Annotated in this window: 41 protein-coding genes (2 of these 41 only partly in view); 29 read left to right on the top strand and 12 right to left on the bottom strand. The window is 71.9% G+C overall.

Features of this window, described 5'->3' with window-relative positions; genetic code table 11:
• From ACWEGE_RS21495 to ACWEGE_RS21455, 9 genes are all read left to right on the top strand, one after another.
• Nucleotides 1–1,300, top strand: the 3' portion of a protein-coding gene (locus ACWEGE_RS21495; protein WP_449662285.1) for a UDP-N-acetylmuramoyl-L-alanyl-D-glutamate--2,6-diaminopimelate ligase. 245 nt of this gene lie to the left of the window's left edge; the window shows 1,300 of its 1,545 coding nt (coding positions 246–1,545); its start codon lies off the left edge, out of view; its stop codon occupies nt 1,298–1,300.
• Nucleotides 1,297–2,799 (top strand): UDP-N-acetylmuramoyl-tripeptide--D-alanyl-D-alanine ligase, encoded by a 1,503-nt coding sequence (locus ACWEGE_RS21490; RefSeq protein WP_449662209.1) that lies wholly within the window; start codon nt 1,297–1,299, stop codon nt 2,797–2,799. The genes ACWEGE_RS21495 and ACWEGE_RS21490 overlap by 4 nt, the downstream gene beginning before the upstream one ends.
• Nucleotides 2,796–3,878 (top strand): phospho-N-acetylmuramoyl-pentapeptide-transferase, encoded by a 1,083-nt coding sequence (mraY, locus tag ACWEGE_RS21485; protein ID WP_449662208.1) that lies wholly within the window; start codon nt 2,796–2,798, stop codon nt 3,876–3,878. Before ACWEGE_RS21490 ends, mraY begins: the two co-directional genes overlap by 4 nt.
• Nucleotide 3,879: 1 nt before the next feature.
• Complete coding sequence (murD, locus tag ACWEGE_RS21480) at nt 3,880–5,289, top strand: UDP-N-acetylmuramoyl-L-alanine--D-glutamate ligase (protein ID WP_449662207.1); 1,410 nt, start codon at nt 3,880–3,882, stop codon at nt 5,287–5,289.
• A complete protein-coding gene (gene ftsW, locus ACWEGE_RS21475; RefSeq protein WP_449662206.1) occupies nt 5,276–6,790 on the top strand; it encodes a putative lipid II flippase FtsW in 1,515 nt (504 codons plus the stop codon). The genes murD and ftsW overlap by 14 nt, the downstream gene beginning before the upstream one ends.
• Entirely contained in the window at nt 6,787–7,911 is a 1,125-nt protein-coding gene (murG, locus tag ACWEGE_RS21470; protein WP_449662205.1) for an undecaprenyldiphospho-muramoylpentapeptide beta-N-acetylglucosaminyltransferase, read from the top strand. Before ftsW ends, murG begins: the two co-directional genes overlap by 4 nt.
• Nucleotides 7,904–9,292, top strand: a complete 1,389-nt coding sequence (gene murC / locus ACWEGE_RS21465) for a UDP-N-acetylmuramate--L-alanine ligase (protein ID WP_449662204.1) — start codon at nt 7,904–7,906, stop codon at nt 9,290–9,292. Before murG ends, murC begins: the two co-directional genes overlap by 8 nt.
• A 4-nt stretch (nt 9,293–9,296) precedes the next feature.
• On the top strand, nt 9,297–10,142 hold the full coding sequence (locus ACWEGE_RS21460) for a cell division protein FtsQ/DivIB (protein WP_449662203.1): 846 nt from the start codon (nt 9,297–9,299) through the stop codon (nt 10,140–10,142).
• A gap of 76 nt (nt 10,143–10,218) precedes the next feature.
• Nucleotides 10,219–11,049: an NAD(P)H-binding protein gene (locus tag ACWEGE_RS21455; protein WP_449662202.1), complete on the top strand. Its 831-nt coding sequence runs from the start codon at nt 10,219–10,221 to the stop codon at nt 11,047–11,049.
• Here the strand turns inward: ACWEGE_RS21455 and ACWEGE_RS21450 are convergent.
• Nucleotides 11,046–12,215 carry an MFS transporter gene (locus tag ACWEGE_RS21450; RefSeq protein WP_449662201.1) on the bottom strand — a complete coding sequence of 390 codons (1,170 nt, stop codon included), beginning with the start codon at nt 12,213–12,215 and terminating at the stop codon, nt 11,046–11,048. The genes ACWEGE_RS21455 and ACWEGE_RS21450 overlap by 4 nt on opposite strands.
• 79 nt (nt 12,216–12,294) lie before the next feature.
• Here ACWEGE_RS21450 and ACWEGE_RS21445 point away from each other — a divergent pair, with 79 nt between their 5' ends.
• From ACWEGE_RS21445 to ACWEGE_RS21430, 4 genes are all read left to right on the top strand, one after another.
• On the top strand, nt 12,295–12,837 hold the full coding sequence (locus tag ACWEGE_RS21445) for a CGNR zinc finger domain-containing protein (RefSeq protein WP_449662200.1): 543 nt from the start codon (nt 12,295–12,297) through the stop codon (nt 12,835–12,837).
• An 81-nt stretch (nt 12,838–12,918) separates the two neighbouring features.
• On the top strand, nt 12,919–13,338 hold the full coding sequence (locus tag ACWEGE_RS21440) for a hypothetical protein (RefSeq protein WP_449662199.1): 420 nt from the start codon (nt 12,919–12,921) through the stop codon (nt 13,336–13,338).
• Between the two features lie 50 nt (nt 13,339–13,388).
• The gene (locus ACWEGE_RS21435; protein ID WP_449662198.1) at nt 13,389–13,949 is read left to right on the top strand and encodes a phosphoribosyltransferase family protein; all 561 of its coding nucleotides are present in this window, start codon (nt 13,389–13,391) and stop codon (nt 13,947–13,949) included.
• A 55-nt stretch (nt 13,950–14,004) separates the two neighbouring features.
• Complete coding sequence (locus ACWEGE_RS21430; RefSeq protein WP_449662284.1) at nt 14,005–14,898, top strand: LysR family transcriptional regulator ArgP; 894 nt, start codon at nt 14,005–14,007, stop codon at nt 14,896–14,898.
• Between the two features lie 4 nt (nt 14,899–14,902).
• Here the strand turns inward: ACWEGE_RS21430 and ACWEGE_RS21425 are convergent, their stop codons facing one another.
• Nucleotides 14,903–16,165, bottom strand: a complete 1,263-nt coding sequence (locus ACWEGE_RS21425) for an RIP homotypic interaction motif-containing protein (RefSeq protein WP_449662197.1) — start codon at nt 16,163–16,165, stop codon at nt 14,903–14,905.
• A gap of 44 nt (nt 16,166–16,209) precedes the next feature.
• Between ACWEGE_RS21425 and ACWEGE_RS21420 the strand changes: the two genes are divergently transcribed.
• Complete coding sequence (locus ACWEGE_RS21420; protein ID WP_449662196.1) at nt 16,210–16,587, top strand: hypothetical protein; 378 nt, start codon at nt 16,210–16,212, stop codon at nt 16,585–16,587.
• Nucleotides 16,588–16,643: 56 nt separating this feature from the next.
• Here the strand turns inward: ACWEGE_RS21420 and ACWEGE_RS21415 are convergent, their stop codons facing one another.
• Complete coding sequence (locus ACWEGE_RS21415) at nt 16,644–16,961, bottom strand: DUF6355 family natural product biosynthesis protein (protein ID WP_449662195.1); 318 nt, start codon at nt 16,959–16,961, stop codon at nt 16,644–16,646.
• Between the two features lie 546 nt (nt 16,962–17,507).
• The gene (locus ACWEGE_RS21410; protein ID WP_449662194.1) at nt 17,508–18,959 is read right to left on the bottom strand and encodes an amidase; all 1,452 of its coding nucleotides are present in this window, start codon (nt 18,957–18,959) and stop codon (nt 17,508–17,510) included.
• A 416-nt stretch (nt 18,960–19,375) separates the two neighbouring features.
• Here ACWEGE_RS21410 and ACWEGE_RS21405 point away from each other — a divergent pair, with 416 nt between their 5' ends.
• The 7 genes from ACWEGE_RS21405 to ACWEGE_RS21375 all read left to right on the top strand — a co-directional run bounded on the left by ACWEGE_RS21405 (nt 19,376) and on the right by ACWEGE_RS21375 (nt 38,113).
• The gene (locus ACWEGE_RS21405; RefSeq protein ID WP_449662193.1) at nt 19,376–19,675 is read left to right on the top strand and encodes a hypothetical protein; all 300 of its coding nucleotides are present in this window, start codon (nt 19,376–19,378) and stop codon (nt 19,673–19,675) included.
• 147 nt (nt 19,676–19,822) lie between these two features.
• Nucleotides 19,823–32,170, top strand: coding sequence for a DNRLRE domain-containing protein (locus tag ACWEGE_RS21400; protein WP_449662192.1), 12,348 nt, complete (start codon nt 19,823–19,825; stop codon nt 32,168–32,170).
• Between the two features lie 14 nt (nt 32,171–32,184).
• On the top strand, nt 32,185–32,682 hold the full coding sequence (locus ACWEGE_RS21395) for a DUF4265 domain-containing protein (RefSeq protein WP_449662191.1): 498 nt from the start codon (nt 32,185–32,187) through the stop codon (nt 32,680–32,682).
• A gap of 31 nt (nt 32,683–32,713) precedes the next feature.
• Entirely contained in the window at nt 32,714–36,481 is a 3,768-nt protein-coding gene (locus tag ACWEGE_RS21390; protein WP_449662190.1) for a S8 family serine peptidase, read from the top strand.
• Nucleotides 36,478–37,518 (top strand): Dyp-type peroxidase, encoded by a 1,041-nt coding sequence (locus tag ACWEGE_RS21385; RefSeq protein ID WP_449662189.1) that lies wholly within the window; start codon nt 36,478–36,480, stop codon nt 37,516–37,518. Before ACWEGE_RS21390 ends, ACWEGE_RS21385 begins: the two co-directional genes overlap by 4 nt.
• A 16-nt stretch (nt 37,519–37,534) precedes the next feature.
• A complete protein-coding gene (locus ACWEGE_RS21380; RefSeq protein WP_449662188.1) occupies nt 37,535–37,732 on the top strand; it encodes a hypothetical protein in 198 nt (65 codons plus the stop codon).
• 204 nt (nt 37,733–37,936) lie between these two features.
• Nucleotides 37,937–38,113 (top strand): hypothetical protein, encoded by a 177-nt coding sequence (locus ACWEGE_RS21375; protein WP_449662187.1) that lies wholly within the window; start codon nt 37,937–37,939, stop codon nt 38,111–38,113.
• Between the two features lie 352 nt (nt 38,114–38,465).
• Here ACWEGE_RS21375 and ACWEGE_RS21370 read toward each other — a convergent pair whose 3' ends face one another.
• Nucleotides 38,466–39,128, bottom strand: coding sequence for a cutinase family protein (locus ACWEGE_RS21370; RefSeq protein WP_449662186.1), 663 nt, complete (start codon nt 39,126–39,128; stop codon nt 38,466–38,468).
• A 488-nt stretch (nt 39,129–39,616) separates the two neighbouring features.
• Between ACWEGE_RS21370 and ACWEGE_RS21365 the strand changes: the two genes are divergently transcribed.
• The 4 genes from ACWEGE_RS21365 (at nt 39,617) to ACWEGE_RS21350 (ending at nt 43,392) form a co-directional block, all read left to right on the top strand.
• Nucleotides 39,617–40,885, top strand: coding sequence for a PucR family transcriptional regulator (locus ACWEGE_RS21365; RefSeq protein ID WP_449662185.1), 1,269 nt, complete (start codon nt 39,617–39,619; stop codon nt 40,883–40,885).
• 38 nt (nt 40,886–40,923) lie between these two features.
• Nucleotides 40,924–41,289, top strand: coding sequence for a MerR family transcriptional regulator (locus ACWEGE_RS21360; protein ID WP_449662184.1), 366 nt, complete (start codon nt 40,924–40,926; stop codon nt 41,287–41,289).
• Between the two features lie 104 nt (nt 41,290–41,393).
• Entirely contained in the window at nt 41,394–42,317 is a 924-nt protein-coding gene (locus tag ACWEGE_RS21355) for an NADP-dependent oxidoreductase (RefSeq protein ID WP_449662183.1), read from the top strand.
• A 79-nt stretch (nt 42,318–42,396) separates the two neighbouring features.
• Complete coding sequence (locus ACWEGE_RS21350; RefSeq protein ID WP_449662182.1) at nt 42,397–43,392, top strand: RNA polymerase subunit sigma-70; 996 nt, start codon at nt 42,397–42,399, stop codon at nt 43,390–43,392.
• 7 nt (nt 43,393–43,399) lie between these two features.
• On the opposite strand, the gene ACWEGE_RS21345 is transcribed toward ACWEGE_RS21350, so the two are convergent.
• The 6 genes from ACWEGE_RS21345 to ACWEGE_RS21320 all read right to left on the bottom strand — a co-directional run bounded on the left by ACWEGE_RS21345 (nt 43,400) and on the right by ACWEGE_RS21320 (nt 52,754).
• Nucleotides 43,400–43,966, bottom strand: coding sequence for a dihydrofolate reductase family protein (locus tag ACWEGE_RS21345; RefSeq protein ID WP_449662181.1), 567 nt, complete (start codon nt 43,964–43,966; stop codon nt 43,400–43,402).
• Between the two features lie 123 nt (nt 43,967–44,089).
• Complete coding sequence (locus ACWEGE_RS21340; protein ID WP_449662180.1) at nt 44,090–45,523, bottom strand: hypothetical protein; 1,434 nt, start codon at nt 45,521–45,523, stop codon at nt 44,090–44,092.
• The gene (locus tag ACWEGE_RS21335) at nt 45,520–49,074 is read right to left on the bottom strand and encodes an FHIPEP family type III secretion protein (protein WP_449662179.1); all 3,555 of its coding nucleotides are present in this window, start codon (nt 49,072–49,074) and stop codon (nt 45,520–45,522) included. Before ACWEGE_RS21335 ends, ACWEGE_RS21340 begins: the two co-directional genes overlap by 4 nt.
• Nucleotides 49,071–50,576, bottom strand: coding sequence for a CHAT domain-containing protein (locus tag ACWEGE_RS21330; RefSeq protein WP_449662178.1), 1,506 nt, complete (start codon nt 50,574–50,576; stop codon nt 49,071–49,073). Before ACWEGE_RS21330 ends, ACWEGE_RS21335 begins: the two co-directional genes overlap by 4 nt.
• Complete coding sequence (locus ACWEGE_RS21325) at nt 50,573–51,652, bottom strand: CHAT domain-containing protein (RefSeq protein WP_449662177.1); 1,080 nt, start codon at nt 51,650–51,652, stop codon at nt 50,573–50,575. The genes ACWEGE_RS21330 and ACWEGE_RS21325 overlap by 4 nt, the downstream gene beginning before the upstream one ends.
• 4 nt (nt 51,653–51,656) lie before the next feature.
• Nucleotides 51,657–52,754, bottom strand: coding sequence for a ComEC/Rec2 family competence protein (locus ACWEGE_RS21320; RefSeq protein WP_449662176.1), 1,098 nt, complete (start codon nt 52,752–52,754; stop codon nt 51,657–51,659).
• Between the two features lie 236 nt (nt 52,755–52,990).
• Between ACWEGE_RS21320 and ACWEGE_RS21315 the strand changes: the two genes are divergently transcribed.
• Nucleotides 52,991–54,142, top strand: coding sequence for a patatin-like phospholipase family protein (locus ACWEGE_RS21315; RefSeq protein WP_449662175.1), 1,152 nt, complete (start codon nt 52,991–52,993; stop codon nt 54,140–54,142).
• A 70-nt stretch (nt 54,143–54,212) separates the two neighbouring features.
• On the opposite strand, the gene ACWEGE_RS21310 is transcribed toward ACWEGE_RS21315, so the two are convergent.
• Entirely contained in the window at nt 54,213–55,430 is a 1,218-nt protein-coding gene (locus ACWEGE_RS21310; protein ID WP_449662174.1) for an amidohydrolase family protein, read from the bottom strand.
• A 90-nt stretch (nt 55,431–55,520) separates the two neighbouring features.
• Here ACWEGE_RS21310 and ACWEGE_RS21305 point away from each other — a divergent pair, with 90 nt between their 5' ends.
• The 3 genes from ACWEGE_RS21305 to ACWEGE_RS21295 all read left to right on the top strand — a co-directional run.
• Nucleotides 55,521–55,970, top strand: a complete 450-nt coding sequence (locus ACWEGE_RS21305; protein ID WP_449662173.1) for a MarR family winged helix-turn-helix transcriptional regulator — start codon at nt 55,521–55,523, stop codon at nt 55,968–55,970.
• Between the two features lie 129 nt (nt 55,971–56,099).
• Complete coding sequence (locus ACWEGE_RS21300; protein ID WP_449662172.1) at nt 56,100–56,576, top strand: hypothetical protein; 477 nt, start codon at nt 56,100–56,102, stop codon at nt 56,574–56,576.
• 166 nt (nt 56,577–56,742) lie between these two features.
• Nucleotides 56,743–57,671, top strand: partial view of a BTAD domain-containing putative transcriptional regulator gene (locus ACWEGE_RS21295; RefSeq protein ID WP_449662171.1) — the 5' end (the start) only. The gene runs 2,143 nt beyond the window's last position; the window shows 929 of its 3,072 coding nt (coding positions 1–929); its start codon is at nt 56,743–56,745; its stop codon lies beyond the right edge, outside the window.

Genomic DNA, 57,671 nt, shown 5'->3' with positions numbered 1-57,671 from the left:
CCTGACCGACGCCGAGGGCGCCGAGCGGCCCGCCCTGCGCGACGCCGGCGTCCCGATCCTGGTCCACGCCGACCCGCGCGCCGCGCTCGGCGAGATCGCCGCCTGGATCTACGGCGAGCCCTCGCTGAAGCTGGCCGTCCTCGGCGTCACCGGCACCTCCGGCAAGACCACGACGTCCTACCTGGTCGACGCCGGCCTGCAGGCCGCGGGCCTGACCACCGGCCTGATCGGCACGGTGGAGACCCGGATCGCCGGCGAACGCCTGGTCAGCGGGTTCACCACGCCGGAGGCGCCGGACCTGCAGGCGCTGCTGGCGGTGATGCTCGAGCGCGGCGTCACGCACGTGCCGATGGAGGTCTCCAGCCACGCGCTCGCGCTGGGCCGGGTCAACGGCACCCGGTTCGCCGTCGGGGCGTTCACCAACCTCTCCCAGGACCACCTGGACTTCCACAAGGACATGCAGGAGTACTTCGCCGCGAAGTCCCTGCTGTTCGACGGCCGCTCGACGCACGAGGTCGTCGTGGTCGACAGCGCGTGGGGCCAGGCCCTGCTGACGCCGCAGACGATCACCGTCACCACCGACCCGGGCACCGAAGCCCTGTGGAAGGCCACCGACCTGGAGGCCACCCCGCAGGGCGAGCAGACGTTCACCCTGCACGGCCCGGACGGCGCCCGCGCCGCCGCCCGGATCCCGCTGCCCGGCGAGTTCAACGTCGCCAACGCCGTGCTCGCCGCCGCCATCCTGAGCACCGCCGGCGTGGGCCTGGAGCACATCGTCGCCGGGCTCGCCCAGGTCCAGGTGCCGGGCCGGATGGAGCGGGTCTACGTCGGCCAGGAGTTCACCGCCGTCGTCGACTACGCCCACAAGCCGGCCGCGGTCGCCCAGGGCCTGGACGCGCTGCGCGCCCGCACCGAGGGGCGGATCATCACCGTGCTCGGCTGCGGCGGCGACCGGGACACCGCCAAGCGCCCGATGATGGGCGAGGCCGCGGCCCGGCGCAGCGAGGTGCTGATCGTCACCGACGACAACCCGCGCTCCGAGGACCCGGCGGCGATCCGGGCGGCCATGCTCGCCGGCGCCCGCGCGGTCGGGCCCGCCGAGGGCGGCGAGGTCATCGAGATCGGCGACCGCCGCGAGGCCATCGCGCACGCCGTCTCGCTCGCGGGGCCGGGCGACATCGTCTTCCTCGCCGGCAAGGGGCACGAGTCCGGCCAGGAGGCCGGCGGCGTCGTGCACCCGTTCTCCGACCGCGACGAGCTGGCCGCGGCCATCCGCAACAAACTCGAGGTGAGTGTGTGATCGTGCTCAGCCTGGCCGAGATCGCCGAAGTCGTCGGCGGCCGGCTGCACCGCGCCGAGCCGGGCGCGCAGGTGACCGGCACCGTGGAGTTCGACACCCGGAAGCTCACGCCCGGCGGCCTGTTCGTCGCCCTGCCCGGGGAGAAGGTCGACGGCCACGACTTCGCCGCGCAGGCCGTCGAGGCGGGCGCCGTGGCCGTGCTGGCCGCCCGCGAGGTCGACGCCCCCGCGATCGTCGTGCCGCCGCTGCCCGCGGGCGAGGCCCACGAGCGGTCGGTCGCGCTGACCGGCGACAAGGACGGCTCCGGCGCCGCGGTGCTGGCCGCGCTGGCCAAGCTCGCCCGGCACGTCGTGCAGCGCCTGGCCGAGGGCGAGCTGACCGTCGTCGGCGTCACCGGCTCCTCCGGCAAGACCTCGACCAAGGACGTCATCGCGCAGCTGCTCGAGCCGCTCGGCCCGACCATCGCGCCGCCCGGGTCGTTCAACAACGAGCTCGGCCACCCCTGGACGGCTCTGCGGGCCGACGCCGAGACCCGGCACCTGGTGCTGGAGCTGTCCGCGCGCGGCCCGGGCCACATCGCCCACCTCGCCGAGATCGCGCCGCCGAAGATCGGCGTCGTGCTCAACGTCGGCAGCGCGCACGTCGGCGAGTTCGGCTCGCGCGAAGGCATCGCGAAGACCAAGGGCGAGCTCGTCGAGGCCCTGCCGCCGGACGGCGTCGCGGTGCTCAACCTCGACGACCCGCTGGTCGCGGCCATGGCGAGCCGCACGAAGGCCCGGGTGGTGTTCGTCGGCGAAAGCCCGTCCGCCCAGGTCCGCGCGGAGAACATCACCGTCGACGACGAGGCCCGCGCGTCCTTCCGGCTGATCACCCCGGCCGGCGAGGCCGACGTCAAGCTGCCCCTGCACGGCGAGCACCACGTCGGCAACGCGCTCTCGGCCGCCGCGGTGGCCCTGGAGCTGGGCGTGCCGCCGTCGGACATCGCCGCCCGGCTCTCGGCCCTCGAACGGCGCTCCGCGCGCCGCATGGAGGTCGTGACCCGCGAAGACGGCGTGACGATCCTCAACGACTCCTTCAACGCCAACCCCGAGTCGATGCGGGCCGGCCTGAAGGCCCTCGCGGCGATGACGCGGGACACCGGCCGCCGGTCGTGGGCCGTGCTCGGCGTGATGGGCGAGCTCGGCGAGGACTCGGTCAACGCCCACGACGAGATCGGCAGGCTCGTCGTCCGGCTCAACATCAACAAGCTCGTCGTCATCGGCCCCGAGGCGGCGGCCATGCACCAGGGTGCGTTCCAGGAAGGCTCCTGGGGCGAGGAATCCACTTTGGTACCCGACGTCGAGGCCGCCGCCGCCTTGCTGCATGATCAGCTCCGCCCCGGGGACGTGGTGCTGGTCAAGGCCTCCAAGGCCGCGGGCCTCTGGCGGGTCGCCGAAGCCCTGCTCGAACCCCGGGAAACCGACAACTCCGAGAATCGCTCGAACGGTGGTGACGCGTGATCAGCATCCTGATCGCGGCCGCGGCGGGCCTGCTGATCTCCATCCTGCTCACGCCCTACCTGATCCGGGTGTTCTCCCGGCAGGGCTTCGGCCAGGAGATCCGTGAGGAAGGCCCCCAGGGACACAAGTCCAAGCGCGGTACCCCGACCATGGGCGGGGTCGCGATCATCGTCGCGATGGTCGTCGGGTACTTCGCCGCGCACCTGATCAACTGGATGTTCAACTCCCGCAGCGGCGCGCCGACGGCCTCCGGGCTGCTGGTCCTGATGCTCGCGGTGGGCCTGGGGATCGTCGGGTTCCTCGACGACTTCATCAAGATCCGCAAGCAGCGGAACCTGGGGCTGAACAAGACCGCGAAGCTGGTCGGGCAGCTCGTGGTCACCATCGCCTTCGCGGTGCTGGCGCTCAACTTCCCGAACCAGCACGGCATCACGCCGGCGTCGGAGAGCCTCTCCTACGTCCGTGACCTCGCGCTGATCACCTTCCCGTCGGTGATCTTCGTGATCTTCTGCTACGTCGTGATCTCCGGCTGGTCGAACGCGGTGAACTTCACCGACGGCCTCGACGGTCTGGCCGGTGGCGCGGCGGCGATGGTGCTGGCCACCTACGTGGTCATCTCGTTCTGGCAGGAGCGGCTGTCCTGCGCCAACGCCCCGGCCGCCGCCTGCTACGACGTCCGCGACCCGCTGGACCTGGCCGTGGTCGCCGCCGCGGCGACCGGCGCCTGCGTCGGGTTCCTCTGGTGGAACGCGGCCCCGGCGAAGATCTTCATGGGCGACACCGGCTCGCTGGCCCTCGGCGGCCTGGTCGCCGGCCTGTCCATGACCACCCGCACCGAGCTGCTCGCCATCGTCATCGGCGGCCTGTTCATGGTCGAGATGATCTCGGTGGTCGCGCAGATCGCGGTGTTCCGGACGACCCGGCGCCGGCTGTTCCGGATGGCGCCGTTCCACCACCACTTCGAGCTCGCCGGCTGGGCCGAAACCACGGTGATCATCCGGTTCTGGCTGCTCTCGGCGATCTGCTGCATGTTCGGCCTGGGCCTGTTCTACAGCGAGCAGCTGGGCCTCGGCGGCTGACATGCAGGACTTCGCTGGTCGTCACGTTCTCGTCGCCGGAGCCGGCGTCACCGGCAAGTCCGTGGTGCCGGTGCTGGTCGAGCTGGGCGCGCGCGTCACCGTCACCGACGGCAACGCCGAGCGCCTGGCCGAGCTGGACGGGCTGGGCGCCGAGCTGGTGCCGGGCCTGACCGAGCCACCCTCGGACGTCGTCCTGGTCGTCACCAGCCCCGGCTGGCGGCCGACGTCGCCGCTGCTCGTGGCCGCGGCCGAGGCTGGGGTCGAGGTGATCGGCGACGTCGAGCTGGCCTGGCGGGTCGGGCAGCTGCGCGAGCACCCGCCGTCCTGGCTGGTGGTGACCGGCACGAACGGCAAGACGACCACCGCGGGCATGCTCGAATCGATCCTCAAGGCGGCCGGCGCGAATGCCGTGGCCTGCGGCAACATCGGGTACGCGGCCCTTGACGCAGTCCGTGCGGGGTACGACGTGCTGGCCGTCGAGCTGTCGAGCTTCCAGCTGCACTGGTCCTCGACGCTGGCCCCGGACGCGGCCGTGGTGCTGAACCTGGCCGAGGACCACATCGACTGGCACGGCTCGATGGCCGAGTACGCGGCCGCGAAGGGCCGGGTCTACGCCCGCGCCAAGGTCGCCGTGCACAACGCCGACGACGACTGGTCCACCCGCATCGCCGCCGAGCACGCGCCGGAAAGCGCCCGCCGCGTCGGCTTCCAGCTCGACACCCCGCGTGCCGGCGAACTGGGCGTGGTCGAGGACCTGCTGGTCGACCGCGCCTTCGTTGCCGACCCGGCGAACAGCGCCGAGGAGCTCGCCACGCTCACCGACGTCCGCCCGGCCGGTCCGCACAACGTCGCGAACGCCCTCGCCGCGGCCGCGCTGGCCCGCGCGCACGGCGTCACGGCCGACGCTGTGCTGAAGGGCCTGCGCGAGTACCAGCCGGCCCCGCACCGGGCCGTCGAGGTCGCCGAGGTGGCCGGGGTCCGGTACGTCAACGACTCCAAGGCGACCAACCCGCACGCGGCCGCCGGAAGCCTGCGCGCCCACGCGAGCATCGTGTGGATCGCCGGGGGCCAGCTCAAGGGTGCCTCGGTCGACGAGCTGGTGAGCAGCATCGCAGGCCGCCTCCGCGGAGTTGTGCTACTCGGTGTGGATTCACCCGTGATCGCCGCCGCGGTTGCGCGACACGCGCCGGATGTCCCGGTGAACAGCCTCCGTCCGGGTGACGATGAACCCATGACTGCGGCGGTGAGTGCGGCCAGCGCGATGGCTCGGCCCGGTGACGTGGTGCTGCTGGCACCCGCCGCGGCGTCGTTGGACATGTTCTCGAGCTACGGCGAGCGCGGCGACGCGTTCGCCGCGGCCGTGCGTGTCCTCCGCGACGACGCAGCGGGGGAGCCGAGTGACGACAGCTGAGTCCCAGCCGAAGCCCAAGCCCGAACCGCCGCCGAAGCGGCCGCGCCGCGAGCGCAAGGAGAGCGCCTTCGTCGCCGTCCGGACCGCGCTGACCGCGTGGCTCTCGCGGCCGCTGGCGTCGTTCCACCTGGTGCTCGCCCTGACCGGTGTGCTCACCGTGATCGGCATCGTCATGGTGCTGTCGGCGTCTTCGGTCGCCTCCTACAACCCGAAGACCGGCAGCGGCGTGTACTCGCTGTTCGTCAAGCACCTGGTGTTCGTCGCGCTCGGTTCGGTGGTGTTCTGGCTGGGCCTGCGGGTCAAGCTGGAGCGGATCCGGCGGATGTCGGCCACCGCCACGGTGATCTGCCTCGGCCTGCTGGTGCTCGTGCTGACCCCGCTCGGCTCGACGGTCAACGGCTCGCAGGGCTGGTTCAAGATCGGCGAGTTCACCTTCCAGCCGGTCGAAGCGGCGAAGGTCGCGCTGGCCTTCTGGGGCGCCCACATCCTGGTGATCAAGTACAACGTGATCCACCAGTGGCGGCACCTGCTGGTGCCGGTGGTGCCGATCGCGCTGCTGATGTTCGCCCTGGTCATGCTGCAGCCCGACCTCGGCGGCACGGTCACCCTGGCCGTGGTGCTGCTGGCCCTGCTCTGGTTCGCCGGCGCCCCGAAACGGCTGTTCGGCGTCATCCTCGCCGGCGGCCTGGCCGGGGTGCTCGTGCTGGCCGTCATCGCGCCCTACCGGCTCGCCCGGGTCATGTCGTTCCTGTCCCCGGACGCCGACGTCAGCGCCGAGGGCTTCCAGGCCAACCAGGCCAAGCTCGCCCTGGCCGACGGCGGCTTCCTCGGCAAAGGGCTCGGCCAGGGCACGTCCAACTGGGGCTACCTGCCGAACGTGCAGAACGACTTCATCTTCGCCCTGATCGGCGAGGAGCTCGGGCTGATCGGCTGCGTCGTCGTGCTCGCCCTGTTCGGCGGGGTCGCGATCGTGGGCCTGCGGATCGCCACCCGCAACATCGACCCGTGGATCCGGATCGTCTCCGGCACGCTGACGGTGTTCCTGGTGGCCCAGGCCGGCATCAACATCGGCTACGTCGTCGGCCTGCTGCCGGTCACCGGCGTCACGCTGCCGCTCATCTCCTACGGCGGCACCTCGCTGGTGATCACCATGCTCATCATGGGCGTGCTCGCGAACGCCGCCCGGCACGAACCGGAGGCGGTGGCCGCACTGCGCACACAGGGGCCGGGTAAATTCGGGCGTCTGCTGCGGCTGCCCGCGCCCGACCCGTACCGCCCGCCCGCCACGCGCAAGGCGGCGGGGCGAAGTGGGGCCAAGGCGGCCCGGCCGGCGCCCCGTGCGGCCCGGCCCGCCCCGGCACAGGAACGACGCAGGTCGGTCCGCGAACCGGTGCGCCGCAGCGCGGCACGGACGAGCACGGCCACGTCTCGCGGCGGGGCCGCGCGGACAACAGCGAGCCGTGGTACCCGGAGTACCGCGAACCGGAGAGGTCATAGGTGAGTAAGCCCGTCAAGGGAACCGAGCGATCAGCCGCGGGCAAGGCGCCGGTGGTGGTGGTCGCCGGAGGTGGCACCGCAGGACACATCGAACCCGCCCTCGCCCTGGCCGACGCCGTCATGCGGCTGCGCCCGGACGCGAAGGTCGTCGCCCTCGGCACCGAGCGCGGCCTGGAGAACAAGCTGGTCCCGGCCCGCGGTTACCCCCTGGAGCTGATCCCGCCGGTGCCGCTGCCGCGCAAGCCGACGCCGGAGCTGGTCAAGCTGCCGCTGAAGGTCCGCGACTCGGTCCGCAAGACCCGCGAGGTGCTGGAGCGCGTCGGCGCGGACGTCGTCGTCGGCTTCGGCGGCTACGTCGCCCTGCCCGCCTACCTGGCCGCGCGCGGGCGCGTCCCGATCGTCGTGCACGAGGCCAACAAGTCGGCCGGCCTGGCGAACAAGGTCGGTGCCCGGTTCGCCGCGCGGGTCGCGGTCGCCGTCCCGGGGACGACGCTGCCGAACGCCGAGGTCGTCGGGATCCCGCTGCGGCGGTCGATCACCGCGCTGGACCGGGCCGCGCTGCGGGCCGAGGCGCGCGAGTTCTTCGGGCTGGACCCGGACGCGCCGACGCTGCTGGTCTTCGGCGGTTCGCAGGGGGCGCAGTCGATCAACGCCGCCGTGTCCGGCGCGGCGAAGGACCTCGCGGACGCCGGTGTCGGCGTGCTGCACGCGCACGGGCCGAAGAACACGCTGGTCGTGCAGGAGTTCCCGGGCAAGCCGGCGTACGTGCCGGTGCCCTACCTGGAGCGGATGGACCTGGCCTACGCCGCGGCCGACGTCGCGATCTGCCGCTCGGGCGCGATGACGGTCGCCGAGGTGACCTCGGTCGGGCTGCCCGCGGTGTTCGTCCCGCTGCCGATCGGCAACGGCGAGCAGGCCACCAACGGCCGCCCCGCGGTCGACGCCGGCGCCGCGCTGATGGTCGACGACGCCGACCTCAGCCCGGCCAAGGTCGCCGAACTGGTCGTCCCGCTGGTCACCGACGCCGACCGTGTCGCGAAGATGGGGGCGGCGGCGGTCGGCATGGGCCACCGCGAGGCCGACGAGACCCTCGCCCGGATCGTCTTGGAGGCCGCCGGTGCTTGAGTTGCCTGAAGAGCTGCGCCGGGCGCACCTGATCGGGATCGGCGGCGCCGGGATGTCCGGGATCGCGCGGATCCTGCTGGCCAGGGGTGCGTTCGTGTCGGGTTCGGACGCCAAGGAGTCACGCGCGCTGCTGTCGTTGCGGGCCCAGGGCGCCGAGCTGTTCGTCGGCCAGAACGCTTCGAACATCGCGTCGCTCGCGGAGCCGCCGTCCGCGGTGGTCGTCTCGACGGCGATCAAGGAGACCAACCCCGAGCTGGCCGCGGCCCGGGAAGCGGGCATCCCGGTGCTGCACCGGGCCCAGGCGCTGGCCGGGCTGATGGAAGGCCACCGCGTCGCCTGCATCGCGGGCACGCACGGCAAGACGTCGACGACGTCGATGCTCACCGTGGCCCTGCAGCACTGCCGGCTCGACCCGTCGTTCGCCATCGGCGGCGACCTCAACGAGTCCGGCGCGAACGCCCACCACGGCGAAGGCGGCGTGTTCGTCGCCGAGGCCGACGAGAGCGACGGCTCGTTCCTGACCTACTCGCCGTCGGTCGCGGTCGTGACGAACGTCGAGCCGGACCACCTGGACCACCACGGCACGGCCGAGGCGTACACGAAGGTGTTCACCGAGTTCGTGAGCCGGATCGTGCCGGGCGGGCTGCTGATCGTCTGCGCCGACGATCTTGCGGCCGCCGAGCTGGGTGAGCAGGCCGCCGAGCTGGGCGTGCGGGTCCGCCGCTACGGCCGCACGGCCACCGACGCGCGGGTCCTGGACTACGTCCCGGCGCCGGACGGCGGCATCGTGCGGCTGCTGCTCGACGGCTCGGAGCTGTCGGTGCGGGTCGCCGTGCCCGGCGAGCACATGGCGCTGAACGCGGTCGCGGCGCTGCTGGCCGGGATCGAGCTCGGGGCGCCGGTCGAGGGCATGGTCGAAGGACTCGCCGCGTTCGGCGGGGTGCGGCGGCGGTTCGAGTTCAAGGGCCGGGCCGGCGACGTCCGCGTCTACGACGACTACGCCCACCACCCGACCGAGGTGGCCGCGCAGCTGCGCGCGGTGCGCACGGCGGCCGGGTCCGGGCGGGTGATCGTGGTGTTCCAGCCGCACCTGTACTCACGGACCAAGGCGTTCTCGGCGGAGTTCGCGGCCGCGTTGTCGCTGGCCGACGAGGTCGTCGTGCTGGACGTCTACGGCGCTCGCGAGGAGCCCGAGCCGGGTGTCACCGGCGCGCTGATCGCCGACCAGGTGACGGCGTCGGTGCACTACGAACCGGCGTTCGACGTCGCCGCGCCGCTGGTGGCCGGGCTGGCGAAGCCGGGCGACCTGGTGGTGACCATGGGCGCCGGTGACGTCACGCAGCTGGGGCCGGAGATCCTCGCCGAGCTGGACAAGCGCTGAGGCCATGAGTCCGACCAGGGAACGCCGCCCGCCGTCCTCCTCCGCTTCGGAAGAGGACGTCCCGGATCGCGCCGCCCTGGCCCGCCAACGGCGGGGGCGGCGCTCCGAGGAGGAGCGCCGCCGGACGCGGGCCGAGCGCACCAAGCCGAGCCCGCGCAACCGGCCCAACCGGCAGGTGGAGATCCGCCGCCGGTGGGTCGCGCTGCTGTCCGTGCTCACCGTGGTGGCCCTGGTCTACCTGCTGTTCTTCAGCTCGATGCTCGGCGTGCAGGACGTCTCGGTCAGCGGGTCCCGCACGGTGCCCGCCGACCAGATCCGCACGGTGGCGGCGGTGCCGGCCGACAAGCCGATGCTGCGGCTGAGCACCGACGAGATCCGCGACCGGGTGGCGGCGATGCCGGGCATCGCGACGGTCGAGGTGTCCCGCTCGTGGCCCAACACGGTCGAGATCACGGTGACCGAGCGGACGGCGATCGCCTTCTTCGACAGCGGCCCGGGCGGCGACGGCGTGCACCTCGTCGACGGCGGCGGCGTGGTGTTCAAGACGGTTTCGGCCCGCCCGCCGGGCCTGCCGGAGCTCAAGCTGCCGAAGGTCTCGGCGGACGACCCGGTGACCCGCGCGGTGACGGCGGTGCTCGGGGTGATCCCGGAGCAGCTGCTCAAGCAGGTCACGACGGCGACGGCGAAGACGCCGGCGAGCGTGGAGTTCACGCTGGCGAACGGGAAGATCGTCCGCTGGGGGACCGCGGAGCAGACCGACCGCAAGGCCAAGGTCCTGGCGGCCCTGCTGACGCAGGACGGCAAGGTCTACGACGTCGCGGCACCGGAACTGCCGACCATCACCTCCTGAAGTTCGCTTTTTCGTGCACCGGAGTTCTCGTATGCCGTACGATCTCGTACGGCATACGAGAACGAGGAGGGTGCTCATGACGATCCTGGTGACGGGGGCGACCGGCAGTGTCGGCCGGCTGGTGGTCGACGAACTGCTGGCGGCCGGCGTGCCCGTGCGGGCGCTGACCGTCGACCCCGAACGCGCGCAGTTGCCGCCGGAGGCCGAGGTGGTCGTCGGGTCGCTGGCGAGGCCGTCGACCCTGCCGGTCGCGCTCAAGGGTGTCTCGGCGGTGTACCTGGCGCCGATGGCGCGGACCGTCCGGCGGTTCTGCGAGCTGGCGTCCGACGCGGGTGTCGAGCGGGTCGTCGCGCTGTCGGGCAGCAGCGTCGGGGACGAGCACGAGGGCTCCAGCGGGCACGAATACGCCGCCGTGGAGGCCGCCGTCCGGGACGCCGGGTTCGCCTGGACCTTCCTGCGGCCCGGCGTGTTCATGAACAACACGCTCGACTGGGCGCCGATGGTCCGCGCGGGCGAGGTCGCGATGGCCTACGGCGACGCGACGCAGACACCCATCGACCTCGGCGACATCGCGGCGGTGGCCGCCCGGGTGCTGACGGCCGAAGGGCACGCCGGCGCCACCTATGTCCTCAGTGGACCGCAAGCGATCAGCCTGCGCGGGCAGGTGGAGACCCTGGCTTCGGTGCTGGGCAAGGACATCCGCTTCCGCGAGCTGACCCCGGCGGAACAGCGCGCGCAGTGGATCGGTTACGGCGTCCCGGAAACGGCCGTCGGGTGGCTGCTCGAAGGCTTCGCCGAGACGCTGCGGCACCCGCAGGTGCCGACCGGCGTCGTCGAGGAACTGCTGGGCCGGCCGGGCACGACGTACGCGGAGTGGGTGGCCGCGCGGGGCGAGGTGTTTTCCTAGACGCGGGTGCGCGTCATCCCCGCCAGCCCGAGCACCGGGAGCGCGCCGGCGAACACGACGACCGCCGTCCAGCCGCCGAGGTGGTAGGCGATCGAGCCGGCCTGGGAGCCGATGGCACCGCCGATGAAGAACGTCCCCAGGTACACGCTGTTGACGCGGGCGCGGGCCGACGGGTCGAGCTGGTAGATCACGTGCTGCCCGGTCACCAGCGTGGCCTGGACCGCCGTGTCGATGGCGATCGCGGCGATCGCCAGCAGGACGACGCTGTGCGCTCCGAACCCGGCGAGCGCGAAGGCCGCGGCGCAGAGCACGAAGGCGGCCGCGGTGAGCCGCCTGCCGTGGCCGTGGTCCGACCACCGCCCGGCCAGCGGGGCCACCGCGGCGCCGGCCGCGCCCGCCAGTGCGAACAGGCCCACGCCCAGCTGGGAGTAGTTGAACGGCGGCGTGGTCAGGACGAAGGCGATGGTCGTCCAGAACGCGCTGAAGGCGCCGAACATCGCCGACTGGTAGAGGGCGCGGTGGCGCAGCGCCGGGTGTTTCCGCGCCATGGCGAAGGTGGAGCGGAGCAGCTCGCCGTAGCGGACGTCGGTCTTCGGCGCGCGGGGCGGCAGGATGAACCGCAGCACGAGGGCGAGCGCGGCCATCGCCCCGGCCGAGATCAGGAACACCACCCGCCAGCCGGTCACCTCGGCGAGCAGGCTGGCGACGACGCGTGAAAGCAGGATCCCGAACAGCAGCCCGCTGACGACCCGTCCGACGATCCGGCCGCGGATGGCGTCGGGGGAGAGGTCGGCGGCGAACGGGATGAGGATCTGGACCACGACGGACGCCGCCCCGACGGCCAGCGAGGCGATGAGCAGCACGGCGAACCCGGGCGCGACCCCGGTGGCGACCAGCCCGGCGCACGCGACCGCGAGCAGCGTCGCGACCAGCCCGCGGTTCTCGAGCCGGTCGCCCAGCGGGACGAGCAGCAGCATGCCGGCGGCGTACCCGATCTGGGTGGCGGTGACGACGCCGCCCGCCGCGGCCTCGCCGATCCCGAAGGTCTGCCGCAGCTCGGCGAGCAGCGGCTGGGCGTAGTAGAGGTTCGCGACGGTCAGTCCACAGGAGACGGCCAGCAGCAGCACCAGCCAGCCGGGCGGGGCCTTCTGCTCGGTCTCGGTCATGCGTGCCCCCACAATTGGAACCGGTTTGATCGGTTCCCGACGGTACCAGTCAAACCGGTTCCGGCGTACTGTGACCCGTATGACGGACAGATTCCGCTCGGGCGCGGGCCGGCTGTGCCTCGACTTCATCCGGACGCTCCGGTACCGGGGGACGCCGTCGGAGGCCGAGGAGCTGCCCGACGCCGCGGCGTGGGGGGCGTGGATCGACCGGTTCGGTCCCTTCGCCGCCCCGGTCCGGCCGGCGTCGGCCGAGGAAGCCCGCGTGATCCGCGAGGCGATCCACGAGCTGCTGACGGCTTCGGCGCGCGCGTCGACCCGGCAGCGGCTGAACCGGGTGGCGGCGCTGCCGGTGCCGGCGCCCGCGCTGACGCCGTCGGGGGAGCTGCGCTGGCAGGCCGGGGATCCGGCGTCGGCGATGCTGGCGTTGCTGGCCCGCGACGCGCTGGAGCTGGTGACGTCGCCGGAGTTCGCCCGGGTCCGGCGGTGCGAGGGAGCTCGCTGCGGGGCGTTGTTCCTGGACACCTCCCGCCCGGGGACGCGGCGGTGGTGCTCGATGGGCGTGTGCGGCAACCAGGCGAAGAAGTCGACTTATCGAGCGAAGGCGGCCACCGGCCGGCCGTAGCCGCGGCGCCGGCCCGCCACCCGTGCTGAGTTTCCGCGGCCGTGACCGTCATACCTGCGATGGCCACGGCATGGCGGAAGCATGACGGGACGAGCGTGGACCCGCGGCTGGAGGAGCCGGCGTTCTCGGGGCCTGGACCTGCCGGGGACGCGCGAGCTGGTGCGCCGCTACACCGAGGCCAGCGTGGCCGTCGACGTCGACGGGCGCGAGGACGTCCGCTGCTCGATGCCGCCCACGCCGGGCCTGCAGGCCGGTCGTGCCGCGGTGGTGGAGGAGTGGATCGAGAGCGGGTTCGAGAGCCTCGGGCGGCTGCGCGGCGTCCCCACGCCGGTGAACCGGCAGCCCGCGGTGGCGTTCTACCTGTGGCACGAGGATTCGGGTGCGTTCCGGTCGCTGACGATCGACGTGCTGCGCGTCACCGGCGGCGCGATCGCCGAGATCACCACCTTCGACGCCGGCCGGTTCCCGCGGCTCGGCCTTCCGGAGCGGCTGCCGGCGTAGCTGCGGTAATCCGATTGCCCGGGGCACGGCGTCGCGGCGATCATCGGCTCATGTCCGGAGACGTGCGGCTGGAAGAGGTGAAGGCCGGGCTCCGCCGCGCCTTCGCCTGGCGCGGGGACCGCACGGACGAGTCCTGCTACGCCGACGTCACGGGCTGGTGGCGCCGGCCCGAGCTGCTGGCCGGCCTGGGGCCGGCGTTGGCGAAGCTGTTCGCCGACCGGCCGCCCACGGTCGTCCTGGGGCCGGAATCCAGCGGCTGCCTGCTGGGCCCGCTGGTCGCGCTGCACCTCGGCGTCGGGTTCGTCGAGGTGGCCAAGAACCGGGGGACGTCGGTGGACAGCGACGCCTGGCTGCGGCGCACGTCCCCGCCCGACTACCAGGACCGCCACCTCAGCCTCGGCTTCCGCAAGCACCTGCTCGGCGGCGGCGACCGCGTGCTGTTCGTCGACGACTGGATCGAAACCGGCGGGCAGGCCCACAGCGCCTGGCTGCTCACAGGGGATGCCGGGGCCGCCTGGCTCGGCGCCGCGACGGTGGTGGACGCGCTGAGCGGCAATCAGGTGCGGCGGCGGTTGAACGTGCGGTCGCTGCTGCACGTGCGGGAGCTCTGACCGGCCGGGCGTCACCAGGTCGGCTGATGATTTCGCCGTAACATCAGTTCCCGTGATGACCGATCTGCCGCTGGACCAGGTCCGGACGCTGCTCGCCGTCGTCGACGCCGGGACGTTCGACGCCGCCGCGGCCCTGCTGCACGTGACGCCGTCGGCCGTGAGCCAGCGGGTGAAGGCGCTCGAACAGCGCACCGGGAGCGTGCTGGTGACCCGCACGAAACCGGTGCGGGTCACCGGGTCCGGGCAGGTCGTGGTCCGGTTCGCGCGGCGGCTCGCGGCGCTCGAGCGGGACGCGCGAGCCGAGCTGGGGATGAGCGGTGAGCCCGTCCGGGTGCCGATCGCGGTCAACGCCGACTCGCTGTCCACCTGGTTCCTGCCGGCGCTCGCCGGGGTGGCCGCCGATCCGCCGATCTGCTTCGAACTGCACCGCGAGGACCAGGAACACACCACCACCCTGCTGCGGGAGGGCCGGGTGATGGCGGCGGTGACCTCCTCGGCCAGTCCGGTGCAGGGCTGTTCGGTGCGCCCGCTCGGCGCCCTGCGCTACCTGCCGCTGGCCGCCCCTGCATTCGTCGCGCGGTGGGTGACCGGCGCAGTGCGGGACGACCTGTCGGCCGCGCCGGTCGTCGTGTTCGACGACCACGACGACCTGCAGGACGCGTTCGTGCGGTTGCTCGGCGGCACCGGGGCGAGCGCGCTGCGGCACCACGTCCCGGCGTCGGAGATGGTGGTCGCCGCGGTCGAGGCCGGCCTCGGGTGGGGCATGGTGCCGGAGGTGCAGGCGGCACCCGGGCTGCGGGCGGGCACCCTGGTGCCCCTCGTGCGGAACCGGCCGGTGGACGTGCCGCTCTACTGGCAGCAGTGGAAGCTCGACCTGCCGTCACTGTCCACAGTGGCCGAAGCGGTCGCGGCCGCGGCGGCGGGCTCGTTGCGCCGCAAACGTTCCTGAGCGCTCAGCGCAGACCAAGACCGCCGAGGTCGGGGCCGTGGTTCCCGAGATCCGGTTCCTCCGGCGGATCGACCGGGGGCAAACCCTCCTGGGCCGAGCTGGGCGGAGGGACGCGGGGATCGCCGACGTACGATGGGGTAGTTGGCGGTCTTTTGTCGTACGATGGCGAATTTCGCCAGTCGGGTATCCAGTCGGGCGCCGGGTTGGTCACGGCAGGCTGAGCCTTCGGCGGTATGTCGCCGATGACGTCATCGGCGAGTTGCTCGGTGGACCGGCGATCCATGCTCACCCAGCCGATCCGCTCCAGTGACTTTCGGACGTTTCGATCACCGAAAGTTCCGTGCCCCCTCACGATCCTGCCGGGGATGTGCGGGCTGGAGGTGTTGTAGACGTCCGGTAGCTCGTCGAAGAGCCGGCTCGCGTCGCGCTTGAACGCGCGGCGCACTGCCCCCGAGAGCTCCGACCGCGCGGCACCCATGCGCCGCTCGCGGAGTTTGCCGACGACCCGGGCGAGCTGGTTGCCGGTGAGCAGCTCCGTCAACGACATTTCGAGACCCTTGACGACGTGCCGGAACACATTGCGCTGGTAGTTGTGGTTGCCGACCTGCACCCCGCGGGAATTGCGGATGACGACTTTGTCGAACCCTTCGAGGGTGCCGGTTGAATTCGGTTGCCGGGGTGCGGATGTGGCGACTTCGGCGGCGAGGTGATCGGCGAGCGCCCTGTCGAGGCCGAGACAGACGCGAACGCGTTCCACCTTGAAGTGGTGAATGTTCAGCTGGCGGTTGTGAGTGCCGGCCTGAACACCGTCGGAGTCCTCGATGACCAGCACGTTTTCCGGCGTCTTGCCCGTCAACCCGGCGTCTTCGAGCGTTTTGGCGAGATCGATCGCGCAGATCGAAAACCCGATGTCGCCGTTGTCCGCGACCTCCGCCCACACCGCGGCGGCCTGCGTCGATGTCCAGTCGGCGATGACGGCCTCGGACACCACGTACACCGGGCGGCCCGCCCGCTGCGCCTCGATCAGCGGCTGGCCGATGTCGGGTTCGGTCTGCTCGACCTGGTCCTGGCGCGCCAGGGAGAAAACCCAACCCGCGACAGATTCGTCGTCGCCGTGGCCGTTTTGATCGTCTTCCTGGTCCTTCTCCGGTTCCTCCGGTTCGGTCACCGGACCAGCATCGGGCAGATCAGCTTTGATCGCCAGGGCGTCATCCGCGGATCCGTCGTGCGGAGTAATCCCTGGCGTGGCAAACAGGTGTCGTTCCACGGAAGACCTTGTGCCTCCGTTGCCGCGCGGTTCAGGGTGTACCCGTGTCGAAACGCGGGCGTCGCGCGTGGTGGGTGGCCGGTTCGTCGGTCGGCGGTGGCGTCGTGCTTTGGGCGGCGTTGCGGTTCGGCGTGCCGGCCTGGATGAGTGACCGGAACCACCCGGCGCGCCTCGTGGTCGAGGCGCTCAGCTGGGTCGCCGGCGTTGCGGGGTTCGTCGTGGCATTGGCGGCGCTTCTGCTCACCCAGCGGCAGGCGAAAGAAGCCCCCGAAGCCGGCCGCCGGCCGGAGCGGATCACGCCCGCTCCGGCGGAGAAGTTCCGCAGCGTGTTCGTGAACAGTGAAGGCATTCAGGTCGGCGACCACAACAACCAGCGGAACTGTTTCCTCCGCCGGAACCGCATCGGCCGGAAACCGGGGTAACCGCGCGGCGCAGGACATCCCCGCGCGCCGCACGGGTCGGGCCGCGCTTGCGTGCGCTACGGGCAGGATCGGCCGGTGTACCAGGCGAACTTGATCTGCGACGCGTAGCCGAGGTAGTTGGGGCCCGGGTAGGCGCAGCTGTAGTAGCCGGACAGGCCGTTCTCCCGCTCCACCCGGATCTGGATGTGGGATCCGTCGGAGGTGCAGTGGGTGTAGAAGGCCGATGGCCCGCCCTCCCAGAACCCGCACTGTTCGGCCCGGGGCGTCGCCGACGCCTCGGCGCCGCCGGCGAGAACGACGCACAGCGCCGCGATCGTCCCGGCGAGTGCACGCCACCCCGGCACCGCACCCGTCTTCGTCCTGCTCGACCTCATCCCCGCTCCTTCCGGCGACCGGCTCGTCGAGACCGGCACGCCCGGTGCGCCGTCGCCGTTGAGCTCGCGGCCGGCGATTCACCCGATCGGCGCCAACCGGAGTCCGAAGCGGCTCGGGCCGCGAAGAGGCACCCTGGCTCGTGCAGCGGTCCTTGAACCTTCCTTGAGCGCCGGTCCACACGATGGCTGGCGGACCTGCCCCGCCGCGGGCACGAGACTTTTGCGACTGGGGAGCGAAGTGGCATCCGAGTGCGAACACACCCAGGCGGAACCGGCGCCGGCCCGCTGGACCGAACTCCTGCTGGCCGAGCAATCGCCGCTGAAGCGGGCCGAAACGAGACGGAAGCTGGAGCAGGACCCGGCACTGCGCGTGTCGGCGGAGGTCGAGTCGCTCGCGTCACTGCGGGCGGTGGTGCCGCCGGCCAGGCCAGCCTGCCGCCCGCCGTCGCCGGGTCACCGTGTACGTGCTCGAGCTGCTCTGACCGGAAGGCGCTCGGCTCGGGCGGCAGGCACGGCCACTGTGCCCGCCGCCGATGCCGGGCCGTCCTACGCCGGTGCCTGGAAGCCGCCGATCTTCTGCTCGAGGAGTTCGGCCAGCCGCAGCGGGGTGCGGTCCTCGAACATCGGGCCGATGAGCTGGACGCCCACCGGCAGGCCCTCGGGGGACCGGCCCGCCGGGACGGCGGTGGCGGGCAGGCCGGGCATGGTCGCCAGGCCGGCCCAGACGAGCTGGTCGAAGAACGGGAACTCCACCCCGTCGACGTCGATCCGGCGGGCCAGCAGGTCGGGGTTGTGGTCGTGCCGGAACGCGGGTGTCGGCGTGACCGGGCAGACCACGGCGTCGAACTCGGCGAAGAACTGCCGCCAGCCGTGGCGGTGGAGCTCGCGGCGGCCGTTCGCCTCCAGCCATTCGCGGTGGGTGAACACCATCGCGCGTAGCCGTGTCGCGTCGAGAGTCCGGTCGTCTTCGCCCAGGGCGGCTGCCTGGAGCCGCAGCTGGTCGTACTCCCCGACAGGGAACTGCGCGACCGTGCCCGAGAACAGCAACTGCGTGTAGAGCGTCGCGGCTTCGGTCAGGTCGGGCAGCAGCGGGCTGTGCCGTTCGACGCGGGCGCCGCCGTCGGCGAGGGCCTCGGCCACCCGGTTCACGCCCGCCCGGACGGCGGATCCGGCCGGGATGACCGGGTGGTCGTCGAGGACCAGGACGCGGAAGCCGTCGAGCCGGTCGTGGCGCGCGGGCGGCAGGTTCAGCTCGTACGCCACCCCGTGCGTCGACGGGTCCGGCCCGGCCATGACGTCGAGCAGGAGCTCGAGGTCGCGGGCCGTGCGCGCCATCGGGCCGACGACGGCGAGGTCGAGGTCGACCGGCAGGGCCGGCGTGCCCGGCAGGACCATGCCGCGGTTCGCCACCAGCCCGAGGGTCGGCTTGTGCGCGTACACACCGCAGAAGTGCGCAGGGGTCCGCAGCGAGCCGCCGATGTCGGTGCCGAGCGACAGCGCGCCGAAGCCGGCCGCCAGCGCCGCCGCCGACCCGCCGGAGGACCCGCCCGGCGTGCGTTCGTGGTCCCACGGGTTGTTGGTGGTGCCGTAGATTTCGTTGAAGCTCTGCAGATCCTGCAGCCCCAGTGGCACATTGGTCTTGCCGAGCACCACCGCGCCGGCGGCTTTGACCCGCGACACCTGCACCGCGTCCTCGGCCGGCACGTAGTCCCGGTGGGGCGGGATCCCCCAGGTCGTGGGCAGCCCCGCGATGTTGTAGCACTCCTTGACCGTCACCGGGAGACCGAGCAGCGGCCGGTCCTCGCCGCGGGCGCGCGCCTGGTCGGCGGCGCGCGCGGCGGCGCGGGCCCGGTCGAAGTCGCGCACGCAGATCGCGTTGATCACCTTGTCGTCCCGCTCGATCCGGGCGATCGTCTCGTCGGTCAGCTCCACCGACGTCACTTCACCGGCACGCAGAGCGGCCATGAGGTCCTCGGCCGACGCAAAATTCCACTCCATGGATCCGACCGTAACGGCCCCCGCGGGAGGTCATAAAACGCCGATTTGCGCAACGCTTCGGGGAAGTTCGCCGGGCGGGCCCGCCGAGCGGCAAAACTGCCGCTCCGGCCGGGTCCGCCGTGGTGCTCGCCGACGGCTTTCCGCTGGTGTGGGCCCTGGTTGCCGGGGCGCCCGGGAAGTCGGCCCGGCGGCCGTGCGGACCGCTAACGTTGCTCCGGTGGTGGTCTGAGCGAACAGGTTCAGACGTGGCGGGCGGCGCCGGGTGCCCGCACCCGTGGGGGTGGCGCCGCCGGCCGGTCCGGTGCCCCGGTTCGCCGGGGCACCGGCACCCGGATCAGTCCATTGTGGACGTCGGAGGCCCGAACAGTGGTCCGGACCACATCGGTGCCTCTTGCTTCCGCCGCTACGCTGGCCTGATGACCCGACTCGCCCGGCTGACCGGGGTGGCCGTTGCGCTGGTCCTCGCGGGAACGCTCGCCGCCTGTGGAGACGAGCCGCCCGCCCGCGATGCCTTCGTCGCGAAGCTCAAGGCCGACCCCAGGACCGAGGGAACCCCGGACCAGGCCGTCGATTGTCTCGCTGACTGGTACGTCACCTACGCGACCGAGGAAGAGCGCACCGCCTTCCTGAACGGTCAGGCCGCGGCGCCGTCCGCCGGCGAAAAAGCCCGCAACGCCATGGTGGACTGCCTGAAGGCCGCCGCCGGTTCGCGGTGACGAAATAGCCTGTTTGGCCCTGTGGGGCGGAATGCACGGTTCGCTACGCTCGTCCCGGCAAGATCGGTAGGCTTCTCCACCTTGGGGGGAGGGTGGCCGCCGGTCCATGACGTGGGGGGATCGGTGCGCGAGTCGCGTCGTTTTTTCGTGCTGTCAAGACTTTTTCTCCTGGCCCTGGTGCTCGCGGTCGTGTCCGTCGGGCTGCCGGCGTCGTCGCCCTTCCGCGTCCAGGGTCCGGACCGGAGCACGGCGGCCGGGAAGGACGCCGGACCGCCGAAACGCGTGCGCGAGCTGCCCGACCGGCGGACCGGCGCGGCGCGGGTCTTCGAACTGTCCAACGGGCAGTACGAAGCCGAAATCTCCGCGCGGGCCCGGAACTACCGGGACCGGCAAGGCGGCTGGCAGCCGATCGACACGACCGTGCGCGAGGACGCGCGTGACGGCTACGTCTTCGCCAACGACACCAACGCTTTCGCCAGCCGGTTCGGCAACCGGACCGACCGGCTGACGAGCTTCGCCCTCGGCGGCACCCGGGTCGACCTGGGGATCGACGGGCCGTCCCGCGGGATCGACCCGGTCCTCAGCCGCAACTCGGTCAGCTACCCCGGTGCCTTCGACGGCGCCGAAGTGACCTACCGGGTCACCCCGGACGCGCTCAAGGAGGACATCGTCCTCGCCGCGCCGCCGAAGACCGCGACCTACCGCTTCACCCTGCGCCTCGGCGGGGTGACCGCGCGGGCCCAGGCGGACGGGTCGATCGGCTTCTTCCCCGCGGCCTCCGACGGGCCGCCGCTGTACGTGATGCCCAAGCCGTTCATGACCGACGCCACCCCCGGCTCGAAGTCGATCCACGGGAAGGCCCGCAGCGATGCGGTTTCCCAGCGCGTGGAGCAGCAGGGCGACCGGATCACCGTGGTGGTCGAGGCCGACCGCGGCTGGCTGGCCGCGCCGGAGCGCACCTACCCCGTGGTGATCGACCCGACCATCAAGATCGAGACGTCGTCGAACGGCGGCCAGGACGTCCAGCTGTGGTCGGACACCCCCACCCGCAACGACGCCGGGTCGTACCAGCTCTCGGTCGGGACCGACAACTCCGGCGTCGCCCGCAGCCTGGTCAGGTTCGACACGTCCGTGGTGCCCGCGGGCACCAGCGTCGCTTCGGCGAAACTGCGTGCCTACTACGACAACGAGCTCTACATCGACGCGAACGACGTCACGATCGAGGCGCGCCGGGTCACCACCGCCTGGAACGCGAGCACCGCCACCTGGAACACCGCCGCCGCCGCGTTCGCCGAGGCCGGCCTGTCCACCGCGGTCCGGCGCCAGGGCGTGACGCACACCTGGTCCGAGTGGGACGTCCGCAACATCGCGCAGTCGTGGGTCTCCGGCACCAACCAGAACCAGGGCCTGCTGCTCAAGGCGACCGACGAGACGCTGGGCCGCGGCGGGGGCATCTACCTGGCCGGCGACTTCGTCTACAACGGCGACACCGAGACGTTCCCGAAGCTGCTGCTGACCTACGGGCGCCCCGGCGCCACGCTGGAACCGATCACCAAGACCTACGCCACCGGCGCCGAGCTGGCCTGGTCGCCCTACACCGACCCGGACCCGGCCAACCCGAACGACGACATCGTCGAATACCAGGTGCACCGGTCGGTTTCGCAGGTGTACACGCCGTCCGCGTCCACTTTGGTCACTTCACTGGCACCCCAGGCGAGCCGGTTCGTCGACACCACCGCGCCGGTCACCCCGGACAGCGCGCCGGACCTCGGCTGGAACGCCGCCTACTACATGATCGCCGTCAAGACCCGCGACGGCCAGGTCATCCCCGGCGCGACGCAGCTGACCCGGACGCCGAAGGCGGGCCAGGTCCGGCAGATCTTCCGCGCGAGCGCGGACACCACGCTCTCGGCCACCCAGGCGAACACGAACCTGAACGTCCTCAACGGGCAGCCGTGGCTGCAGGTCGGCAACAACGGCACCACCTTCGGCAAGACCCGCACGCTCGTCAAGTTCGACGGCGTCTCGGCGATCCCGCCCGGCACCACCGTCGTGGACGCCGACCTGTCGCTGTGGGCGTTCTACTCCAACGGGTCGGGGGCGACGTTCGACGGGCACCCCCTCACCAAGGCGTTCGTGGAGGACCAGGCCACCTGGAACCGCGCCTCGACGGCGACCGCGTGGACCACGCCCGGCGGTGACATCGGCGCCCGCGCGGACTTCGTCTCCGGCGTCCCCGACCGGCCGACCTGGCACGTCTGGGAAAACGCCGGGATGGTGCAGAACTGGGTGAACACCCCGTCGAGCAACCTCGGCTTCGAAGTCAAGCTCCGCGACGAGGCGACCGTGCAGCAGCGCGTGCTGTTCCTCTCCGACGAGGCGCCGGAACCGCTGCTCCGCCCGACGCTGGGCGTCTCCTACCTCGGCTCGCCGCCCGCGCCGCCCGCCGCGCCCGTCGTGTCCTCTGTGGACTACCCGGCGGACGGGCAGCCGCACGGCGCGGCCGGCCGCCCCGGCACGTTCACCCTGAAGCCGGGCAACGGCGTGGCGATCAGCAAGTTCGTCTACCAGCTCGACTCCGACGCGCAGCCGACGGAGGTGCCGGCCACCGGGCAGCTCGACCTCACCCTGACGCCCGCCGCGTCCGGCACCCGCAAGCTGACCGTCCGCGCGCTCACCGCCACCGGCTACTCCTCGGCCGCGACCACCTACACGTTCGTGGTCGCCGACGCGCCGCGGCACAAGAAGGTCAAGAGCGACTTCAACGGCGACGGCAAGGACGACGTCGTCACCTTCACCCGCGGCGACACCGCGGACGTCTACGTCTCGCTGTCCGACGGCACGAAGTTCGTCCAGGACGGCGTGCGGTGGCACGAGCAGTTCGCCGCGCAGAACGAGATCCCGCTGACCGGCGACTTCGACGGCGACGGCAAGGCGGACGTCGCGTCGTTCACCCGCGGGACGGACGCGGCGGTCTGGGTCGCGTTGTCCGACGGCACGAAGTTCGCGCCCACCCCGGTGAAGTGGCAGGGCCATTTCGCCGCCGGCGAAGAGATCCCGCTGGTCGGTGACTTCGACGGCGACGGCCGCGACGACATCGCCTCGTTCACGCGCGGCACGGACGCCGGGGTCTGGGTCGCCCTCTCGGACGGCACGAAGTTCGCGGCGAACCCGGTCAAGTGGCACGCGTCCTTCGCCGCCGGCACCGCCATGCCCGCCGCCGGCGACGTGAACGGCGACGGCAAGGACGACATCGTCGCCTTCACCGGCGGCGACGCGGCCGACGTGTTCGTCGCGCTGTCCGACGGCACCAAGTTCGCGCCGACAGCGGCCAAGTGGCACGACAGCTTCGCGCCGGACGCGGCTCGCGGCGCGGTCGCCGACATCGACGGGGACGGCAAGGACGACGTCCTCGCCTTCACCGGCGGCCAGGTGACCGCCGCGACGTCGACGGGGTCGGCGTTCGGCACCGCCCGGCAGTGGCACGCCGGGTTCGCCCCCGGCGACGAGCTGCCCGGGGTCGGCGACTTCACCGGCGACGGCAAGTTCGACATCGTCTCCTTCACCCGCGGGACGACCTCGAAGGTCTTCGTCGCGCCCTCGGACGGCGCCCGCTTCGGCACCGGCGTCCAGTGGCACGGCCACTTCGCGGTCGGGTCCGAGGTGCCGCGGCCGAGCATCTTCGCGGCCGGGCCCGGCACGCCGGCGCCGGTGCCGCCCGCGGCGCCGGCGGTGACCTCCGCCGACTACCCGAACGACGGCCAGCCGCACGGCGGTGCCGGCCGGCCGGGCACGTTCGTCCTGCGGCCCGGTGACACCGTGCCGATCGCGAAGTTCGTGTACCAGCTCGACACCGACCCGCTGCCGTCCGAAACCCCGGCCACCGGCCAGCTTTCGGTCAGCCTCACGCCGGGTTCGGCGGGCACCCGGACGTTGACCGTCCGCGCGGTCACCCCCGGCGGCCTGGTTTCGCCGCCGTCGGTGTACACCTTCGTCGTCGCCCAGCCGGCGCAGCCGCCCGCCGCGCCCGCCGTGTCGTCGGCGGACTACCCGGCCGACGGGCAGCCGCACGGCGCGCCGGGCCGCGAAGGCACGTTCCTCCTCAAGCCGGGCAGCGCGGTGCCGGTCACCGGCTACCGCTGGCAGCTCGACGACGGCGGCGCGGCCGACGTCGCGGGCACCGGCGAGGTGGCGGTCAAGGCCACGCCGGCGACCCCGGGCCAGCACAAGCTGACGGTGCGGGCGCTCGGCGCCGAGAACACGGTGTCCCCGGTGACGACCTACACCTTCGTCGTCGCGGACCCGCCGGGCGGACCCGGTGCGCCGCAGGTGGTTTCGGCCGACTACCCGTCCGGCGGCGCGCCGCACGGCGCACCCGGCCGGGAAGGCACGTTCACCTTCCGCCCGACCGGCTCGACCGCCATCGCCGGCTACCGCTGGCAGCTGAACGGCGGCCCGGTCACCGAGGTGGCAGGCGCCGGCAAGGTGCTGGTCAAGATCACGCCGGCCACGGCGGGCACGCAGACGCTGACCGTGCGCACGTTCACCGCCGCGGGGGCGGTGTCCGCGCCGGCGAACTACGTCTTCGAGGTGGCCCAGCTCGCCGCGCCGGACGCACCCTCGGTGTCCTCTGTGGACTATCCGGATGACGGCAGCCCGCACGGTGACGCGGGCCGGGAAGGCGCCTTCACCTTCCGGCCGTCCGGGACCACCCCGGTGTCCGGTTTCCGCTGGCGGCTCGACGACGGCGTGTCCACCGACGTGCCGGGCAGCGGCGAGGTCACCGCGCGCATCACGCCGCCGACCGGTGGCACGCACACGCTGACCGTGTGGGCCCTCGGCGGCACCGGGGCCGCGTCGGCCCCGGTGGTCTACACCTTCGTGGTGGCGGGCGCGCCCCCGACCCCGGACGTGCCGACCGTCAGCTCCACCGACTACCCGGCGGACGGGCAGCTGCACGGCAGCCTCGCCCAGGCCGGCTCGTTCACCCTGCGCTCGCAGGGCACCGTCGCGGCCGACAGTTTCCGGTACCAGCTCGACACCGACGCCGCCCCCACCGAGGTCGCGGCGGGCACCGGCACGGCGACGCTGTCGCTCACCCCGGTCCGCTCCGGCCGGCGCACGCTGACGGTGTGGGCCAAGGTCGGCTCGTCCGGTGTGCTTTCCGCGCCCGCCAAGTACACCTTCGCGGTGGGCGCGCCGTCCGGGCCGCGCGACTACTTCTACGACGCCGCGGGCCAGCTCGCCGGCGTGACCAACAACTCCGGCGAAGCCGCCGCCTACCGCTACGACGCGGCGGGCAACCTGGAGGCGACCGACCGGTACCGCACGGACACCGCGTCGATCTTCGCGCTGGTCCCCGCCCGCGGCCCGATCGGGAGCACGATCGAAATCAGCGGCACCGGGTTCGCCACGCAGGCCAGTGGCAACCAGGTGACCTTCGACGGCGTCACCGCGCAGGTCACCGCGGCCAGCGCCAACCGGCTGTCGGTGGTCGTGCCGTCGGGCACCGGCGCGGGCGCGGTGAAGGTGACCGCGGGCGGCAAGTCGGCCACGAGCCGCAGCCCGTTCACCGTCACCCGGGGTGTCCCGGCACCGGCCATCTCGGGTGTCTCGGCCGACCGCGCCAACTCCGGTGACACCGTCACCATCACCGGGACCGGGTTCGACCCGGACCCGGCGCGCAACGTCGTGCTGTTCCACCAGACCACCGCCCGCGTCAAGCAAGCCGACCCCGGCAAGCTGGTCGTCGAGGTCCCGGCGGCGGCGAGCTCCGGCCGGATCTCCGTGCGCACGCCCGGTGGCCAGGCCACGAGCACGAGCGACTTCCTGGTCGCCCCGCGCGGGTTCGTCATCGACCAGCTCGTGTACGGCGGTCACATCGAGCTCGGCACGCCGCTCGACCTCGACATCCCCGCCGGCAAGGCCGCGGTCGTCCTGGTCGAAGGCAAGGTCGGCGAGCGGCTGCACCTGGACCTGGAGAACAACACGGTCCCGGTGCGCTCGGCCATGTGGATGTTCACCCCGCACGGCGGCGACTTCGCCCGCCGCACCATGGGCGACCCGCTCGACCTGTGGGCGGGCAGCACGCTGCGCCAGGACATCCCGGTGTTCGGCGCGAACGGCACTTACACGATCGTGGTGGCGCCGGACGACAACGCGTCCGGCAAGGTGCGGATCACCGCGTCGCACACGCTGACCGGCGACAAGCTGACCCGGGACGGCACCGGCGTGCCGTTCACCGTGTCGGTCGCCGGGCAGCGCACGGAGATCCCGTTCACCGCCACCGCGGGCGAGTGGCTCAGCTTCGGCCTGACCGACCTGAGCATGCCCACCAACACGTGGGACATGCTGGTCACCGAGCCGGACGGCCGGACCACCTACGTCTGGAAGGCCTCGCTCACCGAGTACATCCCGACGATGGTGTTCCAGGCCAAGCAGACGGGCACGTTCAAGCTCGGCGTCACCTTCGCCCCCGGCGAGCTCGGCGCGGGCAAGGTGTGGCTGTCCGGGGTGATCGAAGCGGGCAGGCTCGCCGTCGACGGGCCCGGCACGCTGATGAAGATCAACCGGCCCGGCCAGTCCGTGCGGATGCCGTTCACCGGCGTGCAGAACAAGCCGCTGCGCTTCGGTATCACCGAGAACACCCTGCGCGAGAACGGCCGCCCGGGCTACCCGAGCGGGATCATGGTGGAGCCGGACGGCAACCAGGTCGAGCTCCGCACCGGCACCCAGGAGATCAAGCCGCTGCCGATCCGCAAGAACGGCGAGCACAACCTGTTCATGGGCGGCTGGGAGGCGGTCGGCGCCGCCAAGGGCTGGCTGACCACGGGCATCGAAGGCGGCACCCTGCCGGCCAACGCCCAGACCAAGGTCACCTTCGACCGGCCGGGCCGCGAGTACTGGTTCGACTACGACGGCGTCAAGGACGAGCCGCTGCGGCTGTTCGCCCGGCTCAAGAGCCTGCCGGGCACCCTGACCATGCGCGTGTACCAGCCGACCGGCGGCAAGCTGGTCGGCAGCACCTTCCAGAACACGCTCGACATCGCGGCCCTGCCGGAGACCGGCCGGTACCGGATCCACCTCGATCCGGGCTACGCCACCACCGGCGACGTGACCATCGCCGCGTCGAAACCGCAGGACCTCGGCGCGCTCACGGTGGACGCGCCCGAACGCGCGGTCTCGATCACCGTGCCGGGGCAGACGCTGGCCGCGAAGTTCACCGGGCAGGCGGGGCAGCGGCTCACCCTCGGCCTGGCCTCGGCGAACATCCCGTTCTCGAAGCTGAAGATCCTCAAGCCGGACGGCAACCAGCTCGACTTCTACTCCGCGCAGTACCTGGCAGGCGGCGCCACCGGGCTCGACCTGATCGCCCTGCCGGTGGCGGGCGAGTACCGGGTCCTGCTGGAGCCGATCGACGACGGCAGCACCCCGGTCGCCGGCGACCTTTCGGTCGCGCTGTTCGGCGAGGCCGACGGCGGCAAGGCCGACATCGGCGGCGCGGCACGCACGATCACCATCGCGCGGCCGGGCCAGAACGGGAAGCTGACCTTCGACGGCACCGCGAACGACGTGCTGCAGCTGGACATCACCCGCACGTTCCCGAACAACACGGGCGCCTACTACAGCCTGATCGCCCCGGACGGGACGGTCTCGCCGCGGCACTCGTTCATGTCGTTCGACCGCTTCAAGATGGCGGCGCTCAAGCAGACCGGCACCTACACGCTGGTGTTCGACCCGGCGGGCGGCGTCACCGGCACGATGACCGTGGCGATCTCCAAGCCGGCGGCCGCGGCCGCCGCCGTGGCCGCGGCGCAGACCCCCGCCGAGCCGCCGAAGCCGGTCACCCCGAAGTGCACCCCGGCCGACCCGCCGCCCCCGGTGGGCAAGCCGGCCCGGGCGCTGGGCGTCCCGGAAGCGCCGCCCGCGCCGAAGCCGGCTCCGGCGCCGTCGAACTGCACGCCCTCCGGTGGCTGGCAGCCCGACAGCGCCAACCTGAACGGCACCGACTGGAGCACCCGCTACGACCCGCAGACCGTCCGGGACCGGCCGCTGCAGTTCCCGGTCGGCTTCACCGGCGTGGTCGGGCAGGTCAAGTCCACCACCGGGCAGCCGCTGACCGGCGTCACCGTCAGCGTGGCGGGCCACCACGTGCCCACCGACGAGCAGGGCAAGTTCGCGCTGACCGACCTCGCCGCGGGGCACGTCGTGCTCCGCGTCGACGGCCGGACGGCGGTGAACACCGGCGGGCGCCCGTTCGGCGCGTTCGACATCGGCGTCGACCTGCAGGGCGGCCAGGTGCTGGTGCTGCCGTACACGGTGTTCCTGCCGGAGATCGACGCGGCGGCCACCGTGCGGGTCCCGAGCCCGACCACCAAGGAGATCGTGCTGACCACGAAGGCCATCCCCGGCCTCGAGGTGCGGCTCCCGGCGGGCACGGTGGTCCGCGACGCCGACGGCAACGTGGCCACCGAGCTGAGCCTCACCCCGATCCCGATCGACCGGCCGCCGTTCCCGCTGCCGCCGACGAAGGTGCCGGTGTACTTCACGGTCCAGCCGGGTGGCGGCTACCTCTTCCCCGAGGGCGCCACGATCGTCTACCCGAACTACACGAAGGAGCCGCCGGGCACCCGGACGCAGTTCTGGAACTACGACCCGGACGGCAAGGGCTGGCACATCTACGGCTACGGCACGGTTTCGGCCGACGGCAAGCAGATCGTGCCCGACCCGAGCGTGCGCTTCTACCGGCTGACCGGCGCGATGACCGCGGTCCCCGGCATGAACCCGCCGCGGATCGCGCCCCGGCCCAACGGGGCCAGGGTCGGTGACCCGGTGGACCCGTCGACCGGGCTGCTGGTCGACGAGACGACCGACATGGTCGTCGACGACATCGCGCCGATCGAGATCAAGCGCACCTACCAGCAGGGCGACACCGACATCCGCACCTTCGGCGTCGGCGCGAGCTTCAACTACGGGCTCTACCCCTGGTCGCCGGGCGTCATCGGCCAGTTCACCTTCCAGGAGTTCGACCTGGTGCAGGGCGACGGCAGCAAGATCCACTACCGCCGGACGTCACCGGGCAAGGACTACGCGGGCGCGGTGTTCAAGGCCGACCCGACGCCGACCCGGTTCGACGGCTCGGTGGTGCGCTGGGTCGACAGCGGCTGGGACGTCACCCTGCGCGACGGCACGGTGATGGTGATCGGCGAAGAGGCGCCGCTGCAGGAGATCCGGGACAAGTTCGGCAACACCACCACCCTGACCAGGGCGACCGCGCCGCCGGGCACCGACGGCAAGGTCCGCGCCAACGGGCCGGTCACCCAGATCACCTCGCCGAGCGGCCGCTGGGTGCGCTTCACCTACGACGAGGCGAACCCGCCCCGGGTGGCCTCGATCGAGGACAACCTCGGCCGGCGCGTCTCCTACACCTACGACGCGACCGGGCACCTGGAGTCGGTCACCGGGCTCGGCGGCGGGATCACCCGCTACACCTGGGAAAACGGGCTGCTCAAGACCATCACCGACGGCCGCGGCATCCGGTTCCTGCTCAACGAGTACGACGCGAAGGGCCGGGTGAAGCAGCAGACCGCGGCCGACAACGGGGTCACGAAGTTCGAGTACGTCGAGTCGGGTGACGCGATCACCGAAACCCGGGTCACCGATCCGCGCGGGCACGTCCGCCGGTTCACCTTCAACGCGGCGGGCGCGGTGCTCACCGACACGAAGGCCTACGGCACCGCACTCGCGGCGACGACGACCAACGAGTACGAGGCCGACGGCGTCCGGCTCAAGTCGAGCACGGATCCGCTGCAGCGCAAGACTTCCTACGTCTACGACGACAACGGTCAGGTCAAGGAGCAGACCGTACTGGCGGGCACCGCGGACGCGCGCACCGAGAAGTTCGAGCGCACCGGCCCGCACGGGGAGCTGACCAAGCACACCGACTCCTACGGCAAGGACACGGTCTACGGCCTGGACGCGCGCGGCGCGGTCCAGACGGTGACCGACCCGCTGAACCGCAAGACCACGTACGTGACCAACGAGAAGGGCCTGGTCACCAAGGTCACCGACCCGGCGGACAAGTCCTCGACGACCGACTACGCCGGCGCGGACCCGGTCCGCACCACCGACCAGCTCGGCCGGGTCTCGACGACCGGGTTCGACGCGGCCGGCCGCTCGGTCCTGACCGCGGACCCCCGCGGCGCGGTCACGGAGACGACGTACACGGCGGCGGGCGAGACCGCCTCGGTGACCGACCCGCTCGGCCGCAGGACGTCGTACGAGTACGACCCGAACGGCAACCGCACCAAGGTCACCGACGCCCGTGACGGGCAGACCGTGTTCGGCTACGACCTCATGGACCGGGTCGAGAAGATCACCGATCCGCTCGGCGGCCTCGAAGAGGTCAAGTACGACGAGAACGGCAACGAGAAGAAGCGGACGACGCCCCGCGGCGTGGTCACCGAGCACGACTACGACGAACTCGACCGGCGCCAGGAGAGCCGGTACGGCACGGAGAGCACCACGAAGTTCGGCTACGACCTGGCCGGGCGCCTCAAGCGGACCGAGGACTCGGTGGCCGGGGTCGCCACGACCGAGTACGACGGCTTCGACCGCATCAAGGCCGAGACGACCACCTCGGGCAGCGTTTCCTACGACTACAGCCCGGCCGTGCGGGACCGCACGATGACGATCCCGGGCCGGACCCCGGTGCGGCACGTCTACGACGCGGTGGGCGACCTGGCCGAGGTGCAGCAGAACGGCGTCACGGTCAGCACCATCGGCCGCGACCGGAACGGGCGGCCCGAGCGGGTCGGCGCGCCGGGCGGCGGGATTTCCCAGACCTACGCCTACGACGACGCCGGCCAGACCAAGTCGATCACCTACCGGGCCGGCACCACGGTGCTCGGCGACCTGGCCTACGGCTACGACGCGGCGGGCCAGCCGATCCGGACCAGCGGCAGCTACTCCCGCTCGGTGCTGCCGGAGCAGTTCGGCCAGGCCGTCTACGACAAGGCCAACCGGATCCGCGCGGTCGGCGCCACGCCGGTCAGCTACGACCCGGACGGCAACCTGCTCTCGGACGGGACCGCGTCGTTCACCTGGAACGCGCGCGGCCAGCTGGCGACGCAGACCGCGCCGGGCCTGACGGCGTCCTTCACCTACGGGGCGGACGGCCGACGGCAGGCCCGCACGGTCAACGGCGTCACCACCAGCTACCTCTACGACGGGGTCAACCCCGTGCAGGAGAAGAAGGCGGGCGGCGCCACCGCGACCCTGACGAGCACCGGGGTCGACGGGTTCCAGCTGCGGGAGTCCGGCGGGGTCACCCGCCGGTACCTCAGCGACGGGCTGGGCAGCACGCTGGGCCTGGTCGACGACGCCGGCGCGGGTGCCACCTACAGCTACGAGCCGTTCGGGCGCACCTACGTCTCGGGCGACGACGGCGGGAACCCGTTCCGCTACACCGGCCGCGAGGACGACGGAACCGGGTTGTACTACAACCGCGCCCGGTACTACAGCCCCGGCCTGCAGCGGTTCCTGAGCGAGGACCCGATCGGGTTCGACGGCGGGTCCAACCTGTACGGCTACGTCGGCAACCAGCCCAACGCGCTGGTCGACCCGATGGGCACGAAGCCGGCCAACAGCTGCCCGATGAACAGCTTCACCCCCGAGACGCCGGTGCGGATGGGCGACGGCACCAGCAAGCCGATCGCCGAGGTGAAGCTCGGCGACAAGGTGCTGGCCACCGACCCGGTCACCGGGCGCACCGAGGAGCGCGTGGTCACCGCGACCATCGTCGGTGCCGGGCAGAAGCACCTGGTGGACCTCTCGATCGACACCGACTCCGACGGCACGGCCGACAGCGCGCTCACCGCGACCGACGGCCACCCGTTCTGGGTGGTGGAAGCCGGGGAGTGGCGGGAAGCGCGCGACCTGCGGCCCGGCGACCTGCTGCGCACCTCGGCGGGCACGTTCGTCAAGGTCACCGCGGTGGCCCAGCGCACGGCCGCGCAGCGGGTGCACAACCTGACGGTCGACGAGCTGCACACCTACTACGTGGTGGCCGGGCGGACGCCGGTCCTCGTCCACAACACCAACAGCCCGAACCCGAACGTCTGCGGCCCGAACGGCGAGCCGATCTACGACATCCCGGGCGGGTCCAGCGGCGGCACCGGCGCCTACGGCAGCATCCCGAAGTCGATGCGCAAGGACTACAACATCGGCGCGCAGGCGGATCCGAGCAAGGACATCCCGCTGTGCTCCTACTGCCGGACGAACAACGCCAACGCCGTCGACCACGTCCAGCCGCGCAGCAAGGGTGGTGACCTGACCGACGCGAACACGACCCCGATCTGCACCTTCTGCAACAGCTCCAAGCGCGACCGGGTCGCTCCGCTGAACCCGCCGCCCGGCTACTCCGGCTGGTGGCCGCCGCAGTGGTGGCCGGCGAACATGAAGGCGACCGTGGGAGCACCGATATGGATTCCCTAGCTAGGGTGCGAACCATGGTGAACGAGATCGTCTACGTGACGCACGAGGACCCGGTGTGGCGGCCGGAGCCCGCCTACATCGCGCTGGTCGACCTGGCCCCGTTCGGGCTGGACGGGCAGCAGGAGCAGGTGTGGCTCAAGCCGTCGGCCGACGGCGGCCTCGAGGTCGCCTGCATCCCCTTCTGCGCCTACGGAATCGCGCTGGGGGACCGGGTGGCGCTGGCGGACGAGCGGTTCGTCGCCCGCGTGGTCGCCCCCTCCGGCCGGCGCGTGTTCCGGGTCTTCTTCACGGAGCCGCGGCCGCCGGGTGATTCGCGCGAAGCCCTGCGCAACGCCATCGCCGACGGCGGCTTCCTGGCCGAGTGGCAGGGAGACCGGCACGTCGCGATCGACGTGCCGGAGGGGGCCGCCACCTCGGCGGTGTGGATGGCGGTCCGGGAAGAGATCGAAAACCAGACCGCTTACTGGGAATGGGCGGACGGAGAACCGTTCCGGACGACGGACGGCGCGTGATCCGCGGCCAATGGGAGAAACTGGGGGAGCAATGCAAGCGTTGGCGGGCTGGAGACGGCTGCTCGCGGTGACCGCCGCGGCATCGGTGTTCGCGGGGGTCTTCGCCGGGCAGGCACGGGCCCAGGAAGGGCAGGTGCACGAGCCCGCCGGTGCGCAGGTCGTCGACGGCAGCTACATCGTCACGCTGAAACCCGGCACCGCCGCCGCTTCGGGGTCGGGCGCGCTCACCCGGAAGCACGGTGGCAAGGTCAGCCGCACGTTCGGCGCGGCGCTGAGCGGGTTCGCGGTGCACGCCTCCGCGGCGGAAGCGAGACGGCTGGCCGCGGACCCGCGCGTGGAGCGCGTCGAGGCCGACACCGTCGTGCGCGGGACCGCGACCCAGACCACGCCGCCGTGGAACCTCGACCGGGTGGACCAGCACAGCACCGTCCTGGACGACCGGTACACCTACGCCGAAGCCGCCGGTGCCGGGGTTTCGGTGTACATCATGGACACCGGTGTGCGCGTCACGCACGCGGAGTTCGGCGGCCGCGCGAGCGTCGGCTTCGACGCCATCGGCGACGGCTGGAACGGGCAGGACTGCAACACCTCCGGGCACGGCACGCACGTGGCAGGCACGGTCGGCGGGGCCACCTACGGCGTGGCGAAGAAGGCCAAGCTGATCTCCGTGCGGGTGCTCAGCTGCGAGAACTTCGGCACGGTCAGCGAGATCATCGCCGGTGTCGACTGGGTGACCCAGCACGCGCAGCGGCCCGCCGTGGTCAACATGAGCCTCGGCGGCGGGAAGTCGGACGCCGAGGAACTGGCGGTCAAGAACTCCATCGCCGCGGGCATCACCTACGTGGTGGCCGCGGGCAACGACAACCGGGACGCGTGCCAGGCGAGCCCGGCCGCGCTGCGCGAGGCGATCACCGTCGGGGCCAGCAACCCGGTCGACGAACGGGCCCGCGACTGGAAGGAAACCCCCAACGGCGTCGCCCTGGGCTCGAACTACGGGACCTGCCTCGACCTGTTCGCGCCGGGCGAATCGATCAAGTCGTCGCACAACGCCACCGACACCGCGACGGTGACCCTGCGCGGCACGTCGATGGCCAGCCCGCACGTGGCGGGCGCCGCCGCGCTGCTGCTTTCCCAGTCGCCGAACCTGACCCCGGCCCAGGTGACCGCCACCCTGCTCGGCCAGGCCAGCTCCGGCGTGCTGAAGCCGGCCGACCTCGGCACGGGCTCGCCGAACAAGCTGCTCTACACCGGCGTGCCGCCGCAGGCGGTGTGCGCGCTGGCCGACGACACCCGCCGTCCCGTTCCCGACCAGGGCTCGGTCACCAGCACGATCGACGTCACCACCTGCCCGCGCAAGGTCGCGGCCACCGCGCGGGTGCGCGTGCGGGCCGAGCACCCGTTCCGGGGCGACCTGTCGGTGAAGATCACCGCGCCCAACGGCCTGGAAAGGGTGCTCAAGGAGGCCGACGGGGCCGACGCGGCAACGGACCTCGACGCCACGTACCCGCTCACCGGAATGTCCTCTGTGGACGCGAACGGGCCGTGGAAGCTGGTCGTGACCGACAACTTCGGCTTCGACGAAGGCACGCTGACCCATTGGGACCTGGTGCTGGCCGAGCCGCCGGTCGGCCTGCCGGTGGTCACGTCGGCGACCTACCCCTCCGACAGCCTGCCGCACGGCGGCGCCGGCGTGGCGGGCACGTTCTCGTTCGCGCCGGGGGACGCCGTGCCGGTCGCGAAGTACTCCTACCAGCTCGACGGCGAGGCGACGGCGAAGGAGGTGACCGCCACCGACAGCCGCGCGACGGTCACCGTCACCCCGGCCGTGGCCGGGCACCGCACCCTCACCGTGCGCGCCTTCAACGGCGTCGGCGAGCCGTCCGACGTGTTCGTGTACGACTTCATCGTCGCCGACCAGCCGCCGCCCGCGGCGCCGGTGGTGTCCTCTTCGGACTACCCGGCCGAAGCGCAGGCCAACGGCGGCGTCGGGCTGCCCGGCACCTTCACCTTCAAGCCCGGCGGGTCCGCGGCGGTCACGAAGTACGTCTACCGGCTCGACACCGACGCGGCACCGTCCGAAGTGGCCGCCACGGGCCAGGTTTCGGTCGGCATCACGCCGTCCACGGCCGGGGCGCGGACGCTGACCGTGCGGGCGGCCAACGGCGGGGTGCTGTCGGCGCCGACGACCTACTCCTTCACCGTCGCCGGGGCGTCCGACGTCGTCGACGGCGGAACGCTCGCCGTCGAAGGCGCGGCGGTCAGCGCGGCCGTCCCGGCGGGCAAGGTGCTGCGGTTCGGCTTCGACGGCACGGCGGGCGACCGGCTCGGCTTCGGCGTGACGGCGAACTCGGTCGGCACCAACGCGCGGTTCTGGCTGACCGACCCGTCCGGAAGGGCGGTCACGGTCGAGCCGAACAACGGGCCGGGCTACATCACGGCGAGCAACGCCCGTTCGGCGCCGTTGCCGACGCTGGCGGCGACCGGCCGGTACTCGCTGTACGTCGACCCGAACGGCGCCGGCACCGGCAGCGTCACCGCGCAGCTGGTCCGCAAGCTCACCGGCAGCACCGACACCGCGGCGCAGGGCTATTCGTTCACGCTGGCCAAGGCCGGTCAGCTCGCCGAAGTCGGGTTCGACGCCGTGGCGGGGACCTGGTACGACTTCGGGTTCACCGAGCAACCCGAGTTCCAGCTGCTGTCGGTGGACGTGTTCGACCAGGACAACGCGAAGGCCGGTGGCACCCAGCTCGTCTTCAGCCGCTACTCGGGCCGCTTCCGGGCCGCCACCGCCGGCCGGTACCGGCTCGTCGTCGGTTTCTACTTCGGCGAAACGGGCAGCGGCAAGCTGTGGCTTTCGTCCGAAGTGGACGGCGGCAGCGTGACCACGACGAGCGCGGGGAAGACCCTCACGCTGTCCCGGCCGGGGCAGAGCGCGAGGCTGCGGTTCGACGGGACGGCGGGGCAGCGGCTGGGCATCGGGTACACCGACACCAGCTTGAACCCGACCGCGTCCGTGACCGGACCCGACGGCGCCCCGGTTCCGGTGACCGCCCACAGCGGCGGCGCGTCCGTCGCCGCGCTGACCGGGACGGGCAGCCACGAGCTCCTGGTCGGCGGCGGTACCGGGCCGGTCACCGTCTGGCTGTCGGAGGACGTGGCGGCCGGCGCCCTCACGACCACCGGCGCGGCCAAGCCGGTCACCGTCACCCGGCCCGGGCAGCACGCGCGGGTCACCGTCGACGGCACCGCCGGGCAGCGGCTCGGCCTCGCGACGACCGCCGGCACCACCGGCTTCACCGAGTTCAACGTCGCGGCGAACAACCCGGACGGCACACAGCTCGACTCCGCCGCGGGGCTGAACAGCCCGGACAGCTACACGTTCGCCCCGCTGCCGTCGACCGGCCGGTACGAGCTCGTGGTCAGCTCCATGCGCAGCGCGACCGGAACGGTGACGCTGACCCTGTCCGAGCCCGTCGTCGCGGGCACGATCACGGCCGGCGGCGCGGCGGCGACGGTGTCGGTGAGCCGGGCCGGGCAGGACGGCCAGGTCTCCTTCACCGGCGCGAGCGGAGACAAACTGCGGCTGACGTTCGGCAGCAGCACGCTGACCCCGAGCACGGCCTTCAACGTGACGGTGTTCCGGCCGGACGGCACCAGGCTGGTGGACCGCGTCTCGCGGACGAACCTGACGCCGTACGACCTGCCGGCCCTGTCGGTGGCCGGCACCTACGTGGTGCTGGTGGAGCCCTGGTCGGCCTCGACCGGCTCGATGGCCGTGGGCCTGGCGAGGCAACCGTGACGGTCGGCAGGCGGGCGTTCCTGGCCGCGGTCGGGGCCGTCGGCCTGGCCGGGTGCGCCCCCACGGCGGAGCCGCCCCTCCGGGCCGCCGGTCCCCGGCAGCCCGGCGTGGTGACGCCGGCCCCGGCCCGGATCGAGCTGGCGGCGTTCGACGTCACCGCGCGCGACCGCGAAGGGCTCGCGGCGATCCTGCGGGCGCTGAGTGCCCCGGCACCGGGCGTCACGCTGACGGTCGCGGTGGGGGCGTCGTTGTTCGACGGGCGCTTCGGGATCGAACGGCCCCGCCTGCTGGAGCCGATGCCGCCGTTCCGCAGCGACGTGCTCGACCCCGACTGGTGCCACGGGGACCTGCTGGTCCAGGCGGGCGCCGCGACGGCCGAGCCGATCGAACGCGCGCTGGGCGCGAAGATCCCCGGCCTGGTGCCGCGCTGGCGCCAAGCCGGGTTCCACCCGGACGGACCGGTCCGCAACCTGTTCGGGTTCCGCGAGGGCGCGGGCAACCCCGACGTGGCGGACCCGGCGCTGATGGACCGGCTCGTGTGGGTCCAGCCGGGCGACGACGAGCCCGCGTGGTGCGCGGGCGGCACTTACCAGGTGGTCCGGCTCATCCGCCTCGCCACGCCGACGTGGGACTCGAAATCCGTGCCGGACCAGGAACGGGTGTTCGGCCGCGCCAAGGAAAGCGGGGCCCCGCTCGGCCGGCAGCGGGAACAGGACGTCCCGGACTACGCGGGCGACCCGCGGGGCGAGGTGATTGCCCTGGACGCCCACATCCGGCGGGCGAACCCCCGGACGCCGGAGAGCGAGGCCCACCGGATCCTGCGGCGCGGGTACTCCTCGACCGACGGCGAGGGGCGTGCGGGCCACCTGTTCGTCTGCTTCCAGCGCGATGTGGAGCGGGGTTTCGCGACGATCCAGCGGCGGCTGGCGGGGGAGGCGCTGGAGCGCTACACCCTCCCCTTCGGCGGCGGGTACTACTTCGTGCTGCCGGGCGCCACGGGCGGGGGCGACCACCTCGGCAGAAGCATGCTGGGGTGACCGCGCGATCGCTCGAGTGCACTGTGGACCGCACCGCTTCCGCGGCGGGGCCCCGAGGGTCGCGGCCCCGATCCTCGCCCCGGACGGCCGGATCGTCGCGGCGCTGGGGGTGCTGAGCCCTGCACCCGGTGAGCTGCCGCGGCTGCGCCCGTTGGTGACGACCGCGGCGGCGGAGGCCGGCCGGGAGCCGGCGGACTCGCTGCGGGGCCGCTGAGCTGCCGTCAGTGCCCTGCCGCGGCTTGTCTTGGCCGGGCAAGGAAGGTACCAACCCGCACGACGCGTCCGGAGCGCGCCGCGACCTCTTCTGCCACAGCGGCGCCAAGATCCCGAACGACCCGCCGAACCCGGACCGAGCCGTGCGAAACCCGAGGGGCCGCTGAGCGGAGCCGGCCCTTCCCGGAAATCCGGGGCCGGCACGGTGAAGACCACGCTCACCTCCGTCGGCGAGGACAAGCGGCTCGACGTCACCCTCACCGTCTCGCGCGTGCCGCAGGACCAGGCGCTGAGCGTCCCGCTGCCGATCGGCGGCGGCACCAACGCCCCGCAGTCGGCGTTCTCCTCCACCGGCGGCGTGCGGAACGCCGACGCGGCCTGAACCTGGCGATGTCCCACGAGCGGGACGGGCAGCGCGAGCCGGCCGCGCGATGGCTCCGCCGGGCCCACGAACCGGACCCCGGGCCTCCTCGGGGCGTCCGGCCACGAGGCAGCCGTGGCGGGCCGGTTCGACCAGGTCGAAACCCGGTACCGGGCGGGCGCGGAACTCGGCGACACCACGCTCATGGCGATGCTCGGCTCGTTGCTGCACGAGCAGGAAGCCGGCCGAGGCCGAGACCTGGTACCGGCGCGCTCGAGCGTCCGGAGCGCTGGCCGCCATCGAAGGGGACTGAGGCACCCGGCAGCTCCCGCCCGTGGGAGACGTGCGTCTCCCACGGGCGGGACTCCGGCGATCAGACCTTGCTCGCCACGAAGTCCGCCGCGTCGGCGGCGTTGCTGCCGTAGCTGAAGTGGGCCAGCGGGTTCGTGCCGAGGAACTGGCAGATCGGGTCGCCGTCGGCGCAGTAGTCCTTGGTGCGGCTCTGGTAGGTGCCGGTGACGCTCCGGCCGTCCGACCGGATGGGGTTGCCGAACAACAGGATCGCGGCGACGCGCGGCGCGATCGACGCCGGGATCGTCGCGACGATCGGGCCGCCGACGATCACCCCGTCGCTGCTGACGCCGATCGAGTTGTCGACCACGTTGGCCCCCTGCGAGTAGCCGACCAGGACGAAGCGCTGCCGCGGGCAGGCCGCGGCCTGGCTCGTGACGTGGCCGACCAGGTCGCGGTTGCCCTGCTGGACCGAGGCGGGCTCGCCGAGGTCGGCCGGGTAGTTCACCGGGTAGCTGCTCGTCGAGAGGGGTTGCAGCCGGCCCTGCACCGCCGAGTAGACCGGGTCGCCGACGATCCAGCCGAGCGTGCCGGGCTCGAAGGTGCCGCGGGCCACCGACACGTCGATGTCGGCACAGGTCGCGGCCGAGGCGGCCGGCGCGGCCGCGACGACGCCGATCGCGGCGAGCACGACCGTGGTGCAGACGGTGAGCAGCCGGGCTGCGCTGCCGAAGACTGAGCTCATGGACTATCAACACCTTTGCTCGGAACGGGAAACCTCGAGAGCGAGGGGAACGGACGGCGGGAACGAGCCGCCGGGCGAAGGTGAGCGTCGCACCGGTTTCCCGGCCGGGCAAGGGATCCGCGGTGTCACCGCCGCGCGGCTGTCCACGGGTGACAGAAAGTCCACTGTGGACACTCAGTTCCGGCGCTTTCCCGGTGGCCGCTCGTGTCCGCCGCGGCCGGCCGCCGGTTGGGCGCCGGCCGCCGGGGCGCGGTTTGCCCGGAGCCGGACGTCGTCCTCCCCGGGCACCGCCTGTCGCTTCTGGACACTCCGGACGTCGAGGTGATTGCCGCGCACCTCGCCAGTGCCCTGGCCGCACGCGGGAAACCGGCGGGGTCTTGATCGGTCGAGGCGCCGATGCCACCCCTTGGCGGTTTACTCCGGTCCGCGGCCACTGCTTTACTGCCGGGTAAAGCGCGGGAAGGCCAGCACCACGGGTGGAGGAACGCTTGACACCCCGGCAAAACGGTCACCGGTTCGCCGCCGTCCGGCGTCCGGCGGACGACGGCGAAGAAGACGGAATCCGCAGACGCGGGCAGGCGCGTGAGCTCGCCGAGTTCATGCGGCCCGCCCTGCCGCGGCTGGTCGAGCAGATCGTCCGCGAGGTCTGGCGGGCGGTCCCGGTCTACGCCAGGCCGGGCGAGGACCGGTACGCGCACGTGACGCGGCAGGGGGTCGACTGCGCGGTCAGGCTCTTCGTGGACCTGGTCGAGGATTCGGCGACCGCGCGGGACGAGCTGCACGAGATGTGCCGGCGGCTGGGGGCCGGCGAGGCGCGTGCGGGCCGCACCTTGGACGACCTCCAGGCGGCGTACCGGGTGGGCACCCGGGTCGCGTGGCAGGGGATCATGCGGCTCGGGCAGCGGCACCGCCTGTCGTCGATGGCCATGGGCAGGCTGGGCGAGATGCTGTTCGGGTACGCCGACGAGCTCGCGAAGGTGTCCTTCCAGGGGTACCGCGAGGCGCAGGCCGAGATGGAGGACGCCCGCGAAGGCCTTCGCCGCCGGTTGCTGCAGCTGGTCCTCGAGCGGCCGGCCGTGCCGGTCGAAGTGATCACCGACGCCGCCCAGGCCGTCGGCTGGTCGCTGCCGGACACCGTGGTGGCGGTCGCGGTCGAGCCGCACGCCCACGTGAGCCGGACACCGGTGGCTTCGTGGGGGCCGGACGTCCTCGGCAACCTGGAGCTGCCGCACCCGCACCTGCTCCTGCCGGCCCCGGTCGACCAGGACCGGCTGCACCGGATCGGCTCGGACCTCGGCGCCCGGATGGTGCTGGGCCCGCCGACCCCGCTGGACAAGGCCGCGAACTCCCTGCGCTGGGCCCGCGCGGCGGAACGGCTGGTGGCGCGCGGCGTCCTGCCCGCGGCCCCGATCACCCGGTGTGCCGAGCACCTGACGACGTTGTGGCTGCTGTCGGACGAGGACCTGGTCGACCAGCTGGCCCGGCAGCAGCTGGCCCCGCTGTCGGCGTTCTCGGAGGCCACCCGGCTGCGGCTGGCCGAGACGTTGCTGTCGTGGCTGGGGCACGGGGGCAAGATCCCGAAGATCGCGGCCGAGCTGGTGGTCCACCCGCAGACGGTCCGCTACCGCCTGCGCCAGCTCCAGCAGGTGTTCGGAGACCGCCTCCACGACCCGGGGGCCCGCTTCACGATGGAGCTGGTGCTCCGGGCCATGGCGCTGCGCCGGGACTCCGGCAACGACGTGACCGGCCCGGGATAGCGCCTCCGCGCCGGGCGCGGCTTGGGTAGCTTCGGGGGATGAGGATCGGCGAGTTGTCCCGGCGCACCGGCGTGAGCCCCCGCTCCCTGCGGTACTACGAAGCACAGGGCCTGTTGACCAGCACCCGCTCCGCCGCCGGGCAGCGGCACTACTCCGACGTCGAGGTCGAGCGGGTGTCGCTCATCCGGCAGCTGTTCGACGCGGGCCTGTCCAGCCGGGTGATCGCGATGGTGCTGCCGTGCGTCGAGAATCCCGGCGACCTGGGCGTCGTCGAGTACGCGTACGCGACGATGAAGCGCGAGCGCGACCGGATCGACGCGGAGATCGCGCACCTGACCGAGACCCGCGAGGCGCTCGACGGGCTGCTCGACGCCAACCGGCGGCACCGGGCGAAGCCGGCCTGACGGTGTGACCCGCGACTCAGCCGGTTGCCCCTGACACCGGTGTCAGCGGCCAGGCTGGCCGCAGGGCCCGGAACGACCGGGCCGGACACGGAAAGGCGCGGAAAATGGGACAGGCATGGGGTTTCGGCAGGCACGGCGGGCCGGAAGTGCAGGAGTTCTTCGACCGCCCCGACCCCGAGCCCGGGCGCGGTGAGGTGCTGGTCCGGGTCGACGTCGCCGGGGTGAACCCCCTCGACCACCTGCTGCGCGCCGGTCTGGTCCCCGGTCTCGACGGCGGCCGCCCGTTCCCGCACGTGCTGGGCATGGAAGCGGCGGGCACCGTGCTCGCACTGGGCGAAGACGTCGACGGGCTCGAGGTGGGCGACGCGGTCTTCGGCTTCGCGCTCACCGGCGGCGGCACGTACGCCGAGACGACGGTGCTGTCCGCGCCGAACACCGCGCGCATCCCCGCGGGCCTGTCCGCCACCGCGGCGGCGACGCTGCCGGTGGCCGGGACGACCGCGGTGGACGCGCTCGACCAGCTCGGCCTGCCGGCCGGCGCGACGATCCTGGTGAACGGCGTCGGCGGCGGGGTCGGCCTCGCGGTGGCCCGGCTGGCCGCGGCGCGCGAGCTGCACGTGGTGGGTACCGGCAGCGCCGCCAAACGCTCACCGGCGGAAGCGGCCGGGGTGCGCTTCGTCGACTACACCGCGGAGGACGTCACCACCGCGGCCCGAGCACTGGCTCCCGGCGGCTTCGACGGGATCGTGGACCTGGTCGGCGGTCCCTCGCTGCGGGCGGTAGCGCCGCTGGCGCGGGATCCCCGCAACGTCATCGCGGTGGGCGACCAGTCCGTGTCCGAGATCGGCGGCCGGTTCGTCGAGCGCCGCCTGGGCAGGGAGAACCTGGAACGTGCCGCCCGGCTGGCGCTCGACGGGGTCCTCGCACCCCCGATCACGGCGGTCCACCCGTTGTCCGACGCTCCGGCCGCCCTGGCTGTCGTCGAGGAGGGGCATGCCGCGGGCAAGGTGGTCATCAAGGTGACCTGAGTGGTCCGGCACCGATCAGAAATCCGGCGCCCCGTCGTCAGTTCTGGTAGCTCTCGTACCGGCGGAAGGATCGACGACCATGACCGAGGCCAGAGCGCAGGGCGCCGACGAGGCCGCGTTCATCGCGGCGGCCCGGGCGGGCGACCCGGCGCGGTTCGCGCTCGTCACCGAGCGCCACCGGCGTGACCTGCAGGTGCACTGCTACCGGATGCTCGCGAACTACGAGGACGCCCAGGACCTGACCCAGGAGACGTTCCTGCGGGCGTGGCACAAGCGGGAGTCGTTCCAGGGTCACGCCGCGCTGCGGACCTGGCTGTACCGGATCGCGACGAACGCCTGCCTCGACTTCCTGGCCAAGCGCAACGACCGCACGCCCCTGCCGGGCCCGCCCTCGGAGGTGCTCTACCTGCAGCCCTACCCCGACCGGATGCTGCCCGAGGACCCCCAGGAGTCGGTGGTGGCGCGGGAGACCGTCGAACTGGCGTTCATCGTCGCCGTCCAGCACCTGCCGCCGCGGCAGCGGGCGGTGTTCATCCTGCGTGACGTCCTCGGCTGGCCGGCGTCGAAGGTCGCCGGCGCCCTCGAGCTGACCGTCGCCTCGGTGACCAGCGCCCTGCAGCGGGCGCGGGTGACGGTGCGCGAGCAGCTGCCCGGCCGCCGTCTCGACTGGCGGAGCCCCGCCACCCACGAGCTGTCGGACGACGAGCGCGGAGCGGTCAAGGCGTACATCGACGCCCACGAGCGCAACGACCTCGACGGGCTGAGCTCCCTGCTGCGCGCCGACCTGCGCTTCGCGATGCTGCCCGAGGCCGGCACCGCGACCACGACGGCCGCCGACGCGGTGAACGGCTGGGTCGCCGGCGGGCTCTTCCGGCGCGGCCACGACGACTGGCGCGGGATCGCCACGACGGTCAACCGCATGCCTGCCGCCGCACTGTACCTCCGCACCCCCGGCGGCTCGGCGCACCGGCTGTTCGCCGTCGCGGTCCTGCACGTCGTCGACGGCGAGATCGCCGAGCTCACCGGGTTCGACGCCGCCGGCAAGCCCTGGCTGGGCCTGCCGACGGCGCTGTGACCGGGGCTTATCGCCTCGTCTCGTACCGGTTGAGCACCACGCCGCCGGGAAAGGTCCGCGTTTCGAGCAGGTTCAGGTTCACCCAGCCGTCCAGCGCGGTGAAGAACGGCGTGCCGCCACCCACCAGCACCGGGTGGGTGGCCACGGCGTACTCGTCGATCAACCCGGCCCGCATGGCCGCCCCGGCGAGCGTGGCGCCGCCGATGCTCATCGAGCCGCCGTCCTCGGCCTTGAGCCGGGCGATCTCGGCGACCGCGTCGCCGGTGACCAGGCGGGTGTTCCAGTCGACCTTGTCGATCGTCGAGGAGAACACCACCTTCGACATGTCCCGCCAGTTCCGCGCGAACGCGATCTCCGCCGGGTTCGCGCCGGGCTGCTGGTCACCGGTCGGCCAGTAGGAGCTCATCGTCTCCCAGAGCTTGCGCCCGTACAGCGTCAGCTCACTCGCCCGCTCCTGGTCGAGCCACCACTGGAACAGCTCGTCACTCGGCGGCCCGCTCCACCCGATGTCGTCACCGGCCGCGGCGATGTAGCCGTCCAGCGTCAGGTTCATGCCGAAGATCAGTTTCCGCACGGTGCCTCCTGTAGGTCGTTCTCACCCGTACAGACGGGCGGGGCGCGGAAAACTCATCGGTCGAGATCTGCGGCCGGGGCCGTCAGGCGCTCGTGGATCGCGGCCCGAAGCCGGGAGCGTTCATCACCACTTCGAAGCCCGGCGAGCCGTGCGAGGGGCCTCGAAGACGGGCGGCAACGGGCTCGCCGGCGGCAGTTCCTGGGAAGCGATGACCCGGGGTGGCTCGGGCAGCGCACGCAACGCCTGGCGCAGGGGGCCGATGGCGGCCACCGTGTGGGCGACCACGGTCGCCGGCCGGTCGGCCGCGAAGGCGGCTCGCGCGATCTGCCATTCCGCCGGGCCGAGCAGGTCGTCGCCCGCGTTCACCAGCGCCGCTTCCCATTCGATCGGTACGCTGGTCATGGCGTCGTCGTCGAGGGATTCGCCGCCCGCCCAAGCCTCGTACGCGATCAGGCGGCGGACCGTCGAGGCGAGTGCTTCCGGGTCGGTCGTCCCAGCCAGGCCTTCCGTGGCCGGCTTGGGCAGCACAACCTCGTCGGCGCCGTCGCGCGGCACTTCGAATTCGAGCAGCAACCACACGATCCGGGGGAGGTTCCGCACGCTGTCGGCATTGGCCAGGAGGCTCCGCAGGCATGCGCACAGCAGCCAGGTGGGCACCTGCGTCCGGGAAAGCCGCCCCAGTTCCGGAATGGCCGCGTCGAGTTCCGAGCGCTGGGCCTCCACGTCGTCCATCCGCAGCAGCCAGGCGGCGTGTTCGGTCAGCGATGGGGCCGATGCCGCCACGACGTCGGAAAACGTCGCAGGATCACCGGTCGTCGACCGGGGCACCAGGACGTCGTTCAACCTGATGCGCACCTCGTCCGGCGCGACGTCGTGGGAGGTGATCACCAGGTCCGGGAACCGGGCACCGCACTCGTCGTGCGCGGCGATCCTGAAGTCGACGAGCGAGTTCCGCTGTTCCTCCGTGGTCCGGCGGAGCGCGGGCTCCGGGAGATCGATGCGGACGTCCCGCGGGGCCACGCTGTTGATCAGCAGCTCCGCCGCTTCACAGGGGGAGAAGGGTCGCTCGAACGGCGGTCCCGAGCCCAACCGGGCGAGACTGACTCCGTTGTCCAGGAGGTACTCCAGGGTGCGTCGGATGTTGCCGCCCGGTTCGTCCGTGACCGCGCCCGACAGCAACCGGCCGGCTCTTTGGGCGGTTTCCCCGTCGAGCAGGACCCGGGCTCGTCGCAGCAGCGCGTCGCGGGTCGACGCGCACACCGCCGCGGGCCAGCCGGCCGCGCCGAGCGGCGATGAGAAGATGGCGACGGGCCGCTGGTCAGCCGAAACTTCGACGACGGCCAGGTCATCGATACGGCGTTGCACGAGTACGTGGATCTCGCGGTCGATGCCGAGTTCCCGGGCCGTCCGGGCGAACACGTCGGCAAGCCCGCCGGCGGCTCGAGCCACCCGGTCTTCGTCGGCTCGGGCCGGCACGGTGAACACGACTTCCAGGGCGGGCGGGTTCCGGAACGCACGGACCAGATCGCCGACCAGTTTCCGCAGTTGCGCGTTCATGGCAGCTCTTTCCGGGCGACGACGAAGATGCGCGGGCGCTCCGCCGCCAGGAGCCGCCAGACGTACGGACGGAGTTCAGGTGTGGTGGTGCGGATGGGGACGCTGCCCGGTGGCAGTTCGTTCGCGCGCCAGGCGCGCAGCGCTTCGACCAGTTCTCTCGTGTCCGTCCTGGGCATCGCCCAGCCGGATCCGTCGGCGGCGAGGCCCGCGGCGATGCGTGCCTCGAGGTCGGCGGGCAGCGCGACCGGTTCCGCCGCCTCGCCGCCGGAACCCAGTGTCCAGGGATGGAGACTCCGGCGGACCGTCGTCAGCATTTCGTAGGGGTCCTCCTGGTCGCCCGCGGCCGCGAAGCTCCTTCCGATCGTCTCCCGGTCGCGGATCGTGACGCCTTCCCGGAGGAGCATCCGGAGCAACCTGGTGAGCCGGAACCGCCCCGCCGGGTCCGGCGGGAGCCAGTCCGGTCCGCCGTCCGGACCGGCCGCCGCGTCCCAACCCGAGATCCACAACTCGATGTCGTCCACCGAGATCCAGCGGAAAAGGTTGTCCCGCAACACGTCGTCGAGCCGGTTCCGCAGCGGCGTCAGATCACCGGGCCGGTCGGCGGGCAGGGCAATGGTGGCCACGACACGTCCGTAGACCAGGAAGCACACCGTCCGGGGGCTGAGCGACTCGTCGACTCCTACGCCGATGCCGGGCACCCAGACGCCCATTTCCCGCGTCAGGCGGTCGCGCAGACCGCCGACGAGCGAACCGACTTCGGGAGCTCCCTTCAAGTGGGCGAGTCCCTCGCCAAGGGCGATCTCGATCGCTCCGACGAAGGGCGACATCGCGGGCTCCGGCACGGCTGCGCGGTCGAGCCGGTAGATGTTCGCGTACAACCGGCGTCTGGCCGATACGTGCCCGGCCGGCGAGTGGGCCGGCGGTCTGGCGGCGAAGACCGTCCTCACCCCGTCGATCTGGGCCCACAGCGAGTTCACGTCGACCGCGAAGGTTTCGACCAGCTCCGTCAGGGTGTCCTCGTCGATTCTCCGGAGATGACCCGCCGCTGTCCTGGTGAGAGGCTCGCCCGCCACGAAGTGGGACAACGCGAGCCTGGCCCGAACTCCCTCGCGGGTCCGGTCATCGGGCACCGCTTCCAGCAGTCGTTCCCAGACCTGCCGGGCGGTGGGCAGGTCGCCGCTCGCGAGCAGTGCGTCGCAGTGGGCGATCAGCCCGCCGGCCACGTCCGCCAGCCGGTCGCACACCTCCGGTGGGCGGCCGGCGGCCGCGAACGGTGCGTACAGCTCGACAGCCTCGCGCAGATCACCCCGGGCGGCTGCCGTCCGTGCCCGGGCGAGCTGCACTTCGGGCAGCTCGGGCGGTCGCCGGAGGTCCAGCAACGTGCTGATCCGGCGTGCGCAGTCGCCTTTCGCCGCTTCGCACGCGTTCCGGACGGCCGCGGCGTGGGGTGCGTCGCGGGTGGCTTCGACCAACAGCGGCAGTTCGCAGGCGGAAAGGTGGACCAGATCGCCGATGGTCATCGACTCGGCGATCGACGACGACAACAGGGCGCGGCCGGTTTCGACGTCGTGGGCCGAGCCGCGAACGAGCAACGCCTGGGCGAGATCCATGCCGTTCGATGTGACGTGCCGAGCCGCGAGCCCGCTCACGCGGCGGAAACCCTCGACGGCCTCGTCGATCCGGCCGGTCCGGTAGGCCGCCCAGCTGGTGACGCCCGGATGGGTCGAGGTGTCCGCGGAGGAAAGGATCTTTTCGTACAGCGATCGCTCCGCGGCGTAGTTTTCCGCTGCTGCGTAACAGATCGCTTGCAGGAAACGGACACCCAGGTCGTCGGTTTTCGCGCTCTCCAGCAGCTCGACAGCCGCGAGCGGCTTCCCAAGTTGCAGCAGGACGGTCGCTTGCGCCACGCACACCCCGAGATCGAGCTCGTTGAACCGCCGGTGCTCTTCCACGATCTTGTTCGCTCGAGCGACGTCACGAACGTCGAGCAGCGAGTACGCGTACGTCACGACGACGTAGGAATCGGCACTGTCTTGATCGTGCGCAGCAGCCGCGGCCTCGACGGCTTCACGGTAGTAGCCACGACGGCGCAACCAGTCGGCCAGAAACGCGTAGCCACGGGCATACGTGGGATCTCGCAACAGCGCCCGCTCGAAGAGCAGCGCCGGTTCGCCCACACCGAGGGCGTCGTCGACCAGTGCCAGGGAAGCGAGCGCCCAGCTGTCCACCGGCTCGGACCCGGCCGCGCGGAAACCCTCCTCCAGTTGTGCTTTCGCCTGCCGGAGCTGGTCGTGGTCCGGACGCCACTCCGCGGCTGTCGCGTGTTGCCGCAACGACTCGCCGAACGCCCACCGGAACGGCGGGTGGTTCGGCGCCAGGTGCACGGCGCGTTCGAACAGTTCGAGCGCTCGCCCGGATCCTGTCACGGCGTAGCGTTCGCCCGCTGCGTAGTACGCTTCGGCCGCGTCGGGGTGGCGGTCCAGCTCGTCGAGCAGCTTCGCCCGGTCGACGAGCACCCGGCGTTCCGGGTCCGCGCCGGCGCCGGTGATCCCCTCCGCCAGGGCGCGGTCAATCAGTTCGAGCGCCGTTTTCGGGTCCGACCAGCGGATCTGCACGGCGATCCGCCAGAGCAGCACCCCGGGTGTCTCGACGTACAGCGAGCCATGTGCCGCATCCGTGCCGAATCGCAGCGCTGCCGCGTCGTAGAAGTCGCGGGCGTCGGCGTGGAGTTCTTCCCGCTCCGCCAGCCTGCCGGCCGCGACGAAGAGGTCCGGCGATCCGACCTCCCGATCCAGCAGGTCTTCGGTCAGCTGGTGGGCGTCCTGCAGGTGTTCCCGGGCGATGTGCACCTCGACCAGCGCCGCCAGGGCCAGGTCGCGGAATTCCGGGGGTGCGTTGTCGGCTCGGCGGGCCACCTCTTCGGCCACGGCGGACGCGCCGTTCAAGTCGTCGAGCCGGCGTCGGAGGAGCCGGGCCTTGAGCACCCGGAGTCTCGTGTCCAGTGCCACCGGAACCGCTCCCGTGGCCAAGATGCCGTCCACGCTCTCGATCGCGTCGTGCCATTCGGTCGACGCGAGGTGGTGTGTCAGCGACCGCAGGCGCGACCGAAACGCCGGGATGTCCTGCTCGGGGTGGTCGAAGTCAGCGACGACGTCGGCGGTGTCGAAGCGCAGCGCAGCGAGCGCCTCGGACCACGCCGTGAGCCAGCCGGTCCGCCAGGCCATGGTGTCCGAACCGGTCGCGAGCCGACGGCGGAGCGCCGCAATCCACGCCTGTTCGAAGGGACGCCGGTTCGCTTCCCGGTCCTCGGAAGCGAGACCGAGTTCGTAAACCTGCCGGAGCACGGCGTCGACCTGCCGCAGATCCGCCCGGAGGCAGTCGATCGAGTCGAGCGGGTTTCCGGGATCGCGTCCCTTCAGCAGCTTCAGTGCGGCCTTGACGAGAGCTTGACCGCCGGTCGAGAGGGGAGTCAGTTCGCGCAGCCGGGCCCGTCCGTTGGCCAGGGCTGCTTCCGTCTCCTGATGCTGCCCGTGGGCTTCGGCGTTCGTCATGACCCGGCCTCGGTTGTCACGTCGCGGAGCGCGCGATTCAGGTAGCGGGCGATCTCCTGGAACCCGTCGTCGGGGGCGGCCTTCCGGCGACGCTCGTGGATGGCGAGCCGGGCGCTTTTGACATCGGACCACTTCACGTCGGCGATCCAGGTCCGGGTCAGCGCCAGCGCCTGCTGGTCGATTCCGGGCGGGAGGTCCGCCAACGCGTCGAGCAGCCGCTTTCCGACGTCGATCTGCTGCGGCGCCGGGGGCGTGGCCGTGGGCTGGCGCAGCGGCGCGACGCCGAACGTGCTGACCGTGGCTTCCTCGTCGATGTCCCGCGTGCGGTCCGGCGCTTTCATCAGGCGTGCGTCACGGGCGCTCTGCGTGTACAGGACGGGTGTGCCGAAGTGCCTGTCCGCGCGGCGCAACCGCATGGCTCGTCGACCGGTCTGGACGGCTTCCCCGATCCGGTCGCCGGCGGTCATCGCGGAATAGAACCCGGTCAGGAACAGGTGGCCCTGGTCGGAGCTCATCGGGTATTGCATCGCGAGCACCGCCGGTACCCCGGCGACCACGAACTGCGGTGCGAGCTGTTCGAAGTGCTCGGGGAATTCGCCTTCCCAGTCGCTCAGCGCGAGGATCAGCAGGGTCGGTGGGTAGGACGACAGAGTCTCGACGAACGTGTCGGGCTGCTGCCACGAGTCCGGGCACTCGACTGGGTACGCCGTCTCACCGTCGGTCACCCCGCTGCCGGGGCGCGGGAGGTAGACCGACATGGTCCCGGCCTGGATCCGGAAGAGGGCGGTCAGGTGCACGACATCGACCGGCTTCCCGTCTTGCGCCAGCTTCCCGAGCGAAGCGTCGATCTTCTCCGCGTCCCACCGGTCGACCTGTTCGATCTGCATGGATCGCCGGGTTCGCTCGTCGGCCCGGAGGTGGGCGATCAGCCGGGCGGACTCTTCGCGTGCCGTCGTGAAGCTCTCCGGCAAGCTGGTGACGAACAGGACGCGCACCTTGTCGTCGGCCGGGAGGATCTTCTTGTCCGGGAACCCGTCCACGTACCGCCCCAGCACCAGGTTCAGCTCCGAGGCGAGGAAGAAAGCCCGCATGCCGGGCACCCCCGGGTAGCGGAGGAACTCCCAAGGCAGGGTCGCCACGAGCGAGTCGTCGGAGAAGCTGATCCGCACGCGCATGTACCCGAGCTGTTTGTCCTTCAACTTCCTGTAGCGCTCCAGGAGCTCCGTTCCGACGTCGTTGTCGAACGCCATCTTCCACAGGTGATCGCCGAGCACGTTGAAGGTTTCCGGCACCAGGAGCTTCAGCTTCTCGTCCGGGTCGAGCCGGGTGAGGGTCTGCCACCGCCGGAGCCACTGCTCGAGCACCCTGATCATCTCGAGGTGCGGATCCGTCTGAAGTTCTCCCGTTCCGCACGGCACCAGCGTCTCGCCGTCCGGGCCGAGGGTTTCCCCCCTGACCTCGTTGCCGACGACAGTGATCCGGAACTCGCAGCCCGTCGTCATCGGACGTCCTGCTTCGCCTGCGACAACGCTGTCCTGCTCTGCAGGTACACCACGGGCAGTCCGAGCAGCCGCGCATCGTTGCCGCAGATCCGGAACCGCGCCTGCTGGGCGGCGGTGTCCAGGTCGTTGCCGTCGGCGAGCGCTTCGTAGAGGCTCGTGCTGAACGCGGTGGCCGTGCCGTTGGTCACCGGGTACTGCATGGCGATGACGGACTGCACCCCGTGGCGGATCAGCTGCGGTGCCACTCCGGCGAAGCTGGCTTCGTAGTCGGCTCGCCCTAGATTGCACGAATGGAGAACGACCGCGCGGGGAGCCCTGCGGTGCCGGCTGAGGATGCCTGCGATCCTGCGGTCGTCCACCCAGTCCGCTCCGCCGTCCTGGTCCACGAGAGCCAGTGCCGCGGCGCCGCGGTCGTCGTCGAACTCGCCGTGGCCCATGAAGTGGACGAGGTCGGGCGCGCCGACCCGGACGGCTTCCTCGAGGTCCCGCTCGGTCGGGTTCTCCAGGGTGGGCAGAACTTTGTAGTTCAGTTTCGTCGCGGTTGCCGAGATCTGCTCGACCACTTCCTCGTACTCGACCTCGCCGAGCCGGGGATCCGCAGGCTGGCTGACGACCACCAGCACGGTGAGCGTCTCCTGGGGAGCGAACCCGCTGTCGGCCCCGCTGAGCGGAATGTAGCGCGACAACACGAGGCCGGGTTCGGTGGCGAGGAAGGCGCCCCGCCGAGTGGGGGTGTCCGGCCGGTACAAGTACTCCCAGGGAATGGCGGCCAGACGCGACTCCGCGGGGAAACCGAGCTCGAGCCGGACCCGCTGCACGGAGTCGATGATCGATTGGAGCCACGACCAGTTGCGGCCGAAGAGACAGCGGTGCAGCAACGAGCCGAAAGCCCGGATCTCGGATTCACGCCAGTCGGAGTCCCGTCTGGTCAGCCACCGTTCGAAAAGCCTGATGAGCTCGGCGTCGAGCCCGCTGTAGCCGATCGGCCAGACGACCGATTTATCGTTGTTGTCCCGCCGGTGGGCCTGTACGTGGCCTTTCGCGTCGACCGTCACCGAGATCCGCACATCACCCATCTCGTCACGTCCAAACCAATCGCACGGAGCCGTCTTCGTCGGGGTAGCGCACCCGGTAGTCGAAGTCGCCGTTCTGACCGTCTCGCCATTGCAGCGTCCGGGGGTTGGCGTAGTTGAACACCAATTCGGCGCCGTCCGGTGCGTAATTGATCACCGTGGCGACCGCGGTGTCGTCCGGATGGCGGAAATAACTGCCGTTGCTGGAGAACAGGTAGTGCTGTGCCGGAGCCAGCCGGATGATCTCTTTCGACACGTTGTTCGCGCTGCCGTGGTGGGGCAGCTTGAACGCCGTCAGCGGCAGGATTTCGGTGCCGCGTTCTTCGAGCAGGCGGCGTAGTCCAGCCAGCAGCACGTTCGGGGTGGAATCGCCGGTCAGCAACACCCGCCGGTCGCCGAACTCGGCCAGCAAGACGATGCTGCTGGCGTTCGGGATCTTCGTGTCCGCGCCGGCGCGGCGCCGGGCGAGAGCAGCTATGTCCGGTGCCGGCGTCCGGCCGAGGTAGCTGTCCTTCGGCCGGAGCCTGGCGCGTGCCGCGAGGGCGGCCAACGCGTCTTCCTCGGAACCGACGTCGATCCCCGCGTCATGACAAGCCTGCTGCCAGCGGTTGCGAAGCATCCGAAGAGTTTGCCGGTCCGGGGCGACCACCGTCAGGGAGAGGGCGCAACACATTGTCAGTCTTGGTAACGTGCCCGTGGCCGGTGCGGCCACGGCCGCGCCGCCGAAGGCCGTGTTCCACGGCAAGCCCCGCTCGCTGATGATGGCACCGAGGATTTCGCCGTGCACCGGGGCCAGCTCGCCTTCGGCCAGCTGCGGAGCACCGTTGAACCAGAGCTGGCCGATTTCGAGCCCGAGCTTTTTGTCGTTGACGAGCAGAATCGTGCCTTCGACGTGGTCCGCGTCGACATGGGTGAGCACCAGCAGGTCGAGCGACCGGATGCCCCTGGTCCGCAGGCTCGCCGCTATGTCGTCATACGCCGCGGCGGGACCGGCGTCGATCAGGGCTCGATGAACGTGTTCACCTCGCCCCCAGGACACGAGGACGCAGTCGCCGTGTCTCGCGGGCAACAGCTCGACGGAGATTGAGCTGACCTCGCCGGACATCGAAACCTCCCCTGTTGCGCTCATCGGTTAGGTAGCTTCGGTCGGCCATCGTGTTACGGTTCGAGACCCGATTGCGATATTAGGCGTAAAGCACGTGAAGGTCGTGGTCCGGAAGATCTTGATTGTGGGTTGATCGCATGCCAGATCCGGCGAGTTCACCCTCTGCGCCACCCCGGTGGATCGTTGATTCACCCGCCATTGGCACGGGGCTCAAGCCTGCACCGTGTGGCGATTCATTGCGGCCCGCCCGTCCCGCACCGGCGGATCACCCGATCGCGGTAACGTTGTCCGGCGGTGGCTTCAGGGCCACGCTCGCCGGGCTCGGGGCTCTGCGACTCCTTGCGGACATCGGCAAGCTCGGCCAATTGCGGTACCTGTCGTCGGTTTCCGGCGGATCGATCACCAATGCGGTCACAGCCCGGTTTTGGCGCGATTTACGCGCCCATCAGTTCAGGAGCGAGGCGTACGACGAACTGGTCATCGATCCCGTTGTCCTACGGATTTCGCGGCAATCGCTGAAGGCTTCCCTGATTCGGGGACTCTGGCGCACCATCGGGCCGGACACCCGCACGGACCTGCTGTCTCGGCGTTTCGACGAGTGGTTCTTCCACGGCACCACGCTGGAGAGCCTCGATGCCGAGGTCCGCTGGATATTCAGCGCGGCGAACCTGGTCACCGGTGTCCGGTTCTCCTTCGAACGCGACGTGGTCGGCGACTACACGACCGGGTTGGTCCCGACCGCGGACAGCGGGTTGCTGCTGAGCCAGGCGGTCGCCGCTTCGGCGGCGGTGCCCGGTGCGTTCGCTCCGCTGGTGCTGAAGGAGCTGTCGTTCCCCTGCGCCACCGAGGCGCCGGCGCTGGTCGACGGCGGCGTGTACGACAACACCGGCCTCGAGGCCATCGATGGTGAGGGCTACCGGCAGGCGTTCCTGGTGACGATGAACGCCGGCGGTCTGCTGCGACCGGGTTCCTACGGGAAGATCCCGGTCCTGCGTGACCTGGCGAGGGCGAATTCGCTGCTCTACCGCCAGAGCACGACCTTGCGGACCCGTCACATGGTGGATTTGTTCCGGCGCGGAAGCCGGGTTCCCGACGGCGAGCCCGTTCCGATCGGTGCCCGCCGCGGGGTGCTCGCCGGGCTGGCCACCGACGTCGCGGACGACGGTCCGGACGCCTTGTCGCGGTGGCGGCAGGTGCATCCCGAGTACCGGACGTATCAGGGTAGAGACCTGTCGTGCGTACCGACCGTGTTCGACCGGATGGAACCGGCTCTCTGCCGCGCACTCGTCTACCGGGGATGGTGGCTCATCGGCGCGACGCTGTCGCTCTACCACCCCGGCTGCATGCCGGACCCGAAGGAGATAGCCGCACCTCGGCTCCAGGAGTAAGCCCGCGAGACGGCTTCGCGGGGCGGTCTCACTCGGGGTGCCGGCCTGGTGAGGTCCCGCTCCGGCCGGCTCACGATGGCTCGAGCCGGGCGCCCCGCCGCCAGATCGCGCGTGTGTTGAGCGTGTCGTCGACGTCGGTCGTCGGGTCGCCGTCGACGAGGAGGAGGTCGGCGCGGAGTCCCTCGGCGACGCGGCCGCGGTCGCCGAGGCCGAAGCGGCGTGCCGCGGTCGCGGTGGCCGCGCTCAGGGCCTGAGGTGGGGTCAGGCCGGCGGCCACGAGGTAGCGCAGTTCCCGGTGCAGGCTCGCGCCGTGGGCCAGTCCGCCGAAGAAGGTCTCCGGCATGGACGCGTCGGTGCCCGCCAAGACGTCCACGCCCGCGGTGGCCAGTGCCCGCACGGTTGCCAAGACGTCTTCGAGCTTTCCCTGCGGGTAGCGGTCGTAGCTGGACCGCAGGGTTTTGTCCCACTTGCCGTCCAGCCGGCGGGCGACCCGGGGATCGTCGGCGAGGTCGCTGCCGGTGATGCCCATCATCGACGCGTCGAGGCCGATGCACGGGACGACGAACATGCCCGCCTCGGCGATCAGGTCCACGATTTCCGTGGTGTGCGGCCGGTCCATGAACACGTGGACGAGCCCGTCGATGCCGGCTTCGACGGCCATCCGGGTGGCTTCGAGGGTCAGGGTGTGCGCGACGGTGAGGGCGCCGTGCTTCTTGGCTTCGGCGACGCCGGCGTTGATCGTGGCCTGGTCGAGCATCGGCAGCCCGGGATGCCCTTCGACGCTGCCGTCGTCGATCATGAACTTGATGTAGTCGGAGCCTCTGGCCAGCAGCTGGGGGACGTAAGCGGCGGCTTCCTCCGGAGTGGTGGAGAACGGCATCAGCGGCCTGACCGGCGGCAGGTCGCCGGCCGGCCGGAAGCCCGGCGGCATCAGTTCGCTGGGGTGGCCGCCGGGCGGGGTGATGGCGAAGCCGGCCGACCGGAGGTCGGCGACGGTGTCGTCTTCGGTGATGTGCGCCCGGTTTTCGCGGGTGTTCATGCCCTGCATCTCCAGCTCCGTGGTGACGCCGAACCGCAGGGCCAGTGCCGCGGAGTCCGGGCTGGAGTGGACGTGCGCGTCGATCAACCCGGGCAGCAGGGTCGCGCCCCGGCCGTCGACGACCTCGGCGCCGTCCGGTGCTTCGCCGCCGACCTGGCGGATCGTCCGGCCGTCGAGGACGACGGTCAGGACGCCCAGCGGCTTCTCCCCGTCGAAGACCCGGGCGCCGGTGATGGCAGTGGTGGCCATGGCGGCCTCGCTTTCCTTTCGCGGTTGCATACCTAATGCTATGTAATTTACAGATGGTATGCAAATGCCGGGAGTACTACGATCCGGAGGGTGAGCAGTCCCGCCGAAGACCCGCTGCTGGACCAGATCGGCCCGGCCCTGTCCCGCCTGCGCCGGCGCACCCCGGCCTCCGGCCGGGACATGTCCCGCAACCTGGTGCTGAACGTGGTCGCCGACGCTCCGGGCGAGCTGACCGTCGGGGGGCTCGCGGCGGAGATGGGCGTCGCGCAGCCCGTGGCCAGCCGGACGGTCGCGGCCTGCATCGCCGAGGGCCTGCTGCGCCGCGCGGCGTCCCAGGCCGACGGCCGGCGGACCGTGCTGGAACTCACCGAGCGCGGAGAGGCCGAGCGAACCCGGTTCGCGGCGGAGCAACGCGCGGCGTTCGAAGACATCACCGCGGAATGGCGGCCGGAGGACCGTGTGCAGTTCGCGCGGTTCCTCGTCCGCTACACGGCCGACGCCGCGGCCTGGGCTCGCCGCCGGCGCTCCGGCGGCGAGTAGGGCCGGCTTCCCGGGACCCGCGGCCGCAACGTTTTCCCAAAGTCTCCTCAACCCCCACCGGCGACAGTCGTTCCGTCCGGCGAACACCAGGGGGCGCCGGGATTTCCGGTCCCGAACAGAGGAGACGAAATGCGCAACAGCGATCTCGCGGCGAGAGCCGGGAGGGCGGTACTGGCACTGCTGGCGGGGTGGAGCCTGATCGTGGGTGCGGCCGGGACGGCTTCCGCCGCCCAGGCACCGCCCGGAGCCGCTTCGGCGGAAGCGGTGCTGACTCCGCGGCAGGCCACCGAGTTCACCCGGCTGGTCGCGGGGCAGGCGGCCCGGCCGATGGTCCACCCGTCGTGCGTCGACGACGCCTGCGGGGTGGAACTCAGCCCCGCGGAAACCCAGGCCCTCTGGAAGGCCGTGGTGAACCAGCCGCTCCAGACGGTGCGGAAGTACTGCGAGGGCCTGTTCAACGGTGCGCTGAAGCCGTACTGCGCCCAGGCCGCCCAGTTCCTCGGCAACCTGAGCGCCCCCAACGGCCGCTGCCTGTTCGTCGGCCTGGCCCCGGCCCCGAACGGGTCCAAGCTCGTGATCAAGTACACCACCGCGTTCTGCTGGTGACCGGTCTCCGGTCGCGGTGACGACCACCGCGACCGGGGAGCCCGCCCTCGTCCGGGCGCACGTGGGGGTCGTCCGGACGAGGGCCCGCTCCGCGGGCACGGCAGGCCGCTTCCCTCCCCGCGCCGGCCGCGGAATACTCCGGAGGCACACAGCCGGGCGGAGTCGGGTGGGGGTGTCGATGGAGTTCCGGGTGCTCGGGCCCGTCGAATTCGTCGTCGCCGGCCGGGTGGTGCCGACCGGGCACCCGCGGCAGCGCTGCGTGCTGGCGGTGCTGCTGACCGAGGTCAACCGGACGGTGCCGACCGAGCAGCTGATCGACCGGGTGTGGGGCGAGCACCCGCCCAACCGGGCCCGCAACGTGCTCTCCGGGTACATCACCAGGCTCCGCACGGTGATTTCGGACGCCGGGACGTCCCTGGACCGCCGTCCCGGCGGGTACTCGTTGTCCGCCGATCCGATGCTGGTCGACCTGCACCGGTTTCGCGACCTCGTCACGCGCGGGCGGGCCGCCCAGGACCCCGGACTCCTGACCGAAGCGCTGAACCTCTGGCGTGGCCAGGCGTTCGCCGACACGACCAGCGACTGGCTGGTCAACACGCGCGCGACGCTGGAGGCCGAACGGCTCGAAGCGCTCTTGCGGCGCAACGACATCCTGCTCGGCCGCGGCGGGCACGCCGACCTGCTGGCCGAACTGCACGACCTGGCCGCCGCGCACCCGCTCGACGAGCGCGTGACCCGCCAGCTCGTCACCGCGCTGTACCGCTGCGGCCGGCAGGCCGACGCACTGGCCGCCTACTCGAGAACGCGAGCGCTGCTCAGCGACGAGCTGGGCCTCGACCCGAGCCCGGAATCCCAGGCGCTGCAACGGCAGATCCTCGGCAACGACCCCGCACTGACGGCGGCACCGCCGCCACGGCCACCGGCTCCCCGCCCGGTGCCGCGGCAGCTCCCCGCGGTCACCGCGGACTTCACCGGCCGGGACAGCGAACTGGCGCTGCTCGACGCGGCCGGGGCCACGCCGGTGGTCACCATCGACGGCGCCGCGGGCGTCGGCAAGACGGCGCTGGCCGTCCGCTGGGCAAGACGGGTGGCCGG

Source organism: Amycolatopsis sp. NPDC004747 (genome assembly GCF_053601335.1).
This window is presented reverse-complemented; position numbering and strand designations above follow the sequence as displayed.

Coding starts and splice junctions, on each gene's coding strand:
- ACWEGE_RS21415 (WP_449662195.1), bottom strand. CDS start 16,961: ATGAGGTCGAGCAGGACGAAGACGGGTGCGGTGCCGGGGTGGCGTGCA.
- ACWEGE_RS21325 (WP_449662177.1), bottom strand. CDS start 51,652: ATGGGTGATGTGCGGATCTCGGTGACGGTCGACGCGAAAGGCCACGTA.
- ACWEGE_RS21320 (WP_449662176.1), bottom strand. CDS start 52,754: ATGTCCGGCGAGGTCAGCTCAATCTCCGTCGAGCTGTTGCCCGCGAGA.
- ACWEGE_RS21450 (WP_449662201.1), bottom strand. CDS start 12,215: ATGACCGAGACCGAGCAGAAGGCCCCGCCCGGCTGGCTGGTGCTGCTG.
- ACWEGE_RS21335 (WP_449662179.1), bottom strand. CDS start 49,074: ATGACGAACGCCGAAGCCCACGGGCAGCATCAGGAGACGGAAGCAGCC.
- ACWEGE_RS21340 (WP_449662180.1), bottom strand. CDS start 45,523: ATGAACGCGCAACTGCGGAAACTGGTCGGCGATCTGGTCCGTGCGTTC.
- ACWEGE_RS21440 (WP_449662199.1), top strand. CDS start 12,919: ATGACGGGACGAGCGTGGACCCGCGGCTGGAGGAGCCGGCGTTCTCGG.
- ACWEGE_RS21350 (WP_449662182.1), top strand. CDS start 42,397: ATGACCGAGGCCAGAGCGCAGGGCGCCGACGAGGCCGCGTTCATCGCG.
- ACWEGE_RS21430 (WP_449662284.1), top strand. CDS start 14,005: ATGACCGATCTGCCGCTGGACCAGGTCCGGACGCTGCTCGCCGTCGTC.
- ACWEGE_RS21455 (WP_449662202.1), top strand. CDS start 10,219: ATGACGATCCTGGTGACGGGGGCGACCGGCAGTGTCGGCCGGCTGGTG.
- murD (WP_449662207.1), top strand. CDS start 3,880: ATGCAGGACTTCGCTGGTCGTCACGTTCTCGTCGCCGGAGCCGGCGTC.
- ACWEGE_RS21390 (WP_449662190.1), top strand. CDS start 32,714: ATGCAAGCGTTGGCGGGCTGGAGACGGCTGCTCGCGGTGACCGCCGCG.
- ACWEGE_RS21445 (WP_449662200.1), top strand. CDS start 12,295: ATGACGGACAGATTCCGCTCGGGCGCGGGCCGGCTGTGCCTCGACTTC.
- ACWEGE_RS21460 (WP_449662203.1), top strand. CDS start 9,297: ATGAGTCCGACCAGGGAACGCCGCCCGCCGTCCTCCTCCGCTTCGGAA.
- ACWEGE_RS21330 (WP_449662178.1), bottom strand. CDS start 50,576: ATGACGACGGGCTGCGAGTTCCGGATCACTGTCGTCGGCAACGAGGTC.
- ACWEGE_RS21435 (WP_449662198.1), top strand. CDS start 13,389: ATGTCCGGAGACGTGCGGCTGGAAGAGGTGAAGGCCGGGCTCCGCCGC.
- ACWEGE_RS21310 (WP_449662174.1), bottom strand. CDS start 55,430: ATGGCCACCACTGCCATCACCGGCGCCCGGGTCTTCGACGGGGAGAAG.
- ACWEGE_RS21300 (WP_449662172.1), top strand. CDS start 56,100: ATGCGCAACAGCGATCTCGCGGCGAGAGCCGGGAGGGCGGTACTGGCA.
- ACWEGE_RS21405 (WP_449662193.1), top strand. CDS start 19,376: ATGACCCGACTCGCCCGGCTGACCGGGGTGGCCGTTGCGCTGGTCCTC.
- ACWEGE_RS21360 (WP_449662184.1), top strand. CDS start 40,924: ATGAGGATCGGCGAGTTGTCCCGGCGCACCGGCGTGAGCCCCCGCTCC.
- ACWEGE_RS21355 (WP_449662183.1), top strand. CDS start 41,394: ATGGGACAGGCATGGGGTTTCGGCAGGCACGGCGGGCCGGAAGTGCAG.
- ACWEGE_RS21395 (WP_449662191.1), top strand. CDS start 32,185: ATGGTGAACGAGATCGTCTACGTGACGCACGAGGACCCGGTGTGGCGG.
- ACWEGE_RS21410 (WP_449662194.1), bottom strand. CDS start 18,959: ATGGAGTGGAATTTTGCGTCGGCCGAGGACCTCATGGCCGCTCTGCGT.
- ACWEGE_RS21370 (WP_449662186.1), bottom strand. CDS start 39,128: ATGAGCTCAGTCTTCGGCAGCGCAGCCCGGCTGCTCACCGTCTGCACC.